At 70.3% G+C, this 56,801-nt stretch carries 48 protein-coding genes and 6 pseudogenes (1 of these 54 only partly in view); 26 read left to right on the top strand and 28 right to left on the bottom strand.

Going from position 1 to position 56,801, the window contains the following annotated elements; genetic code table 11:
* The 4 genes from ACFU97_RS28365 to ACFU97_RS28350 all read right to left on the bottom strand — a co-directional run.
* On the bottom strand, window positions 1-191 hold a 191-nt coding region (locus tag ACFU97_RS28365; RefSeq protein ID WP_384261935.1), incomplete at its 3' end, for a hypothetical protein.
* Window positions 192-224: 33 nt separating this feature from the next.
* Window positions 225-13,937: an SDR family NAD(P)-dependent oxidoreductase gene (locus tag ACFU97_RS28360; protein WP_384261932.1), complete on the bottom strand. Its 13,713-nt coding sequence runs from the start codon at window positions 13,935-13,937 to the stop codon at window positions 225-227.
* A gap of 158 nt (window positions 13,938-14,095) precedes the next feature.
* A complete protein-coding gene (locus ACFU97_RS28355; protein WP_384261929.1) occupies window positions 14,096-15,820 on the bottom strand; it encodes a fatty acyl-AMP ligase in 1,725 nt (574 codons plus the stop codon).
* Window positions 15,821-15,996: 176 nt separating this feature from the next.
* A complete protein-coding gene (locus ACFU97_RS28350) occupies window positions 15,997-16,197 on the bottom strand; it encodes a DUF6233 domain-containing protein (RefSeq protein ID WP_384261926.1) in 201 nt (66 codons plus the stop codon).
* Between ACFU97_RS28350 and ACFU97_RS28345 the strand changes: the two are divergent.
* The 3 genes and pseudogenes from ACFU97_RS28345 to ACFU97_RS28335 all read left to right on the top strand — a co-directional run.
* A pseudogene (locus ACFU97_RS28345) lies at window positions 16,154-16,342 on the top strand (LysR substrate-binding domain-containing protein); the annotation flags it as partial. The gene ACFU97_RS28350 and the pseudogene ACFU97_RS28345 overlap by 44 nt on opposite strands.
* 26 nt (window positions 16,343-16,368) lie before the next feature.
* On the top strand, window positions 16,369-16,533 hold the full coding sequence (locus tag ACFU97_RS28340; RefSeq protein WP_384262044.1) for a hypothetical protein: 165 nt from the start codon (window positions 16,369-16,371) through the stop codon (window positions 16,531-16,533).
* 38 nt (window positions 16,534-16,571) lie between these two features.
* A pseudogene (locus tag ACFU97_RS28335) lies at window positions 16,572-17,205 on the top strand (transposase family protein); the annotation flags it as partial.
* Between the two features lie 66 nt (window positions 17,206-17,271).
* Here the strand turns inward: ACFU97_RS28335 and ACFU97_RS28330 are convergent.
* The gene (locus ACFU97_RS28330; protein ID WP_384262033.1) at window positions 17,272-17,943 is read right to left on the bottom strand and encodes a TetR/AcrR family transcriptional regulator; all 672 of its coding nucleotides are present in this window, start codon (window positions 17,941-17,943) and stop codon (window positions 17,272-17,274) included.
* 156 nt (window positions 17,944-18,099) lie between these two features.
* Here ACFU97_RS28330 and ACFU97_RS28325 point away from each other — a divergent pair, with 156 nt between their 5' ends.
* From ACFU97_RS28325 to ACFU97_RS28295, 7 genes are all read left to right on the top strand, one after another.
* A complete protein-coding gene (locus ACFU97_RS28325) occupies window positions 18,100-19,053 on the top strand; it encodes a fumarylacetoacetate hydrolase family protein (protein WP_384261923.1) in 954 nt (317 codons plus the stop codon).
* Window positions 19,054-19,147: 94 nt separating this feature from the next.
* Window positions 19,148-21,085, top strand: coding sequence for an acyl-CoA synthetase (locus ACFU97_RS28320; RefSeq protein WP_384261919.1), 1,938 nt, complete (start codon window positions 19,148-19,150; stop codon window positions 21,083-21,085).
* Complete coding sequence (locus ACFU97_RS28315) at window positions 21,082-21,432, top strand: DoxX family protein (protein WP_384261916.1); 351 nt, start codon at window positions 21,082-21,084, stop codon at window positions 21,430-21,432. Before ACFU97_RS28320 ends, ACFU97_RS28315 begins: the two co-directional genes overlap by 4 nt.
* A 439-nt stretch (window positions 21,433-21,871) precedes the next feature.
* The gene (locus ACFU97_RS28310; RefSeq protein ID WP_384261913.1) at window positions 21,872-23,638 is read left to right on the top strand and encodes an FAD-dependent monooxygenase; all 1,767 of its coding nucleotides are present in this window, start codon (window positions 21,872-21,874) and stop codon (window positions 23,636-23,638) included.
* A gap of 90 nt (window positions 23,639-23,728) precedes the next feature.
* Entirely contained in the window at window positions 23,729-24,880 is a 1,152-nt protein-coding gene (locus ACFU97_RS28305) for a VOC family protein (RefSeq protein WP_384261910.1), read from the top strand.
* A complete protein-coding gene (locus tag ACFU97_RS28300; protein WP_384261907.1) occupies window positions 24,877-26,547 on the top strand; it encodes a bifunctional 3-(3-hydroxy-phenyl)propionate/3-hydroxycinnamic acid hydroxylase in 1,671 nt (556 codons plus the stop codon). The genes ACFU97_RS28305 and ACFU97_RS28300 overlap by 4 nt, the downstream gene beginning before the upstream one ends.
* Before the next feature lie 285 nt (window positions 26,548-26,832).
* On the top strand, window positions 26,833-27,543 hold the full coding sequence (locus tag ACFU97_RS28295) for an HdeD family acid-resistance protein (RefSeq protein WP_384261904.1): 711 nt from the start codon (window positions 26,833-26,835) through the stop codon (window positions 27,541-27,543).
* Here the strand turns inward: ACFU97_RS28295 and ACFU97_RS28290 are convergent.
* Together ACFU97_RS28290 and ACFU97_RS28285 are read right to left on the bottom strand one after the other, a co-directional pair.
* Entirely contained in the window at window positions 27,537-27,899 is a 363-nt protein-coding gene (locus tag ACFU97_RS28290) for a hypothetical protein (RefSeq protein WP_384261901.1), read from the bottom strand. The two genes, ACFU97_RS28295 and ACFU97_RS28290, sit on opposite strands and share 7 nt — an antisense overlap.
* 3 nt (window positions 27,900-27,902) lie before the next feature.
* Entirely contained in the window at window positions 27,903-28,925 is a 1,023-nt protein-coding gene (locus ACFU97_RS28285; protein ID WP_384261898.1) for a serine hydrolase domain-containing protein, read from the bottom strand.
* A 196-nt stretch (window positions 28,926-29,121) separates the two neighbouring features.
* Between ACFU97_RS28285 and ACFU97_RS28280 the strand changes: the two genes are divergently transcribed.
* Window positions 29,122-29,439 carry a hypothetical protein gene (locus ACFU97_RS28280; protein ID WP_384261896.1) on the top strand — a complete coding sequence of 106 codons (318 nt, stop codon included), beginning with the start codon at window positions 29,122-29,124 and terminating at the stop codon, window positions 29,437-29,439.
* Between the two features lie 169 nt (window positions 29,440-29,608).
* On the opposite strand, the gene ACFU97_RS28275 is transcribed toward ACFU97_RS28280, so the two are convergent.
* Window positions 29,609-30,346: an SDR family oxidoreductase gene (locus ACFU97_RS28275; RefSeq protein ID WP_384261893.1), complete on the bottom strand. Its 738-nt coding sequence runs from the start codon at window positions 30,344-30,346 to the stop codon at window positions 29,609-29,611.
* A 138-nt stretch (window positions 30,347-30,484) separates the two neighbouring features.
* Here ACFU97_RS28275 and ACFU97_RS28270 point away from each other — a divergent pair, with 138 nt between their 5' ends.
* Genes ACFU97_RS28270 through ACFU97_RS28260 form a run of 3 tightly spaced genes read left to right on the top strand, consistent with a single transcriptional unit; the run spans window position 30,485 to window position 32,624 of the window.
* A complete protein-coding gene (locus tag ACFU97_RS28270) occupies window positions 30,485-31,066 on the top strand; it encodes a TetR/AcrR family transcriptional regulator (RefSeq protein ID WP_384261890.1) in 582 nt (193 codons plus the stop codon).
* Between the two features lie 25 nt (window positions 31,067-31,091).
* Window positions 31,092-31,481, top strand: coding sequence for an ester cyclase (locus ACFU97_RS28265; RefSeq protein WP_384261887.1), 390 nt, complete (start codon window positions 31,092-31,094; stop codon window positions 31,479-31,481).
* Between the two features lie 45 nt (window positions 31,482-31,526).
* Window positions 31,527-32,624, top strand: coding sequence for a winged helix DNA-binding domain-containing protein (locus ACFU97_RS28260; RefSeq protein WP_384261884.1), 1,098 nt, complete (start codon window positions 31,527-31,529; stop codon window positions 32,622-32,624).
* Between the two features lie 51 nt (window positions 32,625-32,675).
* Here the strand turns inward: ACFU97_RS28260 and ACFU97_RS28255 are convergent, their stop codons facing one another.
* Complete coding sequence (locus tag ACFU97_RS28255; protein WP_384261880.1) at window positions 32,676-33,632, bottom strand: LysR family transcriptional regulator; 957 nt, start codon at window positions 33,630-33,632, stop codon at window positions 32,676-32,678.
* A 156-nt stretch (window positions 33,633-33,788) separates the two neighbouring features.
* Between ACFU97_RS28255 and ACFU97_RS28250 the strand changes: the two genes are divergently transcribed.
* Window positions 33,789-34,451, top strand: a complete 663-nt coding sequence (locus ACFU97_RS28250; protein ID WP_384261877.1) for an MSMEG_1061 family FMN-dependent PPOX-type flavoprotein — start codon at window positions 33,789-33,791, stop codon at window positions 34,449-34,451.
* A gap of 12 nt (window positions 34,452-34,463) precedes the next feature.
* Window positions 34,464-35,372, top strand: coding sequence for a PDR/VanB family oxidoreductase (locus tag ACFU97_RS28245; RefSeq protein ID WP_384261875.1), 909 nt, complete (start codon window positions 34,464-34,466; stop codon window positions 35,370-35,372).
* 33 nt (window positions 35,373-35,405) lie between these two features.
* Here the strand turns inward: ACFU97_RS28245 and ACFU97_RS28240 are convergent, their stop codons facing one another.
* A complete protein-coding gene (locus tag ACFU97_RS28240) occupies window positions 35,406-35,906 on the bottom strand; it encodes an Lrp/AsnC family transcriptional regulator (RefSeq protein ID WP_384261872.1) in 501 nt (166 codons plus the stop codon).
* 72 nt (window positions 35,907-35,978) lie between these two features.
* Between ACFU97_RS28240 and ACFU97_RS28235 the strand changes: the two genes are divergently transcribed.
* Window positions 35,979-36,944: a DMT family transporter gene (locus ACFU97_RS28235; RefSeq protein WP_384261870.1), complete on the top strand. Its 966-nt coding sequence runs from the start codon at window positions 35,979-35,981 to the stop codon at window positions 36,942-36,944.
* A 51-nt stretch (window positions 36,945-36,995) separates the two neighbouring features.
* Here ACFU97_RS28235 and ACFU97_RS28230 read toward each other — a convergent pair whose 3' ends face one another.
* Both ACFU97_RS28230 and ACFU97_RS28225 read right to left on the bottom strand, forming a co-directional pair.
* The gene (locus ACFU97_RS28230; RefSeq protein ID WP_384261868.1) at window positions 36,996-37,223 is read right to left on the bottom strand and encodes a hypothetical protein; all 228 of its coding nucleotides are present in this window, start codon (window positions 37,221-37,223) and stop codon (window positions 36,996-36,998) included.
* A 446-nt stretch (window positions 37,224-37,669) separates the two neighbouring features.
* The gene (locus tag ACFU97_RS28225) at window positions 37,670-38,134 is read right to left on the bottom strand and encodes a MarR family winged helix-turn-helix transcriptional regulator (protein ID WP_384261866.1); all 465 of its coding nucleotides are present in this window, start codon (window positions 38,132-38,134) and stop codon (window positions 37,670-37,672) included.
* Window positions 38,135-38,216: 82 nt separating this feature from the next.
* Here ACFU97_RS28225 and ACFU97_RS28220 point away from each other — a divergent pair, with 82 nt between their 5' ends.
* From ACFU97_RS28220 to ACFU97_RS28210, 3 genes and pseudogenes are all read left to right on the top strand, one after another.
* Entirely contained in the window at window positions 38,217-39,089 is an 873-nt protein-coding gene (locus ACFU97_RS28220; protein ID WP_384261864.1) for a pirin family protein, read from the top strand.
* Between the two features lie 16 nt (window positions 39,090-39,105).
* Window positions 39,106-39,597 (top strand): annotated as a pseudogene (locus ACFU97_RS28215) (fumarylacetoacetate hydrolase family protein); the annotation flags it as partial.
* Window positions 39,598-39,829: 232 nt separating this feature from the next.
* Window positions 39,830-40,790, top strand: a pseudogene (locus ACFU97_RS28210) (VOC family protein).
* A gap of 114 nt (window positions 40,791-40,904) precedes the next feature.
* Here ACFU97_RS28210 and ACFU97_RS28205 read toward each other — a convergent pair.
* A complete protein-coding gene (locus ACFU97_RS28205) occupies window positions 40,905-41,261 on the bottom strand; it encodes a MerR family transcriptional regulator (RefSeq protein WP_384261861.1) in 357 nt (118 codons plus the stop codon).
* Window positions 41,262-41,331: 70 nt separating this feature from the next.
* Between ACFU97_RS28205 and ACFU97_RS28200 the strand changes: the two genes are divergently transcribed.
* Window positions 41,332-42,483 carry a serine hydrolase domain-containing protein gene (locus tag ACFU97_RS28200; protein WP_384261859.1) on the top strand — a complete coding sequence of 384 codons (1,152 nt, stop codon included), beginning with the start codon at window positions 41,332-41,334 and terminating at the stop codon, window positions 42,481-42,483.
* A gap of 117 nt (window positions 42,484-42,600) precedes the next feature.
* Here the strand turns inward: ACFU97_RS28200 and ACFU97_RS28195 are convergent, their stop codons facing one another.
* Window positions 42,601-43,215, bottom strand: a complete 615-nt coding sequence (locus tag ACFU97_RS28195) for a TetR/AcrR family transcriptional regulator (protein WP_384261856.1) — start codon at window positions 43,213-43,215, stop codon at window positions 42,601-42,603.
* 62 nt (window positions 43,216-43,277) lie between these two features.
* Between ACFU97_RS28195 and ACFU97_RS28190 the strand changes: the two genes are divergently transcribed.
* Complete coding sequence (locus ACFU97_RS28190) at window positions 43,278-44,234, top strand: NADP-dependent oxidoreductase (RefSeq protein WP_384261851.1); 957 nt, start codon at window positions 43,278-43,280, stop codon at window positions 44,232-44,234.
* A gap of 365 nt (window positions 44,235-44,599) precedes the next feature.
* On the opposite strand, the gene ACFU97_RS28185 is transcribed toward ACFU97_RS28190, so the two are convergent.
* Entirely contained in the window at window positions 44,600-44,698 is a 99-nt protein-coding gene (locus ACFU97_RS28185; RefSeq protein ID WP_384261849.1) for a hypothetical protein, read from the bottom strand.
* A gap of 38 nt (window positions 44,699-44,736) precedes the next feature.
* Window positions 44,737-44,961 carry a hypothetical protein gene (locus tag ACFU97_RS28180; RefSeq protein ID WP_384261846.1) on the bottom strand — a complete coding sequence of 75 codons (225 nt, stop codon included), beginning with the start codon at window positions 44,959-44,961 and terminating at the stop codon, window positions 44,737-44,739.
* A gap of 80 nt (window positions 44,962-45,041) precedes the next feature.
* Between ACFU97_RS28180 and ACFU97_RS28175 the strand changes: the two genes are divergently transcribed.
* Both ACFU97_RS28175 and ACFU97_RS28170 read left to right on the top strand, forming a co-directional pair.
* Window positions 45,042-45,581 carry a TetR/AcrR family transcriptional regulator gene (locus tag ACFU97_RS28175; protein WP_384261844.1) on the top strand — a complete coding sequence of 180 codons (540 nt, stop codon included), beginning with the start codon at window positions 45,042-45,044 and terminating at the stop codon, window positions 45,579-45,581.
* A complete protein-coding gene (locus tag ACFU97_RS28170) occupies window positions 45,581-46,054 on the top strand; it encodes a DUF1772 domain-containing protein (RefSeq protein ID WP_384261842.1) in 474 nt (157 codons plus the stop codon). Before ACFU97_RS28175 ends, ACFU97_RS28170 begins: the two co-directional genes overlap by 1 nt.
* Window positions 46,055-46,120: 66 nt before the next feature.
* On the opposite strand, the gene ACFU97_RS28165 is transcribed toward ACFU97_RS28170, so the two are convergent.
* From ACFU97_RS28165 to ACFU97_RS28145, 5 genes and pseudogenes are all read right to left on the bottom strand, one after another.
* Window positions 46,121-47,053 carry a CU044_5270 family protein gene (locus tag ACFU97_RS28165; RefSeq protein ID WP_384261839.1) on the bottom strand — a complete coding sequence of 311 codons (933 nt, stop codon included), beginning with the start codon at window positions 47,051-47,053 and terminating at the stop codon, window positions 46,121-46,123.
* Window positions 47,050-47,543, bottom strand: a pseudogene (locus ACFU97_RS28160) (RNA polymerase sigma factor). Before ACFU97_RS28160 ends, ACFU97_RS28165 begins: the two are co-directional and overlap by 4 nt.
* A gap of 94 nt (window positions 47,544-47,637) precedes the next feature.
* Window positions 47,638-47,991: a zinc ribbon domain-containing protein gene (locus ACFU97_RS28155; RefSeq protein WP_384261837.1), complete on the bottom strand. Its 354-nt coding sequence runs from the start codon at window positions 47,989-47,991 to the stop codon at window positions 47,638-47,640.
* A gap of 289 nt (window positions 47,992-48,280) precedes the next feature.
* Window positions 48,281-49,198 (bottom strand): DMT family transporter, encoded by a 918-nt coding sequence (locus tag ACFU97_RS28150; protein ID WP_384261835.1) that lies wholly within the window; start codon window positions 49,196-49,198, stop codon window positions 48,281-48,283.
* The gene (locus tag ACFU97_RS28145; protein WP_384261832.1) at window positions 49,191-50,189 is read right to left on the bottom strand and encodes an N-acetylglucosamine kinase; all 999 of its coding nucleotides are present in this window, start codon (window positions 50,187-50,189) and stop codon (window positions 49,191-49,193) included. The genes ACFU97_RS28150 and ACFU97_RS28145 overlap by 8 nt, the downstream gene beginning before the upstream one ends.
* A gap of 473 nt (window positions 50,190-50,662) precedes the next feature.
* Between ACFU97_RS28145 and ACFU97_RS28140 the strand changes: the two genes are divergently transcribed.
* Window positions 50,663-51,478, top strand: coding sequence for an endo alpha-1,4 polygalactosaminidase (locus ACFU97_RS28140; RefSeq protein WP_384261829.1), 816 nt, complete (start codon window positions 50,663-50,665; stop codon window positions 51,476-51,478).
* 83 nt (window positions 51,479-51,561) lie between these two features.
* Complete coding sequence (locus ACFU97_RS28135; protein WP_384261825.1) at window positions 51,562-52,056, top strand: GNAT family N-acetyltransferase; 495 nt, start codon at window positions 51,562-51,564, stop codon at window positions 52,054-52,056.
* A gap of 33 nt (window positions 52,057-52,089) precedes the next feature.
* Here the strand turns inward: ACFU97_RS28135 and ACFU97_RS28130 are convergent, their stop codons facing one another.
* From ACFU97_RS28130 to fxsT, 7 genes and pseudogenes are all read right to left on the bottom strand, one after another.
* Window positions 52,090-53,223, bottom strand: a complete 1,134-nt coding sequence (locus ACFU97_RS28130; protein ID WP_384261823.1) for an IS630 family transposase — start codon at window positions 53,221-53,223, stop codon at window positions 52,090-52,092.
* 260 nt (window positions 53,224-53,483) lie between these two features.
* The gene (locus ACFU97_RS28125) at window positions 53,484-54,215 is read right to left on the bottom strand and encodes a hypothetical protein (RefSeq protein WP_384262042.1); all 732 of its coding nucleotides are present in this window, start codon (window positions 54,213-54,215) and stop codon (window positions 53,484-53,486) included.
* A gap of 23 nt (window positions 54,216-54,238) precedes the next feature.
* On the bottom strand, window positions 54,239-54,466 hold the full coding sequence (locus ACFU97_RS28120) for a glycosyl hydrolase family 65 protein (RefSeq protein WP_384262030.1): 228 nt from the start codon (window positions 54,464-54,466) through the stop codon (window positions 54,239-54,241).
* Window positions 54,439-54,681, bottom strand: a pseudogene (locus ACFU97_RS28115) (hypothetical protein); the annotation flags it as partial. The gene ACFU97_RS28120 and the pseudogene ACFU97_RS28115, both read right to left, overlap by 28 nt.
* Window positions 54,682-54,767: 86 nt before the next feature.
* On the bottom strand, window positions 54,768-55,397 hold the full coding sequence (locus ACFU97_RS28110; protein WP_384261821.1) for a hypothetical protein: 630 nt from the start codon (window positions 55,395-55,397) through the stop codon (window positions 54,768-54,770).
* A gap of 130 nt (window positions 55,398-55,527) precedes the next feature.
* Window positions 55,528-55,668 (bottom strand): hypothetical protein, encoded by a 141-nt coding sequence (locus tag ACFU97_RS28105; protein ID WP_384261818.1) that lies wholly within the window; start codon window positions 55,666-55,668, stop codon window positions 55,528-55,530.
* Between the two features lie 572 nt (window positions 55,669-56,240).
* Window positions 56,241-56,801 carry the 3' portion of an FxSxx-COOH system tetratricopeptide repeat protein gene (fxsT, locus tag ACFU97_RS28100; RefSeq protein WP_384261816.1) on the bottom strand. 1,713 nt of this gene lie beyond the right edge of the window, so 561 of the gene's 2,274 nt are visible here — the last part of the coding sequence; the start codon falls outside the window, past its right edge — the gene reads right to left on this strand; the stop codon is at window positions 56,241-56,243.

Raw genomic sequence — 56,801 nt, 5'->3', positions numbered from 1 at the left:
GCGATGGTCTCCGCCACGCTGTTCACGTCCCGGGTGGGGGTGGCCGCGGCACCGTTCCCGGCTGCGGTGGCCGCCGCCGTCACCCTGGCCAGCAGGTCGCTCACGCCGAGCCCACCGCCGCCCCGCTCGATCGACTCGGCGGCCGTCCGCTGTCCGGTGTACGCCGCCGCGTCCTCGTTCAACTCACGCATGAGAGCCCTTCATGATGTGCACGGTCGTTTCCCTCACTGCTGCTGCCAGGAGCGGAATGCCCGCAGCTGGTCCGGCGTGGTCACGGCCTCCAGGCGCTCGTCCTCCTGGTCACCGCCGCCGAGCGCGGCAAGCAGCCGCCGGGCGGGTGCGTTGCGCGGGGTGCGCTCCGCCGTCAGGCGGACCTTTGCGCAGCCCAGTTCCTCGGCGCGGTCGGCCAGCCACTGCAACAGGCGCTCCTCGACGCCCCGGCCGAGCGCCCGGCAGCTCATCAGCCAGGCGAGTACGTCGAGTTGATCGCCCTCGGCGCGCAGCGCGAGCAGGCCGATCTGGCCGTAGTCACCGAAGCGGTCGCGCGCCGCGGCCGTCCACACCTCGCCCCGCTCCCGCCACCGGGCGACATCGCCGCCGTCGGCCGACCGGGCGCGCAGGGTGAACTGGTTGGTGCGGCGCACAAGTTGCTCGGCCCGCTGGACGTCGGCGTCGGACAGGGACCGGATGCCGACCTCGAGCTCAAGCCGGGCGAGGAACTCCTCGAAACCGGCCTGTTCGCGGACGGCCTCCCGCTCCTGTTCCTGCTCGTAGAAACGGGCGCGCAGTGCGTCCTCGGCGGTCGCCGGGGCCGGGACGAGCGGCCACAACCGGCCCAGGAACTCGTCCAGTTCGGTCGACTGCGGGCAGGTCACCGACAGCACCTGCGGCAGCATCGACCGCATCTTGGCGATCTCGGCCGGGTTGTCGTCCAGGAACAGGAAGCTGTTCAGGCCGAGGTTGAGCGTGCGCGCCGCCTCGGCCAGGCGGCCCGGCTTCGGGCCCCAGCCGGCGGAGAGCACGGTGAAGTGCTCCGGCTTCAACAGGCTGCCGGGGCGGTCCAGGACGGCGCGGACCGTGGCCTCGTCGTTGTTGCTGACCAGCGCCAGCAGAGCGCCCGCCTCCCGCCACTGCAGCAGCCTGCGCGCGAGCCGGGCACGAGGACCGGTCAGGTCGACCGACTCGGGGCCCGTCTCGCCGGCCACCCCGCCCCACAGGGTCTCGTCGCCGTCCACCGCGATCACCTTCGGCACGGGGCGCAGCACCGCCCGTACGACCTCCGCCAGGCGAAGGGCCACGGCCGCCTGGAAGGGCGGGGTGAAGGGCAGATGGGCCAGCCGCTCGGTCCGCTCGTCGAAGTGTTCCTCGACGGCGTGGTGCCGGGTCCAGTCGTCGGCGCCGACAACCGCGATGCCCGGCAGCTCGGCCAGGTCGGCGGCGATCCCGCACTCCCACTGCGTCAGGCGGTCCTCGCTCCGTGCGGAGGGGAGGAAGCCGGCGACGAGTGGCGTACGGGTGCGTTGGGACAGCGCCTTCAGTGCGGCCGGGTAGGCGGTGCGCAGCTCGGTGAGCACGGCGTCGTCGACGGGCCCGAAGCGTTCGAGGTCCGCTGCCCGCAGCAGCACGACGCCCACGGCGGTCGAGGGGTCGGCGAAGACGCCGGAAGGGTCCTGGAGGCTCGCGAGCACGTGATGGTACGGCGCTTCGGCGATCGTCAGGCCGCCGTCCGCGGCCCCGTCGTTGACCGCCGTCTCACACATCAGCGGCAGATTGCCGAGGGCGAAGGTCGCGGCGAGGGCCAGGGACCGGCGCGGCGCGGGCCTGGCAGCTACCTCGGCAGCAGGGGCCTTGGCCGCAGGAGCCTGCGCGGCCCGTACCAGTGCCGTCGGGTCCTCGGCCGTGTCACCGAGCAGCCGCAGGAACTCCCTCCCCAGTTCGGCCGTGACCGCCGCATCCAGGATGTCCAGGTTGTGGTCGAGCCGGATGCGCGCCGCGTCCGGGGTCATGGTGATCATCAGGTCGAGATCGGAATAGCCGGTGCCGGCGGGCAGCACCTCCATGCGGGTGAGGCGGCGCGAGGAGCGCACATAGTTGAAGTAGACCTCGACCAGCGGCGCGTTCTGCCGGTGCAGCCCCTGCCTGGCCAGCGTGGCCAGGACGTCCGAGAACATGGCGCCCTTGGCCAGTACCTGCTGCAGGCGGCCGTCCGTGCGGCGCAGCACCTCGCCGACCGCCTCGTCCGCCCGGGCCTCGGCCGGGAATGGCACCGGTACGCCGAAGAAGCCCACCGCGTCGAAGGCGTCGGCGTGGACGCGGGTGTCAACGGGCACGGCGAGCACGAACCGCTCCCGCTCCCGCTTCCTGGCAAGCAGCACCGTCAGCGTGCCGAGGCAGAAGGCGGCGGGAGTGATCGCCAGGCTGCTCGCGGCTGCCGACACCCGCTCCATCAGGCCGTCGGGAATGGTCACCGTCACGCTTCCGGCCCGGTACGACCGTGTCGCGGGGCGCGGCCGGGCGAGTGTCAGGTCGAGCCGCTCGCTGCCGTTGAAGGCCTCGCGCCACTCGGCACCCGCCCCCGGACCGCTCTGCTGGGCTTCGACGAGCAGGGCGATGTCGCGGTTGGTGACGGCATCCCCGAGCGGGGTGCCGGACAGTTCCTCATCGATCTCCCCGGCCACGAGCAGCAGCGACTGCAGGTCGCTCACGGCGTGGTGGGCGCCGAAGACGAGGATCTGTCCCCGCGCACCGCCGTCCACGAGCTCGAACCGCCACAATGGCGCGCCGCCCAGATCGAAGGCAGGCTCCAGCAGTCGGCGCAGCCGGTCGGCGGCGTCGACTTCGCCCTCGGCGGTCGTCCAGCGCAGGAGCGGCTCGGCCGCCTCGCGGTCCACGAGCAGTTGCCACCCGCCTTCGCTGCCGGTGACGATCGCGGTGCGCAGGGCAGCGTGCCGGGCGACGAGCCGGTCGAGGATGGCGGTGAGCGTCTCGCGGGTCGTCGGCGCGGTGAGCCGTACGGCCAGGCCGATGCCGTGCGCCGCGTCCGGCATGCCCGGCCGGGCGCTGCGCAGCAGGCGTACGACATCGCGGGTCGCGGGCCGCAGTTCGGTCTCCGGCACGTCCTGGCCGAGGTGGTCGGGCTGCTCCTGCGCCATGGTCTCCCGCTCCGGCAGGGCCTCGCCCAGGGTCCGGGCGAGGCCGCGGATGTCGGACGCCGCGAACACGGCGGCGGCCGGGAGTTCGACGCCCAGTTCGCGGGCGAAGGCGTTGCGCAGCCGCACCAGCATCAGGGAGTCCAGACCGAGTTCCTTCAGGGCGGTGGTCGCGGACACGTCCGCCGTTCCCCCGGAGACCTCGCCGGCCCTGGCCCGTACGTACGCCTCCAGCAGGGTGGCGCGGTCCTGGTCGTTGGTGGCCGCGAACACTTTCTTGACGAGGTCGTCCGGGGCGGCCGTGCCTGTCGGGGTGGTCACCAGGTCGCCCAGGACCGGGCGGGTGCGTGCCACGTCGGGAACGAGCGTCAGCATCTCCCAGTCCAGGGCCAGGGGCGCGAGCTGGCGGCGGGAGGTGGCCAGCACGCGCTCGAACAGCTCGCCGCCCTCCTGCGGTGAGAAGGCGATCAGGCCGGAGCGGCTGGTCTCGGCGGCTCGGGTGCCCGACTCGGACACCATGCCGACGCCGGCCCAGGCACCCCAGTCCAGGCTCAGCGCTCGGCGGTCGCTGTGGGAGAGGTGGTGCGCCCAGGCGTCGAGGAAGGCGTTCGCCGCCGAGTACGGGCTCTGACCGGCCGAGCCGAGGAGTCCGGCCGCCGAGGCGAACAACACCAATGTTCCCGCTTCCGGGGCCAGTTCGGTGAGCAGGGCGGTGCCCAGGACCTTGGGGGCGAGCACGCGCAGGACGCGTTCGTCGGTCAGGTTCGCCACGGTGGCGTCGTCGAGTACACCGGCCGCGTGCACAACCGTCGCGATGGGGCCCGCCGTCCGTCGTACGGCGTCCAGAGCCGCTGCCAGGCCGTCCCGGTCGGCGACGTCGGCGCGCGCCACGTGCACGGTGACGCCTCGCTCTTCAAGGCCCTTGATCCAGGTCGCGGTCTCCGCGTCGGGTGTGCCCCGGCTCATCAGCGCCAGACGGCGGGCCCCGCGGCGGACCAGTCGCTCGGCGACGACCCGGCCGAGGCCGCCGAGACCGCCGGTGATCAGGTGCACGCCGTCCGCGCCGGTATCGCCGTGGCCGCCGTCGTCCGGGTGGGTGCGCGCCAGGCGCGGCACCAGTCGGCCCGCCCCGCGCAGGGCGACGAGCCGTTCGCCGTCCGCGTGCCTCAGCTGTGTCCAAAGGTCGCCGACACCGCCGGTGGGCGGCAGGTCGATCAGCGTGGTCGACAGCTCCGGGTGCTCCTGCGCCACCGCGAGCCCGAAGCCCCAGGCGAGTGCCTGCTGCGGGTTGGTCACCTGGGTGCTGTCACCGGCAGCCTGGCTGCCCCGCACGACCACGAACAGGCGCGGTGGCCGGCCGTGCGGACGGTCGGCGAGGGTGCGCACCAGGTGCAGAGTGCTCAGGCAGCACAGCCGTGCCGCCTCCTTGGCCGTACCGACGTCGCCGACGGGTGGAGCATCCAGCGCGGACAGCTGAATCACCCGCTCGGGCGCTCCGCCCGGGAACGCCTCGTCCAGGAGCCGGGCCAGGTGCTGCGGATCGGCCGGGTCGAGCAGGTACCGGCCGGGCCCCTCGGCGCCGAACACGGTCCCCCTGCGGGCGATGACATGCGGCACGGAGGAACCGAGCCGCTTGCCGAGTTCCGCGGCGGCCCCGCTCTCGTCGGCCAGGATCAGCCACCTGCCCTCGGTGGGCGGCTCCTGCGCCACCGGCCGCGGTTGCCAGCGGGTCTCGAAGAGCGCCCCGTTCAGCGGCGAGAGCGCCGCCAGCTCGAACTCCTCCGCCTCAAGGACGAGTTGCTCGTCCTCGTCCCAGAGCCTGAGGTCCAGGACGGCGGTGTCCTGGGCCGTGGAGCGCAGCCGGCAGGTCACCCACGTGGGCGTGCCGCGCAGCCCGGTGAACCGCAGGCGTCCAACCCCCGCAGGCACGAACGCGCGGTCCCCGGGTGCGTCGCCGGGCAGGGCGGCCGTGTGGAAAGCGGCGTCGAGAACCGCTGGGTGCAGGAGGTGACCCGCTGCGGGCCGGGCGGCCAGTCGGCCGAGGCACTGGTCGTGCGTGCGGTGGCCCTCCTCGAGCCCTCGGAAGGCGGGGCCGTAGTCGATGCCGAGGGCGGTCAACCCGGCGTAGACGGACGGCAGGTCGACTGCTTCGAGGCACTGCTCGCGCACGCCGGAAAGCGCGACGTCGGCGGTCGGCTCGTCGCAGACCGGCGCGACGCGTCCGATGACGTGCTGCTCCCACCGCGTGCCGCGCTCACCCGCAGCCGCCGATGCGATGGTGAAGTCCCGGGAGCCGCCTTCGGCGGGCCGCAGGACGAGTTGCAGCCGTACGGGCCGGTCTTCGCCCAGGCGCAGCGGCTGGAGGAACTTGACGTCGGCCAGGCGTACTTCGCGGCCGTCCGCCACCGCGGACGCGGCCTCCAGTGCCATGTCCAGGAAGGCGGCGCCGGGCAGCCAGACCTCGCCGCCGACCTGGTGGTCGGTCAGATAGGCGAAGCGACTGTCCCCCAGGTCGATCTCACTCTGGAAGGTGTGCCGGTCGGGCTCGTCACTGGACTCGATGTGCGTACCGAGGATCGGCGAGGAGCCCGCCGCGGTGGCCGGGGCGGGCGCGAGCCAGTGCCGCTCGCGGGCGAAGGCGTACGTGGGCAGGTCGACGCGGCGGCCGTGCGGGAACAGTACCGGCCAGTCGGGCGTGTGCCCGGCTGCGTACAACTCGCCCACCCTGCGCAGCAGCACGTCGTGTCCGCCCTGCTCCCGACGCAGCGAGCCGACGCCGACCGCGTCGATCCCGGCCTCCGCGGCCACCGCCTCGATGGAGGAGAGCAGCGAGGGGTGCGGGCTGAGCTCGACGAAGTAGCGGTAGCCGTCGTCCAGCATCCGTCGGACCGTGTCCGCGAAACGGACGGGCTGCCTGAGGTTGGCGTACCAGTAGCCGGCGTCCAGCCGGTCACCGGGCACGGGTTCGCCCAGCACCGTCGAGTACAGGGGGGTCGACGCCTGCCCGGCCCGGATGCCGGAGAACCGGTCGAGGATTTCCGCGCGCACGGGTTCCATCAGCGGAGTGTGCGAGGCGAACGGCGTCGACAGCCGTCTTACGGGGATCTGCTGCTCGCCGAGGGTCCGGCACAGCTCGGCCAGCGCATCGGCGTCGCCTGCGACCGCCGTGGAGGTCCCGCTGTTGACGGCGGCGACGAAGAGCCGGTCCGCGTACGGCGCGAGCAGCTCCTCGACTTCCGTGCGGGTCAGCTCCACGGACACCATGCCGCCCCGTCCGACCAGCGGTGCGACGGCGTGGGCGCGCCCGGTCACCACGGTCACCGCGTCGTCGAGGGTGAGGGCGCCCGCGCTGTAGGCGGCGGCGATCTCACCCAGGCTGTGCCCGATCACGGCGTCCGGGGCGACCCCGAGCCGCCGCCAGGCGGCCGCCAGCGCCGCGTTGACCGCAAAGAGCACCGGCTGCAGGTACTCGGTCCGCTCGAGCGGGGAGAATTCCTCGGGGGCCCGCAGGACATTGAGCACCGACCAACCCACATGCCGCTGCACCGTCTCGTCGATCCGGGTCAGTTCCTTGCGGAACGCCTCCGACCCAGCCATCAACTCCACGCCCATGCCCGGCCATTGGCCACCGTGTCCGGCGAAGACGAAGGCCACCTTGCCCGACTGCTCCTCGCGGGGCGGTGCGAGCGGCGTACGTCCGGCTCCCAACGCGTCCAGACGCGCCCTCAGTTCGTCCCGGTCGTCCGCCGCGATCGCCGCCCGCCACTCCAAGTGGCTGCGGTGCAGCGCCAGGGTGTGGGCGACATCCGGCAGCGCGATGTCCTCGGCCAGGTGCCTGGCCAGCCGCGCGGCCTGGCCTCGCAGTGCTGCCTCGCTCCGCCCGGACAGCACGAACAACCGTTTCCCGGGCGGGACTTCGCTCGCCTGCTCGGCCTCGACCGGCGGAGCCTCTTCGAGGATCACATGCGCGTTGGTTCCGCTGATCCCGAAGGCGCTGACCCCGGCACGCCGGGACCGCTCCCCCGCCGGCGGCCAGGCCGCCGCCTGTTGCAGCAGCTGCAACCCGCTGCCGTCCCAGTCGACGTGCCGGCTGGGCGTGCCCGCGTGCAGGGTGGCGGGAAGGGTCTGGTGGCGCAGCGACTGGACCACCTTGATCAGCCCGGCCACGCCCGAAGCGGCCTGCGTATGCCCGAGGTTGGACTTGAGCGAGCCGAGGTACAGCGGGCGGTCGTGGGGGCGCGAGTCGCCGAAGACCTGCGACAGGGCGTTCGCCTCGATCGGGTCTCCCAGCGTCGTGCCCGTCCCGTGCGCTTCGACGTAGTCGATGTCGGCGGGCTCCAGCCGGGACAGCTCCAGGGCTCGGCGGATCACCTGCTCCTGAGCCGGACCGTTGGGCGCGGACAACCCCTGACTGCGGCCGTCCTGGTTGACGGCCGTGCCGCGCACCACGGCCAGCACCTGGTCACCGTCGCGCTGGGCGTCACTCAGCCGCTTCAGTACGATCATGCCGACGCCCTCGGACCATATGGCGCCGTCGGCGTCGTCGGAGAAGGAACGGCAGCGTCCGGTCGCGGACAGGCCCCGCAGTCGGCTGAATTCCACGAAGGTGCCCGGCGTCACCATGAGCGTCACACCTCCGGCGAGTGCCAGGTCGCACTCGCCCGACCGGAGCGCCTGCGTCGCCAGGTGCACCGCCACCAGCGACGACGAGCACGCCGTGTCCACCGTCAACGCCGGACCGTGCAGCCCGAGCGCATAGCTGAGCCGGCCGGAGGCCACGCTGAGCGCCGAGCCCGTGCCGACGTAGCCGTCGAGCTGGTCGAGCCGGGAGCCCGACAGGTAGTCGCTGCCGAACATGCCGACGTACACGCCGGTGGTGCTGCCCGCAAGTCGGGCGGGCACGATCCCGGCGCGCTCGAGTGCCTCCCACGCCGTCTCCAGGAGCAGCCGCTGCTGCGGGTCCATGGCCGCCGCCTCCTTCGGGGTGATGCCGAAGAAGCCCGCGTCGAAGGACTCGATGTCGTCCAGGAAGCCGCCTTCCCGGGCGTACGACTTGCCCGGGGCGTCCGGGTCGGGGTCGTACAGCGACTCCACGTCCCAGCGTCCGGACGGGAACGGGCCGACCGCGTCGCGGCCCTCCGCGACCAGCCGCCACAGTTCCTCCGGATCGCTCACTCCGCCCGGCAGTCGGCAGGCCATGGCGACGACGGCCACCGGCTCGTCGGTGGGCGCGGTCGCGCTGCGGGTGGGGCGCGGATCGCTGCGGCGGGCCGTACGTCCACTCGCCGCAAGGGTGTTGGTCAGCAAGTACTCGGCGAGACGGGCCGGGGTGGGGTGGTCGAACAGCAGGGTCGCGGGGAGCCGGGCGCCGAGGCCGGCGGCGAGGCGGTTGCGGAGTTCGACCGCGGTCACGGAGTCCATGCCGAGCTCGCGCAGTGGCTGGTCGGGGCGGACGGACTCCGCCGAGCGCAGACCGAGGGTGCGGGACGCCTCTTCGCGAACCAGGGCCAGGACACGTTCGGCGCGTTCGGCTTCCGGCAGCCGGGCCAGGCGGTCCGCCAGGGCGTCGCCGCCGTCCCGGCCGGTGCGCGGCGCGGGCAGCAGCGAGCGCCACAACGCGGCCGCGGGGTCACCCGCGGCGGCCATGGTCTCGCGCAGGCGCGTGAGGTCCAGGGCCCAGGCGACCAGGTGCGGGGTGCTCCGGCGCAGGGCGAGTTCCACCAGGTCGCGGCCCTGGTCGGGAGTGAGGGCACGGTGGCCGAGACGGGCCATCCCCGCGAGGTCGGCGTGTTCGGCGGCAAGGCCCTCGCCCGCCCACGCGCCGAACGAGACCGCCACGGCAGGCAGGCCCAAGGCCCGGCGGTGGTGGGCCAGTTGGTCGAGAAAGACGTTGGCGGCCGCGTAGTTGGCCTGGCCCGCGTTGCCTGCGACACCGGCAGCCGAGGAGACCAGCACGAACATCTCGAGCGGCATGTCGGCGGTGACCCGGTGCAGATGGGCGGCGCCGTCGACCTTGGGGCGCAGCACCCGAGCGAGGCGTTCGTGCGTCAGCTCGGCGACCACCCCGTCGTCCAGGACGCCGGCGCAGTGCACGATGCCCCTCAGCGGCAGCTCGTCACCGACACTGCCGAGCACGTCGGCCACGGCCGTCGCGTCCGCGACGTCGCACGCCGCCACCTCGACCTCGGCTCCGAGCGCGGCGAGTTCCTCGGTGACCTCGGCGGTGCGCGGATCGGCGGTGCCCCGGCGGGACGTCAGCAGCAGGCGGGGGACGCCGCGTTCGGCCACGAGGCGGGCGATGTGGCGACCGACGGCACCCAGGCCCCCAGTGATCAACACCGTGCCGTCCGTGGGCACCGAGCCGGGTACGGCCGGGCCGGCGGCGCGGGCGCGAACCAGCCGAGGGGCGAGCAGCGTGCCCGAACGCAGAGCGAGTTCGGGCTCACCGCGGTGCGCCACTGCGGCCCGCAGGGCGTCCGCGGGATCGTCGGAGCCGTCGAGGTCGAGCAGGGTCAGTCCGAGGTCCGGGTGCTCGATGCGGGCGCTGCGGGCCAGGCCCCACAGGACCGACTGTGCCAGGCCGGACACCGTGTCCGCCTCACCGGCGGCGACCGCACCGCGGGTCACCCATACGGTCCGCGTGGGCGCTACCTCGTGCGTGATGAGGCTTTGCAGTTCGGCCAGGGCGGTTGCCGCCAACTCGTGTGCTGCAAGGGCGATTTCGTCGTCTTCGGCCGGGAGAGGCCAGAACCGCACCAGGACGTCAGCGCCGGTCTCGCGGAGCCGGATCCCGGCCGCCTCGAGTCCGCTGAGCGCCGCTGCGGCCTGCGGGTCGGACGGGTCGCCGACGACGGCCCACTCGCTGTCCGGTCCTTCAGAGGGCTCTTCGGTCACCGCCGTCCACGTCGGCTCGTACAGGTGCCGGCCGTTCTCCGAGCCGCTGATGAGGTCCGCCGCATTCGCGGCCCGCAGCCGCACGCCCTCCAGCCTGCCGGCAGGGATACCGTCGGTGTCCCACAGCGTCACGTCCAGCGTGAGGTCCGTGCCGGAGCCGCCGGTTTGCCGTACGGACGCGATGAGCTCGTTCGCGCCACCGTGATGCAGGGCGCAGCGGCCCACCGCGACCGGCAGCAGCACCCGGCCGTCGGAGGCGTCGAACGCGGCGGCCACGTGGAGCGCGGAGTCCAGCAGCGCCGGGTGGACCGGGTAGGGGTCACTCAGGTCACGGGCAGCGTCCGGGAGTGACAGCCGGGCCAGCAGCTCGCCGCCGCCGGTCACCACCGCCTCGCGTACGCCCTGGAAAGCGGGTCCGTAGCCGAGGCCGAGCCCGGTCAGCCGCTCGTACGTCTCCGGGCTCCACCCGGGTTCGGCCGTCTCCGGCCGGACCGGAGGCTGCCCGGCCGTCACCGGCGCCGCCTCGTCAGCGCAGGCGGTTGCGTGCAGGGTCCAGCCCGTGGCCTCCTGGCCCCGCGGGCGGCTGTGCACAGTGATCTCCGGAACGGGGCCGGCCGTGACGACCTCGACGGACACTTCGACCGTGCCGGAGACGGAGAGCACGAGGGGCGTGAGCAGGAGCAGGTCTGTGACGTCGGCCGGTTCGTCCGGGCGGGCCACGGCGAGGGCGGCGCGACACAGCTCCATCAGGGTCGTACCCGACACCACGGTCCTGCCGAAGACGGTGTGATCGGGCAGCCAGTCGGTGGTCGACGGGGACCACTCGTTGCGGAAGGTCCAGCGGGTTTCGTCCGCCGACTGCAGCTGAATCCCGAGCAACGGGTGCGCGGAGCGGTCGAACAGGCCGGGGGCGCCGGCGGCGGACTCGGACTCGATCCAGTGGCGCTGCGCGTCCCAGGCGTAGGTCGGCAGGTCCGCGGGCACGGTGTCCGCAACCAGACGACGCCAGTCGATCTTCCGTCCGTGGACGTGGAGTTCGGCGGCGGCGCGGTCCAGACACGCGGCCCCGTCCTCGTCTCGGCGGAGCGAGCCCACGGCGACCAGTTCGCGGCCGCAGTCCTCGCCGATCGTGTGCAGCGCGGTGAGCAGGGACGGGTGGGGGCTGAGTTCGACGAAGTAGCGGTAGCCGTCGGCCGCCATGCGCTCGACGGTGGGCGCGAAGCGGACGGGTTCGCGAAGGTTGGTGTACCAGTAGTCGGCCTCCAGTTCCTCGGTGACCGGCTCACCGGTAACCGTCGAATACCAGGCGACCGACGTCGGACAGGTGGTGACGCCGTCGAGTTCGTCCACGATCAGTCCGTGGACCTGCTCGACCTGAGTGCTGTGGGAGGCGTAGTCGACGTCGAGGCGACGGACGAACACCTGCTCCCGGTCGAGGTCGGCAAGGAACGCCGCCAGCGGCTCCACGGCACCGGCGATCACCGTCGAACGGCCGCTGTTCACGGCGGCGACCGAAACCCGTCCGCCCAGACCTTCGAGGCGGGCCTCGACGTCGGTGTGCGGAAGGGCGACGACGGCCATGGCGCCGGTGCCGGACAGCCCGGTCAGAGCCTGGCTGCGCAGGGCGACGACCGCCGCCGCGTCATTGAGACTCAGAGTTCCGGCGACGCAGGCCGCGGCGACCTCGCCCTGGCTGTGCCCGATCACGCCGTCGGGCCGTACGCCACGGGCCCGCCATACTGCGGCCAGGGACACCATCACGGCGAAGAGCACCGGCTGGACGACATCCACGCGGTCCAGGGACGGCGCGCCCGCGTCGCCGCGCAGAACGGCCGCCACCGACCACTCGGTGAACGGGCGCAGGGCACCGTCGCAGCGGTCGAGTTCGTCGGCGAACACCGGGTCGTGCGCAAGCAGGTCGCGGGCCATGCCGGCCCACTGGGCGCCCTGGCCCGGAAAGACGAACGCCAACTTGCCTGCCGGGGCCGTCTGCTGGGGACCGACGGTAAGGTCCGTCTCCGGCCGTCCCCCGGCCAATCCGTGCAGGGCCGTCAGCAGATCGTCGCGGTTGCTTGCCCGGACGACGGCCCGGTGCTCGAAGTGGGTACGGTGGTGGGCCAGCGTCGCGGCCACCGCCCCCACCGGCAACTGCGGCTGTCCGGCCAGGAATTCATGCAGGCGCCGGGCCTGCCTCTCGAGGGCGGGAAGAGTACCGGCTGAGAGCGGGAAGAGAGTCGCGGTACCCGACGGCTCCCCTTCCGCTCCTGGCCGTACGACATCCAGTGGTGCCTCCTCCAGCACCACGTGCGCATTGGTGCCGCTGATCCCGAACGCGCTCACTCCCGCTCGGCGCAGCCGATCGCCACTGCGCGGCCACGCCTGGGCGCCGCCCGGCACGCGCAGGCCGCCGCCCGCCCAGTCGATGTGCTCGGTGAGCGCCTCGGCGTGCAGCGACGCCGGTATCTGCTCGTGCCCGAGGGCCAGCACCGTCTTGATGACGCCGCCGATGCCCGCCGCGGCCTGCGTGTGACCGATGTTGGACTTCAGGGAGCCGACGCCCAGCGGCCGGGCGGCCGGGCGGCCCGGTCCGAACACGGCGGCCAGTGCCCGGCCCTCGATGGGATCGCCGAGCGGGGTACCCGTGCCGTGTGCCTCCACATAGTCCAGGTCGTCCGGCTCGATACCGGCGGCGTCCAGGGCCGCGCGCACCACCCGTTCCTGGGCAGGTCCGTTCGGGGCGCTCAGTCCCTGGCTGCGTCCGTCCTGGTTGATTGCCGAGCCCTTGATGACGGCGAGGACCCGGTCGCCGTCCTGGCGGGCGTCCGCGAGCCGCTTCAGCAGGACCACACCGCAGCCTTCGGCCCACACCACGCCGTCCGCGCCGGCCGAGAAGGGGCTGCACCGTCCGGACGGCGACAGCCCGCGCAGCCTGCTGAACTCGACGTGCCCGCGCGGGGTCACCAGCAGCGTCGCGCCGCCCGCCAGCGCGAGGTCGCACTCGCCGCCCGCCAGCGCCCGGGCCGCGAGGTGCAGGGCGACGAGGGACGACGAGCAGGCTGTGTCGACGGTGACCGCCGGGCCCTGCAGACCGAGGGTGTAGGCGATGCGCCCGGAGGCCACGCTGGGCGCCGAGCCCGTGCCGATGTGCCCGTCGAGCTGGGCAAGCGAGGCCGAAGCGAGGTATCCGCTGTCGTACAGGCCGATGTAGACGCCCGTGGAGCTGCCGTGGAGCGCCTTGGGGACGATCCCGGCCCGCTCGATCGCCTCCCAGCTCGTCTGCAGCAGCAGCCGCTGCTGCGGGTCCATGGCCGCGGCCTCTCGCGACGAGATGCCGAAGAAGGGGGCGTCGAAGTGGTCGATGCCGTCGAGGAAGCCGCCCCGCAGGCTGTACGCCTTGCCCACAGCCTCCGGGTCGGGGTCGAAAAGCCCCTGGGATCGCCAACGGCCCTTCGGTACCTCGGAGATGACGTCCTCGCCCGCGGCCAGCAGCCGCCACAGCGCCTCGGGATCGTCGGCGCCACCGGGGAAGCGGCAGGCCATCGAGACGATCGCGATGTCACCGCCCGTCGCCCGCACGGGGGCGTCGCCCGGCGCCAAGTCGTCGTCCGCCTTGGGCCGTTCGCCGAGGATCGCGTCGGCGAGCTCGGTGATCGTGGGGTGGTTGAAGACAAGGGACGGCTCCACCGGCCGGCCGGTCCGCGCGGCAAGCTCCGCGGCCATGGTCACCAATTGGCGTGACCCCAGGCCGAGTTCGGCGATCGGCCGGTCGGGGTCGACGGCCAGCGGGTCGAGCCCGGCGGCCTCGGCGACGGCCGACACCAGCCAGGCGCGCAGTTCCTCGGATGTGTTGACACACGTCTCGGCGGACTGCTTCGAGAACTCGTTCGCAGGCATTGGTCAGGTGTCCTCAGGAACGGTGGTTCAGGCGGTTTCCGTACGCACGGAACGGGACCGGTAGGGCCGCCGCGTCGGACGGTTGCGGGTCCCGTACGGCGGCGGGTACCTCGGGCGGGCCGTCACCGGTGCGGGCGCCCCACCGGTGACGGGTGACGTCACCTCTGTACGGGCACGCCGAGCACGGACAAGGTGCCGTCGAGGTATGCGGCCCGGGTGGCCCGGCGCTGGATCTTTCCGCTGGACGTCTTCGGAATGGTGCCGGGGTGGACCAGCACGACGTCGCGCGCCGACAGGCCGTGGGCCTCGGCGATCGCGCTGCGGACCTGGTCGGCGATCTTCTCCGCCTCGCCCGCCGTTTCCGGGGCCACCTCTGCGACGACGACGGGCTGCTCGCCCTCCGCGGCGCCGTCCACGGAGAACGCGGCCGTGCAGCCTGGCCGCAGCGCCGGATGCGACAGCTCCGCCGACAACTCCAGGTCCTGCGGGTAGTGGTTGCGGCCGTCGATGACGATCAGGTCCTTGAGACGGCCGGTGACGAACAGTTCGCCGTTCCGCAGGAACCCGAGGTCGCCGGTGCGCAGAAAGCGGCCCTCACGGCCGGTCAGCGTGGCCCGGAAGGTCTCGCGGGTGGCGAGGGCGTTGCGCCAGTACCCCTTGGCGACGCTCGCGCCGCCGACCCAGATCTCGCCGACCTCGCCCTCGGGCAACTCCTCCTGCCCTTCGGGGTCGGCGATCACCACGGTCAGGCCGGGGCCGGGACGACCGCAGCCGACCGCCGCCGCGTCCGCAGCGCCCGCGTGCGGGCCACTCCCCCCGGCGTCGAGCAGCGTCGGCTCGGCGTCCACCGAGCCGCCGGTGACCATCAGGGTGGCCTCGGCGAGGCCGTAGCACGGGTAGAGGGCCTCGCGGCGGAAGCCGGCCGCGCCGAAGGTCTCGCTGAACCGTCGCAGGGTGGCGGCCCGAACCGGTTCGGCGCCGTTGAAGGCGACCCTCCAGCTGCTCAGGTCGAGCTCCCCGAGGAGCCCGGGAGTGGCGTGCTTCAGACACAGCTCGTACGCGAAGTTGGGGCCGCCACTGGTGTGCGGGCGGTAGCGGGTGACCGCGCTGAGCCAGCGCTGGGGCTGCTGCAGGAAGTGCAGCGGCGAGAAGAGGGTGGCGGTCACACCGAGGTGGACCGTGTTGAGGACCGGGCCGATGAGGCCCATGTCGTGGTACACGGGCAGCCAGCTGACGTACATCTCGTGGCCGTACTCCGCGATCGTGTCCGGGGTGTGCCCCATCTGCTCCGTGACGACCCGTTCGTTGTCCACCACATTGCCGTGCGTCACCATCACCCCGCGCGGTGCGGAGGTGGAGCCGGAGGTGTACTGCAGGAAGGCGACCGAGTCGGCGGTGAGACCGGGTTCTCGCCAGGAGCCGGCCGCATCGTCGGGGATGTCCTCGGTGGTGACGCAGGTGATCCCCTCCGTCTCGGGCAGGTGCTGCGCCAACTCGCCCAGGGCGCCGATGACTTCACGTCCGCCGAGGATCACCTTGGCGTCCGCGTCGGCGATCAGCCGCTTCATCCGGATCAGGGCCCGGTGGTTCTGCGACCGCCCCCGCGGGGGCACCCCCGGCACGGCGATGACACCGGCGGCGAGGCAGCCCAGGAACGCAGGGATGAATTCGAGGCCGGGCGGATACAACAGCATGGCTCGGGAGCCGGCCAGACCGCGCTCCTGGAGCCAGGCGGCGATGGCCTGGGAGCGGCGGGCCAGTTGCCCGTAGGAGATCTCCCGGACCTCACCGTCACAGTCACCCGTGACCAGGTACCGGTACGCGGTGCGGTCAGGCTGTTGCGAAGCGTGCGCGGTCAATAAATCGACCAGAGTACGAACCATGTGACAGTCTCACCCGTTCGGATCAGCGGGCGAGGGAACTGGAGTTCGATGTCCGCGTGATATGTACACGCGAAAGCCCTGGGGCGACCCGGCCCCCTTGCCAGGTCACCCTTCTCGGCCCCCCGCCGGAAAGCTGTGGCGATGCCGCCACAGAATCCCCGCCCCCCGCTTGATTACTACCGACGAGTAGCACGATAACAAGTCCCATGGGTCAACGGGCTGGAGGCATGTAAACGCTGGGTGTCCAAACGGGATGTCCAGCCGCGTCTCGGGCGGCAGTGGGTACAGGCGCGCAGTCCGTCGGCGAGCAGTCGGCGGGCCTCGTCACGGCCGATGGTGCGGCGCCGGCGACGACCGGATCGGTGGGACTGGCGCACGCGCTGCTCCGCAGACCTGGACGTGGCCTTCCTGTCGCTGCCCGAGCACAATCACGCCGGGATCGACGCACGGGAGCTGGCCACCGCGCCACTCGTCCTGGTGGTGAGCGCCGCCCATCCGCTTGCAAAACGAGGGAGGTGGCACTGGCGGACCTCGCGGAAGAGCCCTTCGTGGACTTTCCGCCGGGCTACGGCAACCGCGAGGTGGTCGACCGGGCGTTCGCGGTGGCGGGCGTCGCCGACTGGTCCAGGCAGTATGCCAAGGCCACGGGCATCGATCTCAGTGACCTGGCCAAGCTCAAGCGGAAGCGCCCTCAGTACCCCGAGATCCCGTAGCTCAGCACGGCTCCTCGGGGCCGGAAGATGATCTCGCCGTGATCACGGCATCGGAACCCCGTTGGAAGAGCCCGTTCACAGGACAGAGCCCGCAGCAGTTCGGCACGCTCATCACCGCTCCGCGCAAGGAGGGCGCGGTCGCAGGACGCAGGGGACGGCCGTGGGGTCTGCCGCTGGAGGACCGCGTGCTGCTGATCATCGCCTACTGGCGGACCAATATGACACTGCGACAGCTCGCGCTGCCGTTCGGGATCTCGAAGTCGGCCGCCGACCGCATCATCGACCACCTCGGGCCCACCCTCGCTCTGCGCCAGCGCCGGCGGTTCCGCAAGGATGCCGTGCTGATCGTGGACGGCACCTCGGTTCCCACCCGCGATCACAGCATCGCCGAGCGTTCGAAGAACTACCGGTACTCCACCAACCATCAGGTCGTCATCGACGCCGACACCCGGTGCGTCGTCGCCGTCGGCCGGCCCCTGCCGGGTAACCACAACGACTGCAAGGCATGGGAACTGTCCAGCGCGAAGGCCGCCGTCGACAGGACAACCGTGATCGCTCACGGTGGCCACCCGCGGCACCGGCCTGGTCATCCCTCACCGCCGGGAACGCGACCAGGCCGAACTACCGAACTGGAAAGAGGAGCACAACGCCGCCCACCGCAAGGGCCGCAGTGACCTGCTCATTCGGTCACTTGATCGGCTCCACCACTTGGGGGACGCCATCCGGCAATCGCCTGGGTCAGGCCGCGGGCAGCGCTGGCAGGGGCCGACTGGCGATCTCCTGTGCTTCGGCGCGTGTCATGCCGAACATGCGCAGCAGGCGAGCGGCCAGTTGATCGGAAACATGCTCGGCATCGAGGTCTGGGCGGGTCTCCAGCAGGTGGAGCACCCCGAGCAGGGCGCCGCCGACCATCGCCACGGCGGTCTGCGGGTCGTCGATGTCCAGCCGTCCGTCGTCGGCGGCGGCCTGCAGGTCCCGCATCGCCCGCGGGGCCAGGCCGCTGTCGGAGGTCAGGTAGGGCATGCCGGTGCGGACGAGGATCCTGGCGATCTGTGTGTGGGTGCGCTGCAGCCGGCCGGTCAGGCGGACACTGGCGGCGAAGATCTCCGCGGGGTCCTTCAGCTTTCCCACGACGGATTCCAGGAGGACGCCGTGTTCCTCCAGGGTGAGGGCGACGGCGGCGTCAAACAGCTCGTCTTTGCTGGTGAAGTGATTGTAGAAGGAGCCGAAGCCGACGTCCGCCGCCTCGGTGATTTCCTGGATGCTCACGTCGGTCCGCCCCTGCGCGGCGAGAAACCCCTGCGCGGCGGCGATCAGCGCGGCTCGGGTACGCGCCTTGCGCCGGTCCAGGCGGTTGGGCGGCGAGCTGGGCATCCGGCTGGTGGCCTTGCCCTGTCGGTCGACGTTCATCCTTTTACCTTAACCCATTGAATCAGTTCTGATAGTTTCATCGCTACTGACGGCCATTGACGATGCTGTCATCTGGACTGATTCTCACATCACTACTGACTGGCGTTGCTCGCGGGAGCGGCCTGGTCGACGTCTGTCCAGGACTCAGGAGAGCCGATGAGTATCCAGGTCGTCCGCACCTCAGACGGCTGGTGGGTGGAGAGCAGCACAGGACTGCTACACCGCGTCGACACGCACGCGGACACCACCGCCGGCCTGCTCGCCGACCGTTCCGCCGTGCGGCAGGCGGCTGCCCGCGCCACTGCTGACCGCGACGCCGGGCTTTCCGCTGGAGAGGCCGAGCTGCTGTCGCCCGTCACCACCCCCTGCCGGGTGGTGGCACAGATGGTCAACTACCGTTCCCACGCGCTGGACTCCGGATTCGACCCTGACACCGTCCCGCCCGCGTTCTTCCGCAAGGCGTCGGGGTCCGTCAACGGCCCGTACCAGGACATTGTCCGTCCCCACCACGTGCGCTTCCTGGACTACGAGGTGGAGCTCGGGCTGGTGATGGGTGCGGACCTGCCGGTCGGCACCGAGATCACCAACTCCACGCTGTCCCAGTACGTCGCCGCGCTGGTCGTCGCCAACGACGTCAGCGCCCGCGACCTGCAGCTGCCCAAGACGCAGTTCTACGAGTCCAAGTCGTACCCGACCTTCACTCCGCTCGGGCCCCGGCTGCTACTGGTCGATGCCGACGATCTGGCCCGCCTGCCGGACCTGCGGCTCACGCTGAAGGTCAACGGGACCACGCGGCAGGACCGCACCACCACGGACATGATCGTCCGACCCGCCCGTGCACTCAGCCTGCTGGCCCGCTTTCAGACGCTGCAACCCGGTGACGTCCTGCTCACCGGAACGCCCGGCGGCACCGCCCTGAAATCCCCCGGCAGGCTCCTGACCACGCTCGCCGCCCTGCTGCCGCCACACAAGCGCTGGCAGAAGTTCTTCGCCCGCCAGCAGGCGAACCCCGACTACCTCAAGGACGGCGACGCGGTCACGGCTCGCATCGCGACCGATGACGGCGTACTCGATCTCGGCCAACAGCGCACGGTGGTGCGCACCCGCTGACGACTCCCGGGACCCCGCCCGGGACCGGCCGGATCGGCATCCCCGTACCGGGCCGACCACTTGACCCCATCCCTCACCTTGCAAAGGCGCACCGGTGACACTTACACCCACCGACCTGCTGTGGCCCGCCCCCGACAGCATCACGGACCTGTCCGCCATCGAGGCTGTTCCGCTGCATGAGCGCGGCCTGCCCGCCACCACCTACGACACCGTACTGCGCGCCGCCCGCCTGTGGCCCGACCGCCCGGCCCTGACGGTGCTGCCCGACGCCGCGCGTTTCCTGCGTCCCGCCACTGCCACCTTCGCGCAGCTACGCGACCAGGTGCACCGCACGGCCAACCTGCTGCGCTCACTCGGCGTCACCCGCCGGGCCGCCGTGGGCCTGCTCGCGCCGAACACCGCGGAGCTGCCCGCCGCCCTGCTGGCAGCACAGGCCGCGGGGATCGCCGCCCCGGTGAATCCGGGCCTGGCGTCCGAGCACGTCGAACAACTGCTGCGGCGCGGCGGCGCGCGGGTGCTCATCGCCGCCGGTCCGCAGCTGGATGCGCAGGTGTGGGCCACGGCCCGGCAGGTCGCCGCGGCCTTGCGGCTGGACGCACTGCTGGCCCTGGCCCCCACCTCGGCCGACGGGCCCACCCCCGCTCTGGACCCCATCGAGGGCGTACGCGTCGGCTACCTCACGGAGCTGGCCGCGTCCCATCCCGCCGACCGGCTGGTGGACATCGAACCCCCGGCTGCCGACGACCTGGCTGCCTACTTCCACACCGGCGGCACCACCGGCACTCCCAAGCTTGCCGCGCACACGCACACCAACGAGGTCGTCGACGCCTGGATGGTGGCGGCGAGCATTCCTCTCGACGAGGACTCGGTGATGTTCGCGGCGCTGCCGCTGTTCCATGTCAACGCCCTGATCGTCACCCTGCTCAGCCCGCTGCTGCGCGGCCGGGGAGTGGTGTGGGCCGGGCCGCTGGGCTACCGGGATCCCGAGCTGTATTCGGTGTTCTGGAAGCTGGTGGAGCACTACCGCATCGCCACCATGTCCGGCGTGCCCACCGTCTACTCCGTCCTCGCTCATGTCCCCGTGGACGCGGACATCTCCAGCCTGCGGTTCGCCGCCGTCGGCGCCTCGCCGCTGCCGCCCGCCGTACGGGAGTCCTTCGAGGAGCACACCGGCATTCCGCTGTGCGAGGGTTACGGGCTGACCGAGGCGACCTGCGCCTCCGCCCTCGGCGTGCCCGGTCACACCCGTCCCGGCAGTGTCGGGCGGCGCCTGCCCTACCAGCGGGTCAAGACGGTGCGGATCGACCCGGACACCGGCGAGTGGCACGACCTGGCGCCGGGTGCCACCGGGGTGCTCGCCGTCAGCGGCCCGGTCCTCTTCGCCGGGTACGTCGCCGAGCACACCGCCCAGGGGCCGCGCCTGGAGAGCGCCGGGAAGATCCGCGACGGCTGGCTGGACACGGGCGACCTGGCCCGCATCGACGCCGACGGCTTCATCCATCTCGCCGGCCGCGCCAAGGACCTGATCATCCGGGGCGGTCACAACATCGACCCGGCCGCGATCGAGGACGCCCTCCTCACCCACCCCGAGGTCACCGCCGCCGCGGCGGTCGGCCGTCCCGACCCGCATGCCGGCGAGGTGCCCGTCGCCTACGTCACCCTGGCCGTCCACGCCCAGACCGGCCCCGCCGAACTGCTCGCCTGGGCCACCGAGCGGGTCCCCGAGCGCGCCGCCGTCCCGCGCGAGGTGTGCGTGGTCGACGCCATCCCACTGACCGCCGTCGGCAAGCCCTACAAGCTCGGCCTGCGCCTGGACGCCACCCGCCGCGCGGTCTACGCCGAACTGGTCGCCCAGGGCGCCGACTGCGAGCCCGAGCGCATCCTGTGCCGGCCGCACGACGGCGGTGTCCGCGTCACGGTGCCCGCCCTTGCCGACGAGGCGGTACGACGCAGGGTCACCGCAGCTCTCGACCGGTACGTCCTGCACTGGCAGTACGCCCCGAGCAAGCCACCTGAGGGAGTAACCCCATGAGCGCCCCCGCCATCGTCCTCGCCGTTCTTCTCGCCGGGGTCTTCCTCGTGCTCGGGTCGGCCAAGCTCGCGCCAGTCCCCGCGATGCGCGAGGCCGCAGCCCACGTCGGCATGACCACCGCCCACTACCGCCTGCTGGGGGCTCTGGAGGTGGGGGCAGCTGCCGGTCTGTTGCTTGGCCTGCGGATCACCGCGCTCGGGGCCGCCGCATCGACGGGCCTGGTCCTGCTCATGGCCGGAGCCGTCGTCGTCCACCTGCGCAGCGGCGATCCGGCGCCCCGCTGCCTGCAGGCCGTCATCGTGGGTGCCCTGGCCGGCGCCCATCTCGTGCTGCTGGTCGGCGGCTAGCCGATCACACGCCTTGATGGCCGGCTGGCATGTCGTCGTGACCGCCCAGCCGCCGCCCGGGACCCGAGGAGCATCACGATGAGCCGTATCGACATACGCCAGCATCTGCCGTCCCGCACCTCCATGTGTGGCCGAGGTAGCACGGCTTCCACGCTCAGCGCCGCCGCAGGCCGCCTTCCTTTCGTACGGCGCCCACTGCGTTTCCACCGCCTTGGCCGCCCAGGCCCGGAGCGCCCTCTCATTCGGCACTGCCGGTCTCCATCAGCTCTCCGTGCTGTCCGGACCGTACGCGCCGCCGCTCGCTCAACCCGCGAACGGGACCGGCACGCACCCCGCCTCGATCAATCGACCGGCCAGCGCTCTTGGCGCTGTTCCCCCGCCGCTCCCTGAGCCGTCCCCACCCCATGGCCCCGAGCCGTGACACCCCATGGAGTACCCAATGAACGACATCGACGTCCCCGTCCTCATCGTCGGCGGAGGCGGTGCGGGACTCACCGCCTCCATGCTGCTCAGCCGCATGGGCATAGATTCCCTGCTGGTCACTGCCTGGCCCAGCACCTCCGCCCTTCCCAAGGCCCACGTAATCAACCAGCGCGCCATGGAGGTCATGCGCGACACCGGCGTGGCCGACACCATCTACGCCGCCTCCACTCCGGCCGAGCAGATGTCCCACACCGCCTGGTACGTCGGCCTGGCCGGCGACCACGAGGACTACGGCCGCCGGGTCGCCAGGATGGAGGCATGGGGAGCCGGCGGCCGCTCACCCGAGTGGCTCGCGGCCAGCCCCGAGCGACAGGCCAACCTGCCCCAGATCCGCCTCGAGCCAGTCCTGCGCGCCCGCGCCGAGGAACTCGCGCCCGGCCGGGTCCGCTTCCACCACGAGCTGACCGGACTCGCCCAGGACGACGAGGGCGTCACCGCCACCGTCGCCGACCGCGACACAGGTGAGACCTACCGGGTGCGGGCCCGATACCTGCTGGGCTGCGACGGCGGCCGCACCGTCGGACCCGCACTGGGCATCGTCCAGGAGGGCGTGCGCGACCTCGCCCGCGTGGTCTCCTTCCACATCTCCGCCGACCTGTCCCGCTGGGCGCACGACCCGGAGGTGCTGATCCGCTGGCTGTGGCTCCCCGACCTCGGAATCCCCGGCGTTCTCGTGCCCATGGGCCCCGAGAACTGGGGGCCCGAATCCGAGGAATGGGTCTTCCACCTCAACTACGGGCCCGATGACGGCCGCGCGCTGGACGACAAGTCCGTCCTGGCCGACCTGCGCACGGGACTGGGCCTGAGCGAGGAGGACCTGACGGTCCACATGATCTCCCGCTGGACACTGGAAGGCGTGGTCGCCGACCGCTACCGCGTCGGCCGCGTCCTGATCGCCGGCGACGCCGCCCACCGCCACCCGCCCACCGGCGGCCTCGGCCTGACCTCCGCCATGCACGACGTGCAGAACCTCACCTGGAAGCTCGCCGTCGTCCTGAACGGCCATGCAGGCGACGCCCTGCTCGACACCTACGAGACCGAACGGCGCCCGGCGGACGCCACCAACGTCCAGCGCTCGCTGGAGAACGCCATGAACCACATCGCCATCAACGCCCTCTTCGGAGGCGGGCCTCAGGCAGGCCAAGAGGAGAACTGGCGCCAGGCCCGCCGCCTGTGGAGCGAGGATCCCGCCGACGCCGACTTCCGCCGCACCTTCCTCGCTGCCGTGGCCGCCCAGTCCATGGAGTTCAACGAACTGGGCGTCGAGTTCGGCTACACGTATGACTCCGCGGCCGTCGTCCCCGACGGCACTCCCGCACCCGAGAACCCCGACCCGGTCCGCGTCTACCAGCCCGCCGCCCGCCCCGGACACCCGCTGCCTCACGCCTGGCTGGAGGACCTCGACGGCCGTCGCGTGGCCCTGGCCCGCCTTGTGCGCCCCGGCCGCCTGATGCTGATCGCGGGAGAGGACGGTCAGGCCTGGTGCGAAGCCGCCGAGAAGATCGCCGCCGGGTGCGGGCTACCGGTGGACGCGGTCCGGGTCGGACATGTCGACGGCGACTACCGCGACCTGCGCTCCACCTGGACCGCCGCCCGAGGTCACACACCGCAAGGCGCCGTCCTGGTGCGCCCGGACCGCTTCGTCGGCTGGCGCGCCAACGGCCCGGCCACCGACCCGGTCGCCGAACTCACCACCGCACTGGACACCCTGCTCGCACGGTAGGAACCGCTCACCCGCGCCTCGCCTCCGGCACTCCGCGGCACCCGCCGCGCCATCGCGACAGGTCGTGGAGGCCACAGGAAGGAATCCCCCGTGAACGACTCGACATCCATCCCCGTCCCTACTGCCGACGCCCATCAGGGTCTGCACAGCCCGCAGGGCGCCCTGCGCGGAGAGCACCCCGGCCGAGCCGCTCAGCCCGTCATCAAGGTGGTCGACCTGGCCTGGCTGGAGTTCACCAAGCCTGACCTGGACCGGGCCGAGACCTTCGCCCACGACTTCGGCTTCACCACCGCTGCGCGTACCGATGACACCCTCTGTCTAGGGGGTGCCATGGCAGGACCGCACTGCTTGGTGATCCGCCGCGGCCCCGCTTCCCGGTTCATCGGCCCCGCCTTCCAGGCCGCCGACGCCGCCGACCTCGACCGGCTGGCACGCGCCACCGGCCACAAGGTCCGCGCCCTCACCGAGTACGGCGGGGGCCGCGCCGTGGACCTGCTCGACCCTTCCGGCATCCCGGTCCGTGTCGTGCACGGCGTCACCGAGCAGCCCGCGCGACCGCTGCGACAGCCCCTGATCCTCAACACGGGCACCACCACCGCGGCCGTCCGCATCAACGCCACCCAGCGCCCGCCCCGCAAACCCTCCCAGGTACAGCGCTTGGGCCACGTCGTGCTCTCCACCCGGGTCTTCCGGCGGGCCCTGGACTGGTACCTGCAGCACCTCGGCCTGATCGTCAGCGACTTCCTCTATCTGGACGGGCAGCGCGACCGCGGCCCCACCATGGCCTTCATCCGCTGCGACCGCGGCGACGAACCCGCCGACCACCACACCCTGGCCATGCATCTCGGCCCCGACACGGGGTATGTCCACTCCGCCTATCAGGTCGCCGACCTCGACACGCTCGCCGCCGGCGGCGAGTACCTGCGAGAGCGCGGCTACCACCACTCCTGGGGCATCGGCCGGCACATCCAGGGCAGCCAGATCTTCGACTACTGGCGTGACCCCGACCGCTTCATGCTGGAGCACTACGCCGACGGCGACGTCTTCGACAGCACGCTGGAACCCGGCTGGGCCGCGATGTCCGCCTCCGGCCTGGCCCAGTGGGGCCCGCCCGCCACCCGCGACTTCCTCGGCACCACCCCCTCTCCGGGCGCGCTCCTCCAGGCGTTTTCCGCACTGCGCGAGGACAACGAAGTCGACCGAGCCCGGCTGGTGGGCCTGATGAAAGCCCTGAGCAAGTGACCGCCACCGGCCCCGAGCATGTACCCGTTGTGGTGATCGGTGCCGGACCCACCGGGCTGACCGCCGCGACCCTTCTCGCCCTCCACGGCGTGCCCGCCCTGGTTCTGGAACGTCACCGCGCGCCGTATCCGCTGCCGCGCGCGGTCCACCTTGACGACGAGGTCCACCGCATCCTCCAGGCCGTGGGCATCGATGAGGCGTTCAGCGCGATCTCCCGTCCGGCCCGCGGCATGCGGCTGCTGGACGGCGCCCACCGGGTGCTCGCCGAGTTCCAGCGTGACAACCCGCGCGGGCATCATGGCTTCCCCCAGGCCAACATGTTTGACCAGCCTGAACTGGAACAGCTGCTTCGGGACAACCTAAGAGGGCATCCGGCAGTCACGCTGCGCGGAGGCGTCGAGGTCACCGACGTGACGCTACCCCCGCACGGCGGGGCACCGGTGGAGGTCACCTTCCACGACGAGGACAGCGGCGTCTCACGCACGCTCCTGGCCGATGCCGTCCTGGGATGCGACGGCGCCGGCAGCCTGGTCCGCGCCTGCATCGGCGCCCGGATGCAGGACCTGGCCACCGCCCAGCAGTGGCTGGTCGTCGACATCCGCTGCCGCCTTGAGCTGCCCGCCTGGAACGGCGTTCACCAGATCTGCGATCCCCAACGGGCGGCCACCTTCATGCGCGTGGGCGAGGACCGCTACCGCTGGGAGTTCCGCCTGCGCACCGGTGAGCAGCCGCAGCCGGTCACCGACCGAAGGCGTCTGCTCGCGTTGATCGCGCCCTGGACGCCGGGCATCCCCGAGGACGACCTGCACGTCCTGCGTACCGCCTGCTACACCTTCCGCGCCCAGGTCGCCGACCGCTGGCGCACCGGCCGCGTGTTCCTGCTCGGTGACGCCGCCCACCTCACCCCGCCCTTCATAGGTCAAGGAATGGGCGCGGGCATCCGCGACGCCCACAATCTCGCCTGGAAGCTCGCCCACGTCCTCACCGGCCGCGCGAGCGAGAACCTGCTCGACAGCTACCAGGTCGAACGCCGCCGCCACGCACAGCAGTTGATCCGCACCGCCGCGGCCGTCGGGGCTGTCATGACCGGTGGCGGAACGGGCACCGCAGTGGCCCGCAAGACTGTCCTGCCCGGCCTCTCCCGGCTGCCCGGCGCCTCCCGTCTCGTCCTGTCCGCCGTCAGCCCACCGCTGAGACCGGGCCCCCTCGTTGGTTTCCGCCGCCTTGGCCACCCGCGCCCCGGGACGCTGTGCCCCCAGCCCCTGGTCCCCGACTCTGACGGCGTGCCCCACCCGCTGGACGACCTGCTGGGCACGGATTTTGCGCTCCTGACCACCGCACCGCTGAGCCCGGCCCTGCACGCGCTGGTGCGAGCGCTGGACGCCCGCGTCATCCGCCTGCACGACCCCCAGCGACCACAGCCCGGCACGGGGGGCGCCGCGCACCGCGGCGATCCGGGCACCGGCGCCCTGGTGCGGTGGATGGGCAGTGCGGCTGCCGTCCTGCTCCGCCCCGACCGTGTCGTCCTCGCCACCGCAGCCCGGCCACGCCCCGGCAACACGTGCGGCGACGATCTGGCGGCCGCCGCGGCGGCCTGGGCGCCCATGCTGTGCAGCGGCGACCGTGCGGCACAGGACGCCGCAACCGTGGCCACGGAAATGGCATGACGGCGGCTGGATCCGCACGGCGAAGGAACCCGCGATCCCCTCAGATACGGGGTCGTGTACACCGGTGGTCCAGATCGGCAACGACCAGAAAGGCATTCACCTGCCGGTGATGACTGTTCCCGGGCGGGCGCCGGAAACCGGCGTCCGCGCCGAAGGCCACCCTCTCCGCCGTCTCCACTCCCCAGGTGGAACTGGGTCAGATGGCCCTGGGCGAAACCGCCCAGGCGGCGTGACGACGACTGTGTGCTGCCCCGACCATGCGGTTTCCTAGGAGGAGGAAACGCCATGACGTCTCACTCTGATCCCTCAGGCACCGGCTCTCCGCCCCGAACCGAGCCGTCGGACACCACCGCCGAACGCCTGGGTGCCTTCGCGAATCTGGGCTGGCAGATCCTGCTCACCACAGGCCTGGCGGCCATCGCCCTGGGCTTCGTGATCCTTGCCTGGCCGGAAGAGACGCTGCGGGTCGTCGGCGTCTTCGAGCTGGCCGCCGCCTTCGGCTCGCACATCCCCGGCCATCTTCGGGCCCTGCACTTCCTCACGGGCGCACTCTCCCTCCTGCTCGGACTGATCTGCTTCCGGCGCACCCTGGAGTCGATTCTGCTGCTCGCATTGTGGATCGGCTTCGGCTGGCTGCTGCGGGGCACCATGGTGACGGCGACGGCGGCCTCCGCCGACGCCATGCCGGCCCGAGGATGGATGCTGTTTTCCGGAATCATCGGCATGCTGGCGGGCATCGTGCTGATCGTCTCGCCGTTCACCTCGATCGCCGCGCTCACCCTTGTCACGGCGATCGTGGCCATCGTCCTCGGCGTAGGTGAACGTCCCGCCGTCGACGGGCCGGCCGGACGTGCTGGTGCCGCCACCGCTGCACGCGGTCAGTGCGAGCGTCAGCGCCCCGGCCATCGCGATCGTCGTCGTCCCTGCGCACTTCATGGTGTCTCCAGCGGAAGGTCGAGCGGGCCGAGGCAGACCGCCGGCCCGGGGCGTCACTGAGCGGAACGGCGGTCCGCCCCGCCGGTGTGCAGGAACTGCGCGGGACCGTCGGGCGCGCCACCCACGAAGGCGTACGGCTGGTGGAAGCCGTGCTCCTCCTCCTTGGCGATCAGCGTGTCGCCGTCGAAGGCGACCAGCTCGACCGTCGTGGTCTCCATGCCCATGTCGGCGGCGAGCCCCTTGGGGACGCAGGTGACCCGGACTCGGCCCTCGTCGTCCTGGGTGACGGTGTTGTCGAACATCCGGGAGCTGTACGTGCCCAGGAAGCGGCCGACGTCGACGGGCTGCGGGTCGGCGGGCGGCACCGGCATCGCCGGAAGGTCTACGTCCGCCAGTTCCCGCAGCATGTGGCCCACGACCTAGCGGTAGAGGCCGAGGGTGTTGCCGCCGTTGGTCAACAGGACGACGACCAGGTCGTGTTCGGGCACCAGCCTGAGGAAGGCGGACTGGCCGATGGTGGTCCCGTCCTGCCCGATCAACCCGGTGCTTCCACCGTCGAAGATCTCCCAGCCCAGACCCCAGGCGTCACCCATCACGCCCAGGCGGGGCAGCTCCGCCTCCCGCTCGCGCATGGCCTTGGCCGTGGCCTCGCTCAGTACCACCGTGCCGTTGCCGGCCGTGCCGTCGTTGAGGTGCATCCGGGCGAAGGCCAGCAGGTCGCGCGGGCGCATCGCGAGCAGCGAGCCCGCGGGCGAGTTCGAGGGGGCGATGGACCATACGGGCGCGGGCTGCAGGGGCTCACCGGGAGACGGCGGCAGATGTCCGACCGCGGCCCGGTGGAGGATCGCCTCGTCCGCTCCGTGTGCCGCATGGGTGAGACCGAGCGGGGTGAACAGGTGGTCGCGCAGCCAGGCACCGAAGGGCTTGCCGCGCACCACCTCGACCAGCCGGCCGAGCACGCAGTAGCCCGCGTTGTTGTAGGAGAACAGGTGCCCCGGTGGGAAGAGTTGAGGGACGTCGTTCAGGGTGGCGACGTACTTCTCCACGCAGTCGTCGTCCTTGCCCGTGTCCGTGAAGATGTCGCCCTCGAACCCGGCGGTGTGGCTGAGCGGTTGCCGGACGGTGATGACCGACGCCGCGGACTCGTCGGCGATGCGGAACTCCGGCAGACGGCTGCGTACCGGCGCGTCGAGCTCGACCAGGCCTTCGTCGACGAGCTGCATCACCAGCGTCGCGGTCCACACCTTGGTGACGGAACCGATCTGGAACAGTGTGTCGGCGTCCACCTCCACCCCGGTCGACAGGTTCAGCACCCCCGCGCCGTGGTCGGCGACCTCCCCGCCCAGGTCCATGGCGACCGCCGCACCCGGAACGTCGTACTCGGCGAGCAGTGCGGGCAGTCGCTCTTCCCACCAGGTTCGTATCCGGTCGAGTTTCGTCATGCCGTGAACGTAGGGGCGCACGCGCCGCACCGATTCGTGACAGCGAACAAAGCCTGGTCCGTGACTCCGTACGTCCGCACGAAGTCAGTAGCTGGGGCCTGTGCCGATGCGAGCGCGCCGACGCGGTGCGCAACCGCGAGCACCTGCTGAGAACCGCCCGCGAGATGCTCGCGGAGCAAGGCGTGGAAAAGTCACCATGGACGGGCTCGCCGAGCGCGCCTGCCTCGGCAAGGACACGGTCTTCCGTCACTTCGGCACCCGGGCCGGCATCTTCCGGGCGCTGCTCGACGCGGACGAGCGGCGGTTCCAGGAACAGGTGATGGCCGGGCCACTGCCTCTTGGCCCCGGCGCCGAGCCCGTCGAACGCCTCATCGCGATCCAGCTCACCGCCGCCCTTGAGGGCCCGCTCCTGCTCTACCTGTCGCGCCCCGAGACCGACGCGAACGAAGCGGCGGAGGCCTACGACTTCCTCGGCGACGCCTGGCAAACCCTGATGGAACGCCTGACGCGTTGACCTCCTCACGGCAGCCAGGCCGGGCAGACCCGCAACGGCCGCGCATACCCCAACACGGCGGCGCACCCCGCGACTTCCGCCCGCGATAGGGCTCCGCTGGCAGAGGCGCATCGCGAGTTCAGGTCTTTCAACCCGTCGGCAGGACCCCGAGCGTCCTGGCTCACTGCGGTCAGGCTTGGGCGGTGGGGCGGACGACGATCTCGCTGACGTCGATGCCGTCGGGCTGTGCGATGGCGTAGCCGATCGCGGAGGCGATGGCGGAGGGCGGCATGGCGATCTCGTCGCGCTGCCGGGCCATCGCCGCCGCGACCTCGGGGCTCGCCCCCTTGCCCACGCCTTCGGTGTGGGTGAAGCCCGGGGAGATGAGCGAGACACGCAGGTCGGGGCCGGCTTCCTGCCGCAACCCTTCGGTCAGCACCTTCACCGCCGTCTTGGTGGCCGCATAGACGGCCTGCGGGGACTTCACGATGTAGGCCGCGGTGGAGGCGACGTTGACGAACTGCCCGGAGCGCTGCCGCCGGAAAACGGGCAGTGCCGCTCCGATGCCGTTCAGCAGGCCGGTGACATGAGTGGCGACCATGGCGTCCCAGTCGTCCTGGCGCAGCTCGTCGAACGGCGAGACCGCCATCGTGCCGGCGTTGGATACCAGCACATCGAGCCGGCCGAAACGGTCGACGGCCGCATCTGTCAGCCGTTTGAGGTCTTCGCGGCGCGTCACATCGACGACGACGCCGACCGCCGAGCCGCCCTGGGCCGTGATGCGGTCCACCACCGCGGTCAACCGGTCCTGCCGTCTGGCCCCGAGGACCATTCGCGCCCCTTGGGAGGCGAGGTGGGACGCCGTCGCCTCCCCGATGCCGCTGCTGGCGCCGGTGAGTGCGATGACCTTGCCCTCGATGCCTGACATGACGGGACCTTCCGTAAGAGGTGTGCAGGTCGGCGGGCGGCCCCGTACAGTAAGTGGGGGCGGCTCCGTTTACCGAGGCTAAGTGGGGACGCCTCCACTTGCAAGCTCGAGAGTCTGGGAAGGAACGGCAGGCCACTGATGACGGAGGGAGCGGAACGGCCGTTGCGGGCGGACGCACGACGTAACCGGGAGAAGATCCTCAAGGCCGCGGTGCAGATATTCGCAGTCGAGGGGCTCGACGCCCACTTGGAACGCATCGCCAAGGAGGCAGGGGTGGGCAGCGCCACGCTGTACCGCAACTTCCCCACCCGCGAAGCACTCGTCGAGGCCGTGTACCGCAACGAGGTGGCCCAACTGTGCGACGCCGCACCGGCGTTGCTGACCACGAAGCCACCCTTTGAGGCCCTGCGCGCATGGACGCGTCTTTTCATGGATTACGTGACGACCAAGTACGGCATGATCGACGCCCTGCGCGCGATCGCCGCGACAGGCAGCAACCCGTACGGCAACAGCCGGGAGATGATCCGGTCCGCCCTGGGCGTTCTCATGGACGCGTGCGTGGCCGCCGGGACGATCCGCACCGATATCACTCCTGCCGACATCGGCGCGGCTCTCGAAGGCATCGCCCTCACATCGGCGAGCCCCGAGCAACGGCAGCAGGCGGAACGGCTGCTCGACCTCACCCTCGACGGCCTGAAGGTATGCCGAACCGTCGAATAGCACGTACCCGAACGGAGGTTGAGGGATGACAGACCTGGAGTCCCGCTACAGGGCATACCTCGACGCCCTGAACGAACGACGGCTCGACGACATGGTGCACTACGTGCAGGACGATCTGAAGTACAACGGGCAAGCCATGACCCGCCTCGAGTATCAGGAAATGATCGCCGCGGACATCGCCGCCACCCCCGACCTCTTCTTCGATGCACGAAACATCGTCACCAACCAGAACTGGGTGGCAAGCCGCATCGTTTTCGACTGCACGCCGATCAAGGAATTCCTGGGCTTCCAGCCGAACGGACGGCAGATCTCCTTCGCTGAACACGTCTTCTACCGATTCAGCGAGGGGCGCATCGCGGAGGTCCTGTCCGTCATCGATCGCGCCGCCGTCTCCCAACAGCTGAGCCAGGGTTGATCGGCCATGTCCTGACCAGACCCGATCACAAGGTGCAGGAGTTCGATGTCCGACCACGAAAGCGTCCGCAGGCTGCGGGCCCGCGCACAGGCCCTGGCCGACGGGGTGCGGGAGACGTCCGCCGAAGCGGTCGTCCGGCGGGTCTTTGCCGTGCAGGCCCAGGACGTCACTGCCGCCGATCTGGGTATCCGGGCACGTGGGCGCGACATCACCGCCCGTGCTGTCCGCACGGCGTACGAGCGGGACCGCACCATCGTCCGCGGCTGGTACATGCGCGGCACCCTGCACACCATCCCCTGCGACGACGCCCGATGGGTTCTGCGCCTGCTCGCCCCCCGGATCCTCACCGCCACCGGCCGCCGCTACCAGCAGCTCGGCCTGGACGAAGACCTGCGCCGGCGCGCCGACCGTCTCATCCGCCGCGCGCTGAGCACGCACGGCCCGCTCAGCCGGGCCGAGTTGACCGAGCACCTCACCACCCTCGGGGTCCAGCCGGACGGGCAGGCGCCCTTCCACCTGATCCGCCACGCCGCACTCACCGGCGTCCTCTGCCACGGCGCGCTACGGGCCGGCGAAGCCACGTATGTACTGGTCGAGGACTGGCTGCCCCCGACCGATGACGTCGCGCTGGAGGAAGAGGCCGCCCTCGCGGAGCTGGCGCGCCGCTACTTGGCGGCGCACGCCCCGGCCGACCTGGAGGATTTCGCCGCCTGGTCCGGGCTGCCGGTCTCCTGGGGTCGCAGGGCGTGGAGGACGCTGGCGCAATCCGGCGTGATCACCGAGTACGGATCGTCGACCGTGCTCAGCGGGTGGACGGAGGAGCCGGCCGATGCGTCGCACACCCCGGACGTCCGCATGCTGCCCGCCTACGACAACTACCTGCTCGGCCACCGTACCCGCCAAGTCTCCGTTCCCGCGGCACACCAGGCCCGTGTCTGGCCGGGAGGCGGCATCATCCGGCCCACGGTCGTCGCCGACGGCCTGGCCATCGCCACGTGGACCCGTGGCTCCGGCGCCAGCTCCGTCCAGGTGGAGCCGTTCGAGCCCGTACCTCCTCGGATCCAGTCGGGACTGGATCTCGAAAAGGAAGCCGTCGCCCGCTTCCTGCAACTCGCCGCGCATCGGGCGGCAACGGATCGATAGGTGACCGCAGTTCATGGAGCCCGGCCCACGGTCGGCTCCGACTACATCCGATCACCTCTGCCCGGCGCTATCGACGCCGCTGGTCATGATGTGGCGGGTGCGCTCGCGCAGCAACTGGTGCGTGCGGTCATGGTGGTTGCGGGGGTGCCATGCCATGCCGATCGTCAGGTGCGGCAGTTCCAGAGGGATCGTGAAGGTGCGCAGGCCGAGTGTCTCCAGCATCGGCCGTCCCAGTCCTGCCGGAGCCACGCTGACGACGTCGGTCTGGCGGGCCAGGAACAGCGCCGTCGCGACACTGGGGACCACGGCGACCACACGGCGGCTCAGGCCCAGTTCGGCGAGCCGTTCGTCGATCGGTCCATGAGCCCGGCCCCGCCGTGACACGACGATGTGATCGGTCCCGGCGAACCGCCGCGGCGTGACGGTCTTCGCCCTCGCCAGTGGATGGTCGGGCCGTACGACGCCGATCAGCGTCTCCGTGAGGAGCGTTTCCGAGTGGATCTCCGGGTCTCGCGGGTGCACGAGCCCGATCTCGAGATCGACCAGCCCTTCACGCAGGGCAGGAGTGTCCTCGATCGTCTCCGGCCGCAGGCGCAGCGAGATGCCGGGCGCCTGGGCCCGTAGGTCATCGAGGAGAGGCGGGATGAAGGTGGTGGACAGCATGTCGTTCACCTGCAGGTCGAAGGTGCGCACGGCGGTGCTGGGATCGGCGGTGCCGGACGGTGCGAACAGTGCTCGCGCCCTCGCGGCCACGGCGTGCACCTCCCCGCGCAGTTCCAGAGCGCGGGGTGTGGGCACGAGGTCGCGCCCGGCGCGCACGAGGAGCGGGTCGTCGAAGGCGCGGCGCAGCCGAGCCAGGGCGCGACTCATCGCAGGGGGTGAGGTGTGCAGGCGTTCCGCCGCCTTCGTCACGCTGTTTTCGGCGAGGAGCGCGTCCAGCGCCTCGATCAGGCTGAGGTCGGCATGGTCCATCTCCGGATTATCAGTGGTGAAAAGACTCCCTATCAAGATTGCACTGGTGTTAATCGGCCCTGGTTCGTAGCGTCGAAGGCACTCTTCAGCCCGGGGCCGCCGGCGTCATGGTGCCAGCCGCCGTCCGAAGACTGACCGGACGGCGCGGCGGCGTATCCCGGGCAACGAGAAAGCGAGTAGGAAGCAACCCGCATGTTCACTCATGACCGTCAGGCAACCCGCGATGACGCGGCCCCCGGGGCCCGTCCGCGCCGGATCTCCTACGCGGAGGTACGCGCCCGCATCGGTGAGCCCGAAGACCTGATCAAGCGTAAGATCCACGACCGTCTCGACCGGCACTGCCGCCGTTTCATCGCCCACTCCCCTTTCCTGTCGATGGCGACGTCGGACGCGACAGGGCTCCCCGACAGCTCACCGCGCGGCGACTATCCGGGATTCGTGAAGGTGCTAGACGAGCGGACGCTCGCCATCCCGGACCGGCCGGGCAACAACCTCGCCGACTCGTTCCGCAATCTCGCCGAGAACGACGGGATCGGGCTGATGTTCGTCGTCCCGGGAATGCGGGAGGTGCTGCGCGTCAACGGTCGCGCCTACCCCACCGACGAACCCGACGTGCTCGCCCGTATGCGGACCGAGGGAAAGAACGCCGCTCTGGCGATCGTCGTGGACGTGACAGAGGTCTTCTTCCACTGCGGCCGCGCACTGCTCCGATCCCGGCTGTGGGACCCCACCGTCCAGGCCCTTGCCGACGAACTGCCGTCGATCGGTGAGATCGCCGTCGACCAGATGGGCGTCGACGCCGATCCGAGCGTGCTGGACGAGATGCTCCAAGACGAATACCGGCACCTGTACTGAGGGCGGCACACCATGCAACGAACCATTGTCGAGAAGGTGGAGCCGGTCGCCGAAGGTGTGGTCTCACTCCTGCTGCGCGGCGCCGACGGCCCGCTGTCCTCGTGGGAACCGGGCGCCCACATCGACCTGACCCTGCCCAACTGGCTGACCCGGCAGTACTCGTTGTGCGGGGACCCGGCCGATCGCGACGCCTACCGTGTCGCGGTCCGTCACGACCGGCTGAGCCGGGGCGGCTCCGAATACATCCACCTGTTCCTCAACACGGGCCGGCCCCTCGACGTCTCACTGCCGCGCAACAACTTTCCCCTGCGGCCCGCACCGGAATATCTGTTCGTGGCCGGCGGGATCGGCATCACGCCGCTCCTGCCCATGCTGACGGCAGCTGTCGAAGCGGGGGCCTCGGCCAGGTTGCTGTACGTGGGCAGGTCCCTGGCCACCATGCCGTTCGCCGGCGACCTGCGAGCGGTGCACGGAAGCCGGGTGCGCATGCACGTCACCGAGACGCACGGCCGGCCCGACTTCGCCGCCGCGGCGGCAGCCCTGGGCCCTGAAGCGCTCGTGTACTGCTGCGGCCCCACGACCATGCTCGACGCCGCCGAAGCGGTGTTCTGCGCACAGCGGTTGTACCTCGAACGTTTCCGCCCGGTGGACAAGGAGTTCGCACCCGGCGAGGCCTTCGACGTGCACTGCGCCCGGTCGGGGCGCACCGTTCGGGTCGGCGCGGAGGAGTCCTTGCTGGACGCCTTGAACCACGCGGGACTGCGCATACCGTCCGGTTGCCGTGAAGGGGTCTGCGGCAGTTGCGAGATCCCCGTCATCGGCGGCGAGCCGGAGCACCGCGACGACATCGGCGCCCCGCCCGGCCTCATGTACTCCTGCGTCTCCCGGGCGCGATCGTCCGACCTCACGGTCGATCTCTGACCGGGCATCGCGCATACGCGGGTGCCGTGGCGTTCACCGGCGGCGTCGCACAGGTCGTGCCTCACCCGGGTCCGTGCCCGTCGGTTCGACGACGCGTGACTGGACGTGCTCGTACGCCATGATCGTCTGAACGTCGGCGACTTCACGCCGCTCGGTGAGCCGGTCGATGACGAACCCGTACACGCCGTTCACATCCACCACCGCGATGTGCAGCAGGAAATCGTAGGTGCCGGAGGTGACGAACATGCCGATCACTTCCGGGAGTTGGTGCGCCCACTCCCGGAAGCCCTCGATCACGGGGCGGGCCGGCGGGCGGATGCGTACCGAGATCAGGGCCTGGACCGGCCGGCCGACGGCCTCCAGGCTCACTGCCGCGTGATAGCCGGTGACCAGGCCTCGTTCGCGCAGGAGCCGCACCCGCTCCAGGGACGTCGACGGAGAGATGCCCGTCTTCGCGGCCAGATCCCGGTTCGTCTGCCGTGCATCATTCTGCAGCTCCCGCAAAAGCGCCACGTCGACCGCATCAAGTTCCATGTTTTCGACGTCCTCCCTCAGAAAGTTCGCTGAGATCTCTGGAATGGCGAACCAACTCCTAGCATACGAGCCATGAGGGAACGAAAGTACGGTTCGTATCGTGGCGCTGGGCTGATCCTGGGGGCCGCAGTGCTGTGGGGCACCGTGGGACCCGCGCAGGCCTTCACCGGTACGGCCATGAACCCCGCGGCGCTCGGCGGCTGGCGGCTGCTCGTCGGTGGGGTGGTGCTGGCCGTTTTCGCCCGCCGTCACCTGCGAAGCATGCTTCCCGCCCTGCGCCACGGGCTGGCTCGCCCCCTGCTGATCTGCGCCGCGGCCACCGGCATCTTCCAGGCAGCCTTCCTGTACTCCGCCGCACGCACCGGCGCCGCACTCGCCACCGTCGTAGCCCTGGGAGTCGCTCCCGTCGCGACGGGCCTGATCGCCAGGGCCGCCGCCGGTGAACACCTCACCCGGACATGGCTGATCTCGACGGCCGCCGCCGTGACCGGTTGCAGCCTGCTCCTCTCCCCCACCGGAGGAGGCGCCGACCCCCTCGGCCTGCTGGCAGCCGCCGTCTCAGGCGTCTGTTACGGCCTGTACACCGTGTACGCCAAGCAGCTCGCCACCCAACACCCTGCTGTGCACCTGCCGGCCGTGTCCGCTCTATCACTGCTCCTGGGCGCACTTCCGCTGATGCCATGGATGGGTGCCGACCTCATCGCACTTGAGCAACCGTCCACGCTGGGCCTGATCGCGTGGTTGGGCCTGGCCACCACCGCCCTGGCCTACTGGCTGTTCTCCACCGGCATCCCTCACACCAACGCCGCCGCGGTGGGCACCCTCAGCCTCGCCGAGCCGCTCGCGGCGTCGGTCCTCGGCGTCGTGGTGCTGCACGAGCACCTCACCCCGACCGGTGCCGTCGGAAGTCTGCTGATCTTCGGCGGCCTGGCAGCGGCCTGCCTCCCCGCACCCCGCGCCCGGACTGCCGCCGCTGCAGCACCAGCAGCAGCGAACGAGACCGGTACGCGAGTGCAGGCAAGCTTCGACCTGACCTGACCTGACCTGACCCGCTCCGGTCCGGTCCGGTCCGGTCCGGTCCGAGATTTGTCACTCTCGCCCGGTGGGGCGCCGATCAGGCTTGGCGGACTGCTCGCGCACGGCGCGGACGAGGTTGTCCGCCACGGTCGTGCAGGCGAGCCGCACCACGGTGCGCAACTCGGCCTCAGAGGCTCGGGCCCGGCTGAGTACGGCCAGTGACTGGTTGACGGCGACGACGTACGTGGCCAGTTCGTAGGGCGGCCCTCCAGGCTCGCGCTCAGGGACCCCCTCGCCCACGCCGCGTCCACACCGGCCGGCGGATGAGCGCTGCGGTAGTCGGAGGCATTCGCCGTCCGGCGAGATTCACGCTGACGCCGCCACATGGACAAGGACACTCCTCAGTGAAGGCTGTTCGACGGTTGGCCGCCCGAGGACGTCCCTCACACCGTCGCGTTGATCGACCTCGACGAGGGTGTGCGGCTGCAGAGAAGGCCGAGGCAGACAGATTCGGCCATGCCCATCGGCCCCGGGGCGCCCTCGAATGCGCGAAGGACCCCGCGGGAACCTGGCCCGTATGGCGCCGGGCGCAGGAGTAGACGGACGGCGGCCCGCCCAGGGCACAGCACGTTGTCGGTAGGGGCCGTTCACGTCCCGTTCGGCCGGGCGCAGCAGCGGGACCGGGCAGGTTGGGCCGATCCGGGGCAGGCAGGTGCCGGGAGCGTTGGTCGCCGGCCGCGCCCGCTTCAGTCGGCCGCCTTGTCCGCCTGGCGGAGGCCGTCGAGGATCGTGCCGGAAATGGCGGCGAACCGGTCCAGTTCCTCGGGTGTCAGGCGGTCGATGAACAGACGCCGGACCTCCTGGGCGTGGCTCGGCGCCGCGGCCTTGATGGCGGCGAGCCCCTCCGGCGTGATCACCGCGTCCATGCCGCGCGAGCCGCACCGTTCACGGGCGATCAGGCCTCGCTTGGTCATACGGGTGAGCTGGTGGTGCAGCCGGCTCTTCTCCCAACCGGCCGTCCGGCCGAGCTCGTAGATCCGCATCCTTCCCTCGGGCGCTTCGGACAGGACCGCGAGGACTGTGTAGTCCGCGTTGGACAGGCCGGCACTGGCCTGGAGGTGCTGCTCGATGCGCGTCCGCAGGAGCTCGAGCATCTCGAACGACACCCGCCACGCGCGGAGTTCATGTTCGGACAGTCCCTGCTGTGCCATGCCCACATCGTAACAGGGGGTTGACGTGTCACCTCAACGGCGTAACTTTGGGGTGACACATCAACTCGATGAGGTGGTTGCCGTGGAGATTCCACAGCGCATCGTCGACCGGGTCACGACGAAGATGCGGCTCGGCCCCGACACACAAGTCGACGACAAGGCCGTGATCCTCGGTCCGACCCAGCCGGAGCTGACCGACCCGTTCCTCGTCCTCAGCGAGGACTGGATCTCCTCGCCCGGATTCACCTGGCATCCGCACCGTGGCGTGGAGACCGTCACCATGGTGGTCGACGGCGTCCTCGAACACGGTGACAACGCCGGCAACGCCGGCGTGCTGACCACCGGAGACGTGCAGTGGATGACCGCGGGACGCGGCATCATCCACCGCGAGCACGCCTTCCGTGACGAACGCGCCCACACCCTTCAGCTCTGGGTCAACCTCCCCGGAGAGCGCAAGTTGACCGGAGCGCGCTACCAGGATCTGCACGTCACCCGGCGGCCTGTCGTCGACCGGGAGGGCGTCAGCATCGACGTGATCTCGGGGCGGGCCGGCGACGTGGTCGGCCCGGCGGTCAACGAATGGCCCATCTCCGGCGCCGTCATCACGCTGGAACCCAACCAGCGCCTCGACCATGTCCTTCCGGGCCGGGACCGGGCGTTCCTCCACGTCCTCGAGGGCCGTACGACGATCGCCCGACGCTCCCTGGAGGCGGGGCAAACCGCTTGGTCCGACCCACTCCCCTACGCCCTCGTGTCATCGATCGCCCTCGAAACAGGTGACCAGGACACGAAGACCACCGTCATGGTCTTCAGCGGTGAGCCGATCAGGGAACCCGTCGCCATGGGGGGACCGTTCGTGATGAACACCCAGGAGGAGATCACCCAGGCCTTCCGCGACTTCCACGGCGGCTTGTTCGGCGACGTCCCCCGTCAGGCCCGCCTGAAGTACCGCTGACCGAAAGGGAAAAGAGATGCGCCTCGTCACGTACTCCGACGGGAGCGGGAAGCCGAGGGTGGGTATCGCCGATGGGGCGTTCGTCGTCGACCCTGATCTGGCCCTGCGCGCCGCAGCGGCCATGCACCGCCGCGGCGCGGGCGCCACGTCCCAACTGCCCACCGAAATGGTCGAGTTCCTCGCAACCGGCCGGCACGGCCGCAAACTGGGCCGCCGGGCACTGGACCTGGCCGACCGCCACGGTCCGGACCTGGTGACACCGGAAGGCACCGCGGCGGTCCCGCCCGCGGACGGCGTACGACTGCTCGCGCCGGTCCCGCGACCACGCCGGATCCGCGGCTATCTCACCTACACCGATCACGCCAGGCTATCCGGCCTCGCAGTCCCACCCGCGTTCAGCGCCATGCCGATCTGCTACCAGGCCAACACCGAGACGGTCGTCGGGCCTGACGAACCGCTGCTGTGGCCCTCATACACCGACCAGCTCGACTTCGAACTCGAGCTCGGGTTCTTCACCTCGGGGGGCGGTGTGCATAGGCGAACTCCGCCAGCGCTTCCTGCCGGGCCCCACCGGTTGAGATTCGGGTCGGTCGGACGACGGCACGCATGGCACTGCCGGATCGGACAAGGTCTCGTACGGCCGTCGGGCTCACCCACGCCCTCGAACCGGCCGTGCCTGCAGGCGCGTTGGCTGCTCCCCCCTTGTCGTCGCGCACACCTCACCCTGAGAGGACAACGACATGCCCCTCCATCGCCTCACCCAGATCGTGATCGGTGTTCCCAACCTCGAGGACACCGCGTCCTACCACGGGGACTTCGGCCTGGACGCCGTACACCGCGAGGCCACGTCCGCCGGCTCACCGAGCACACCGGCCGGACACCGCTTCACCTCCGTGGACGGCGGAGAACAGCTGCAACTCGTGCCGACCGCCCGAAGACGCCTCGTGCAGCTCGGTGTCGGCGTCGACGACCCCGACGATCTCGACCGGGTCGCGGCCTCCCTGGCCGCCCTGGGGGTGGCCGGCGAGCGAGACGCTGCCGGCGTCCGCGCGACCGACGCCGGCACCGGTGTCACCGTGCGGGTGGAGATCGCCCTCCGGCTCGACCAGGATCCGACGCCGACCCCGCCGTACAACGCGCCGTGCCTCGCTCCCCGCCGGGATCAGCGCGCACGGGCCATCCAGCGCGAGCAACTCGTACGACCGCGCAAACTCGGTCACGTCGCTCTCGGCTCCACGGACGAGGAAGCCTCGCGCGTCTTCTTCGAGCAAGGTATCGGCTTCAAGGTCAGCGACACGGTCCGGGGGCAGGCGGCCTTCATGCGGTGTTTTCAGCGACCACCACAACGTCGTCGTCCAGCAGGCACCGGTCGGCTTCCTCCACCACACTGCCTGGCTGGTCGACGATGTCGACGAGGTCGGCCGCGGCGCCACCGCAATGCTGGAGAAGGATCCGGACCGGCACGTCTGGGGTCTCGGACGTCACCACGTCGGTTCCAACTTCTTCTGGTATCTCGAAGACCCCGCCGGGAACTTCTCCGAGTACTACTCCGATCTGGACTGCATCGTCGACGATGCGCTGTGGACTCCTCAGACGTTTGAAGGCGCGCGCAGCATGTTCAACTGGGGCCCGCCTCCGCCGCCGTCCATGCTCGCGCCTGAGGACCTTGCGGCGCTGATGACGGGTGTTCATCACGCTTAGAGAGCAAATGATCTGGATGGTTGACACCCAGGGATGGCCGGTTTCGCCATGGCCGGCCACGACGTCGGCATGTGGACCGCCTACGCCATCGCCGCCGACGCCCCGGCGCTCCGTTCACCGGTGCGCCCGCTCCCGGAGCAGGGTGAGGTAGTCGGCGATCGCGTCACGGTTGCGGGTCAGGACGTCGATGCGCTGGGTGAGCCTGTCGCGCTCGCTCTCGAGGGCCTGGACCGTCTCGGAGGTGACGCCTTCGAAGACGATCGGATCGCGCGGTGATTCCAGGCACGGGAGAATTGCGCGGATCGTCTGCGTCGACAGGCCGGCGTTCAGCAGCTCGCGGATCTGCCGGACGCGCCCGAGGGTCGCCTCGCTGTAGTCGCGGTAGTTGTTGGATTCACGGGTCGAGGTGATGAGGCCCTTCGCCTCGTAGAACCGCACCTGCCGCGGAGAAGCACCTGCTCGAGCGGCCACCTCGCCAATACGCACACCCGCACACTACCGCTTGACCTTGACATCAGCGTCAAGGTTTGACGATGCCCGCATGACCGAACTGAACGGAACCGTCAGCCCCGCCTTCGAACCCGTCCGCGACGTCGTGGAGGAACAGCTTCGCAGCGGCGCCGAGGCGGGCTTCTCCCTGGTCGTCGACGTGGACGGCGACAAGGTGGTGGACCTGTGGGGCGGCCACCGCGACACAGCACGTACGCAGCCCTGGCAGCGCGACACGATCACCAACGTCTGGTCGATCACGAAGACCGTGACCAGCCTGGCCGCCCTGCTGCTCGTCGACGCCGGCGAACTGGACGTGTACGCACCGGTCTCCCGCTACTGGCCGGAGTTCGCCGCCAACGGCAAGCAGCACGTCGAGGTACGTCATCTGCTGTCACACACCTCGGGTGTGTCCGGCCTGGAGCACCCCGCCCGGCTGGAGGACCTGTACGACGTCCGCGCGGCAGCCGCCCGGATGGCCGCTCAGCGCCCCTGGTGGGAGCCGGGCACGGCTTCCGGCTACCACGTCCTCAACTACGGCCATCTGGTGGGCGAGTTGGTCCATCGCCTGACCGGGCTGCCGTTGCGCGACTTCGTACACGAACACATCGCCCGGCCCGTCCGCGCCGACTTCCGGATCGGACTGCCCGACGCCGACACCGTACGCGTCGCCGATGTCATCACACCGGCAGCCGACTTCGACCCCTCGGCACTCGACCACGACACAACCGCCTTCAAGACCTTCATCGGACCCTCGTTCGACGCCGCCGCGGCCAACACCCGGGCCTGGCGCGCAGCCGACCTCGGCGCGGCCAACGGCCATGGGAACGCGCGGGCGGTCGCCGAGATCCTCTCCCCCATCGCCCGTGCGGGAACCGGGGCCCATGGTCAGCTCCTCAAGCCGAAGACCATCGGACTCGTCTTCGACGAGCAGGCGCACGGCGCGGATCTCGTCAACGGACTGCACCTGCGATGGGGAATCGGCTACGCCCTGTCCGACCGGCGCACCCTGCCCTGGATCCCCGAAGGCCGCATCGCGTTCTGGGGCGGTTGGGGCGGCTCGATGGCGATCATGGATCTCGACCGCCGGATGACGATCAGCTACGTCATGAACCGCATGGGAGCCGACATCCTCGGCTCGCAACGGGCTGCCGCCTACACCACCGCCGTCTACCGGGCCCTCGGTGGCGGCCAGTTGTCCTGACGCCGATGGTTCGTGTCTGCCCGGCTCCCCGCGGCGGACGGCGACGGCGGCACCGGACACGACGACGGCCCGGACTGCCGCGCAGTCCACGGGCCGGCCGACGAGAAGGGCGGAGACTCATCCGAGGGCCGGGAACGCGAGCCGCGGCGTCGGCGGAAGGGGCGCATTGTCCGGGCCCGCACGGAAGGACTGCGTAATGAGCGCGGCGAACCGCCGGGCGGCCGCGACTTTGGCGGCCGTGGAAGGAGAGGTGATCCCTTCGTTGGCCATCAGGACCATGTTGACGTCGGCCAGCGTGACGTCGCGTCGCAGCGATCCCGCCTCCTTAGCGTTCCGCATGAGCGCGGCGAGGTCGTGCAGCGTCCGGTCGCGCTCCTCGGCGAGTTCGGACGGCCGGAAGACCTGCAAGGCGAAGGCCCGGGCGAAGCCCTGGTCGCGAGCGTGCAGGACCATGAGCTTCTCGACGACCAGACAGAAACCGTCCCAGGGATCCGGTTGCGCCATCCCTTCCGCCACGATCTCGCGGCACGTCGTCAACTGCTCGGCGAAAGCCTCGGCGACCAGGCTCTCCTTGGACGGGAAGTGGCGGTACACGGTGGCGACGCTCACGGCGGCGCGCCGTGCGATCTCCCGTACGGACACCTGAGGTCCCGCGGACGCGAAGGCGTGCCGGGCGGCAGCCAGTATGCGCCTGCGGTTGTCACGGGCGTCCGAGCGCTCCCCGGTTCTCATTTTCCCAGCCACCGTTCTCACTTTAGCCAGGTGAACGGGTACGGCTGCCTACGGTCGCCGGCATGAGAATCGTCCAGTTTTCGCAGTACGGCCCGCCCGGCGTCATGGAAGTGGCCGAGGTGCCCGAGCCTCAGGCCGAGCCGGGAAAGGTGCGCATCGCCGTGCGCGCTTCCGGCCTCACCCCCGCGGACACCTATGTCCGTTCAGGCAGGCTGGCGGACATCATGGCCATCGCCCTCCCCTATCGCCCCGGGTTCGACGCGGCCGGCGTCGTGGACCAGGTCGGGGAAGGGGTGACGGACACCGCCGTCGGTGACGAGGTGTTCGGCGTGACCAGCACGGGTACCCGCGCGGCGAACGCGGACTACGCGGTGCTCTCCGCCTGGGCGCCGAAGCCGACCGTGTGGTCATGGGCCGAGGCGGGCGGCGCCGGGGGCAGCGTGGAAACCTCCACCCGGGTCATGGACCGGCTGCAGGTCGGGGAAGGCGACACCCTGCTCGTGCAGGGCGCGGCCGGCGCCGTGGGCACGGTCGCCGTCCAACTCGCCAACGCCCGCGGGACGCGGGTCATCGGGACCGCCAGTGAACGCAACCACGAGTTCCTGCGTTCGCTGGGTGCGACCCCGACCACGTACGGGGAAGGACTCGTCGAGCGCGTGCGCGCCCTGGCCCCGGACGGTGTGGACGCGGTCTTCGACTGTGCGGGCGGGGCCCTGGCGGACCTCGTCTCTCTCGCCGGAGACGCCTCACGCGTGGTCACGATCGCCGACTTCATGAACGCGGCCGCACACGGCGTCCACCTCTCGCACGGCGCACCGGCCGACGAGAAGGGCAGGACGATCGGGCCGGGCGCCGATCCACTGGCGCTGCACGGACTGGCGATCGCCGCCGACCTGGCGAACAAGGGGAAGCTGCGTATCCCGATCGCCGGGACCTTCGCGCTGGCCGACGCCGCGTCAGCACACGAGCTGAGCGAGACCCGGCACGCGCGCGGAAAGATCGTGCTGGTGAACGACTGACCGGCCCACCGGCGCCGTTGGGTCCACGGACGACGTCAGCGAGGGCGACGTGCGCGGCACTGGTGGTGGAGGCGGCCCATGTCGTCGCGCTGGTGGGGTTCTTCACGGCGAACCGGTGGACGAAGCCGGTGTGAGGACTCACACACACCGCAGTCGCCGGGGCCGCGCTCCATCTGCCCGAGGCGGCAGTAAGCGCGCCCCGTTCTGCGGCCCGTGGCGACACCCTTGGTGCGGGCTAGGGGCTTCGGCATAGCGCTGGTCCTGGCCGTCCGCCTCAACAGGACCGTGGGCCCGGTCCGTTCCGGGCTCGCCCTCACCGGCGCCCGGAATGTCGACCGGTCCCGGCCTTGACCGCCCGCCGTCACTCATCCGAGCACCAACACGAGTCCCAGCGCGGCCATCACCGCAGCCGTGCCCCCGTGGACGCCCAGCGCGACGGAGCGCTTGCCGCCGTTGGTGAGCACGACCACGGCGTCCGCGACGGGCGTGAAGGTCGTGGCGATCAGTGCCCAGCCGACGCCGTACGGCCGTCGGCGATCCAGACCACGAGCAGCACCACCCCGGAGGTGATGTCGCGAACAGCCTTGATCGCGGTCGGGGCGCGGAGATTGTCGGCGGCGACACCGTAGTCGAGCGTCGCCTGCCGGGGCGCCAGAAGAGAGCGAGCGCCCAGGGTAAGGCCGACGGCGCACATGAGGAGCGCGACCAGGAGTCCGGTGACATGCATGGCGGAGATTCCTCTCAGCTTGACGAGCTGCGCCCGATGTTAGTCTAGCAGCGTTATATAACCATGTTAGACTAACCCGCATGTCACCCAGACCCGCTCCCGACCTCGCCCAAAGGCGCGATCAGGTCGTCCGCGCCGCCCGAGACCTCGCCGAGTCCGACGGCTGGCCCGCCGTCACGATGCGCCGCCTCGCCGGGGAACTCGGCGTCACGCAGCCGGTGATCTACTCGGCCTACGCCAGCCGCCAAGACGTCATCAACGCGGTGGCGCTCAGCGGCTTCGCCGACGTCGCCGAAGCACTCGAAGCAGTGGAGGCCACCCCCATGGCACGGATGCGCGCCTACCTCGACTTCACCGTCGCACACCCGCGGGTCTACGAGGCGATGTCTTCCATGCCCTCGGGGTTGCGCTTCGCCTCCGACGACACACCGGAGCCGCTGAAGCGCGCGTTCTCGGCCCTCGGTGAGGTGTTCCCGGACGCGGACGGCACCCGGGCGGAAATCGCCTGGTCGACCCTGCACGGTCTGGCCACCCTGCAGGCCGGCGGCCGCCTGCGCACCAGCCACGCCCAGGCCCGCCTCGATCTCGCCCACCGCATGCTCACCCAGGAGAACAGCTGATGCACACCTTCATCGAGATACTCGCCGTCCTCGCGATCCTCGCCAACGGCGTCGTCTACGGCACCGACGTCTTCGGCGCGATCGTCCTGCGCCCCGCCATCGCGGCGGTCGACGACCGCACCCTCACCCAGCTGGTCGGCCACATCCACCGCATCGCCGACCGCCGCTTCGCGGCGATCGGGGCCGCCGGCCTGATCGCCGCCGTGGCGATGACAGCGTCCGCCGCGGCGGCCGGACAAGGGGTGAGCACCACGGCCGGGGCGATCGCCACCCTCGCCCTGATCATCTTCCTCGTGATTTACAGCCGGGTCAGCAAGCCCGTGAACACGGCGCTGATCGCGGCGGCCATCGCCGACGAGGTGCCGCCCAACGCACGGCAACTACAGGCGCGTTGGGACTCCGTCATCAACGGGCGCGTCGTAATCCAGACTGTCGCACTCGCCGCGCTCTGCGTCGGACTCGCCGCAGCCTGACCGTGCGCAGGCACGGCTGGCCCCTCGCACGGTGACAGCACCGACCGAGGGGCCGGCCGCGTCGAGTCAGCCGTCGGTCTTCGCCGGTGCCTCGCCGTGCTGGTCGACGACCGTGCGCCTCATGATGGCGCTGGTCCCGAACAGCGTGACGGAACCGGCCTCCTTGCCCGCGCCGTTCGTCATGTACGAGCGCGAGCCGAGGAAGGCGAGGGAATCCTTGTCGAAGATCCATTCGTCACGGGTGGCAGAGGAGGCGTCCTCCCGGGTGCCGGCGATGCCGTGCCGGCCGGCGGCGTCGACGGCGTCAGGAATCTCCCGCACGCCGGGGATCTTCGCGGCCGCCCGGTAGAAGGCGGCGGTGTTCGCAGGCGGCATGATCGTCTCGCCCACCAACTCGCCGATCTTCGAGAAGACGGCCTGCTCCTCCGACTCGCCCTCGAAGACCCTGGTCCGGGAGTACAGCAACGTGAGCAGCTTGTCCGGGTCGGTGGGCAGCGACGCGAGCCACCTGTACGTGGGGCGGTCGATGCCCGCCGGGACCGGCGAGGAGGACGCGACGGGAATCAGCTCCCTGGGCATCGGCGTTCCCTTGCCCGTCTCACGGATCCACCCGGTCCAGGTGACGGCGGCGGGGTCCTGCGCCATCCAGACCTGGCGTCTGTGCAGTGCTCCCAGGTACACGGGACCGTTGAAGGTGCCCTCGTCCGAGCGGGTCAGGCTCTCGACGTAGACGTACTGCCCGTGCTTGACAGGTGTTTCGTCAATTGCCTTGGCCGCGACGGCGATACGGTTGAGCGTGGCGGACGCGCTGTTGGGCTGGTGGGCCCCGGTCGCCGGTGTCGAGGTGCCGTCGCCGCCGGAAAGTGTGAAGACGAGCGCACCGGCGAGTGCCGTCGCCGGGAGGGACAACAGCGCGACTCCACGGGCTGGCCCCGACGTGATGTCGGGCGAGCCTGGGTAGAGGAGGTGCGGTCGTCGTCGATGTGCACTGTTGTTCATCCGGTTTCCTCCTGCAGAAACACGGCCGCGCGCGCGGCCTCACTCTCCTTCTCTCCGCGCGGACCTCGCGGTTCCGTCGTGGCGCGGTCGAGTTCACCGGCGCTGATCCGGGCGAGCCGCGCACGGGCGCGACAGCCGCGACCGCACGGTGCCGTCCGGGATGCCGAGCGCATCGGCGGCCTGCTGGTAGTCCAGCCCCGCTGACACGCGCAGGGCGATCACCTCCCGGTCCTGGCGCGGCAGTCGGCTCAGCGCCTCGTGCACCACCGCGAGACGGCGGGCGTCGTCGATCCGGGCCACCGTCTCGTCCGCGAAGTCCTCGACGGGGCGCGGTGCCGGGCTGCGCGCCAGGAAGGCGAGCCGACGGCGCAGACCGCGGTTGGCACTGTGCGCCTTGTGCGTGGCGATCCTGAGCAGCCACGGCTTGAGCGAACCACCCTCCGCCCACGGCCTCCCGGGTACGCCAGGCCGCGAGGAAGGTCTCGGACATGGCTTCCTCGGCCTCCGCCCAGTTGCCGGTCGGGCGCAGTGCGTGGTTTTGAACTTCTCCCCTCCCTTCGCAAGCTCGGGAGGGGGATTTCTGTCTACCTTGCGGCGGCAGGTTTGACGGTTTTACCCGCCCTGCGACCGCGCCTTCCGGCGGCCGGGACCTCCACGATGACGTGGCCGATCCGGTACAGGTGCAAGATGTTCCTCGCTGCGTTGAAGTCGGCGTTCGCCGTCCAGCCGCAGTCGGGTTTCTTGCATACGAACAGTTCCTGGCTCTCTCGGTTGCCGGGGCTGGTGAAGCCGCAGGCTGAGCATCGCTGGGAGGTGTGTGGGGAGGGGACCTTGACGAGCCGGCCGCCGTATCGGGCGGTCTTGTACGTCAGCATCGTCAGGGTCCGCCCCCATACCTCCTGGGCGATGGAGCGGTTCAGTGCGGCCTTCGGCTCCACTCGACGGTACGCGACTCGAATGTATCCGGCCCTGCCTCAGGACATCGACGGCCGGGCGTAGAGAGCTGGTGGTCGTTCGTCCTCGCCATACCCGGTCTCGCGCAGGACGCCTTGCGCCGTCTCGACCTGAACGCTCTCGGCCAAGTCCGGTACACGATAGGCGAGTTGGCCGAACCGTACCGCCGCCCGGACGGCTCGTACGACTTTCCAGTGGGATGCCAACTCCTGACCGGGCAACGCTGAGCCAGTTCCCAGACCACACCGCTCTACCGCGCCGCCGAATCGGAGGCTACGACTCGACGGTCGACGCCTCCAGACGTTCGGGGAGCTCCTCGCGCTTCTCGTCCTCGTAGACCAGCAATGTCGAACCTCCGATAGCGAGGACGATGCCGGTGGTCGCCCATATGGTCGGCAGGGTTTGATAGACCGCCAGGGACAACGCGATGGTGAGGACGGGTGCCAGGGCGTTGGTGACCGGTGCGACGACACTGGCGCTGCCCCGGCTGAGGGCCATGACGAGGAACAGTGCGCCTGTGGAGTTCAGGATCTGCGTGCCGGCGGTGAGTGCAGGTGCCTGCCAGACAGCGTCGGGCAGTCCGCCCATCATGAGGACGGCGACGGGTACGAGGAGCAGGCCGCTGACGGTCATCCAGCCGAAGGTCGTCGCGTCATTGACCCCGGCGAGCGCCGCCTTGCGCATGAAGAACGCCTGCGCTCCCCAGGCCACACAGATGAGAATGGCCAGCACCAGCCAGGCACCGGTACTGACCGAGCCGCCGGCGCCCGCGGGGATGCTGATCAGCACGATGGCGATCAGCGCGGCGACCACACCGATGGCCGCGAGCTTCCCGATGCGCTCCCGAAGCAGAGCCACGGCCATCAGGACGGTGACCACCGGGGAGAGCGAGACCACCGGGAAGATCAGGTAGGCGGGACCGTCGGACAGCGCCTGGAACAGCAGGAGTTGACCGCCCGCGCCGGTGAGTCCGGCCACAAGTCCGTACACCGCGGCGATGGGTCGGCGGTCGAATCGCTCTCGGCGCAGCGCGACCGCAGCCGGGACGAGCATGGTGAAGGCCCAGATGACGTAGATCATCTCGTCCGGATAGCCGTACCGCTCGGTCGGCTGACTGGAGAACGCTCCCCAGACTCCCCAGAACAGCACCAGCAGGCCCGCGTAGAGGATCCAGGTTCGCTTTTCACGCATCGCCGTCGCTGCTCTCCGTCGTGGTGATGTCCGAGCCTGCGCGCAGGGCTGCCACGGCCTCGGTGCTGAGAGGGGTGCCGGCGAGCTTGGCCGCGTAGAGCGCGGCACCCATCACCGGTTCGAACAAGGGTTGCCGCAGCTCGTAGGTGGCCTCGCCGCCGTTGAGCGCTGCGGTGAAACCGTCGAGCACGCGGGATGAGCGGAAGACCCCGCCGGAGTAGGAGACGAGGACCATGTCATCGATGGAGAAGCCCAGTTGGCGTCGGACGCTGTCCACGAGCAGGGCCAGTTCGCTGCCGGCCTCGGCGAGGAGCGCGTCGGCCGCCGTGTCGCCCGCACGAGCCGCCTCGACCACCAGGGGGGTCAGTGACGCGATCTCACTGCGGTGCCCCTGCCAGCGATTGAGTACGACATCGATCACCTCGAGGTCCGAGGTCAACTGCAAGTGCTCACGCACCAGTTGCGCAAGAGGGCCTTCGGGCAGGCGGCCGTCGCTCATCCGGGAGAAGACGTTGAGCGCCCGTGCGGCGATCCAGTACGCGGAGCCCTCGTCGCTGAAGAGTTCGCTCCAGCCGCCGGTGCGTACACCGCGGCCCTGGTGTTCGCCGTAGGCCATGGAGCCGGTGCCACTGATGACGTTGATGCCATCCACCGCACCGAGCGAGCCCGCCCAGCCGCAGATCATGTCGTTGTCGCAGGCGTAGCGCCGGTGCCCCAGTACGCGATAGGGGGCGGCGTCCAGCGCGGCGACGTCACCGGGGACCTCTCCGTAGCCGGGCAGGCCCAGAAAGGCGTGATCGATCTCCGCGGGTTTGATGCCCGCGGCCTCGGTCACGACCGCGATTCCCTGTTCAAGGACCCGTACTACGTGGTCGACGCCACCGGTGGCGTTGTCCCCGAAGTAGTAGGCACCTTCCCCAAGCGTCCGGGCCCGGACGGTGCCCGCACTGTCGATCAGGCAGAAGGCTGTCTTCGTGCCGCCGCCGTCCACACCCAGAAACATCGTTGCTCCTCAACTCACCTTGCTCCGGGTGCTGTTGTGAACGCCGGGACTTCTGCGCCGACACAGGGCGATCCTCGGCGCGATATGAGGCACCCCCTCATCACGGGCAGGCCCGAACGTGACCCCAAATGCTCGAAACAGCTCTAACAGCGCTCGATTAAAGCAGCTTCGAGCATTTCTCACTACAGTCCCGCGCCACTTCGTGGTCTGTGAACGCATGACAGCTCGCGACGCGACACACCGCTCACAGACGCCGACGCCCACACCCACGGGTCTTCGGCACCGCGTTGACATTCACACGGGCGGTCGCTTTACTCCCGGACAACGCAGGAGCCGGGCTCCGCGTTCAGAGGTGCGCCCAGCCGGTAAGCGGCCCTGTGCCGCGAAGTCCGGACCGAGTCGCCAGGACGGCACCACACGTCCGAGGCGGGGAAGTACCCCCTCCCTCTGGAGTTCACTCCATGAGCCATCTCAACCCCGCAACCCGCGCGTTCACGGGCCTGGCCGTCGGCATGGCGGCCCTGACCGGCACCCTGCTCACCCAGGCGACCTCGGCCCAGGCCGTAGCCGTAGCCCTGCCGCCCACGCACGCGAGCTTCGACTACCAGATCGGCGGCGCCTACACCCCGCCGGCCGGCGTCAAGGTCGTCACCCGCGACCACACCGCCTCACCGGCGGCGGGCCTGTACAACATCTGCTACATCAACGCCTTCCAGGCCCAGCCCGGCGCCGAGGGCGAGTGGGCCTCGGACCTGCTGCTGCGCGACTCCAACGGCAACGTCGTCTACGACGAGGACTGGGGCGAGGCCCTCCTCGACACCGGCACCGCCGCCAAGCGTCAACGCATCGCCGACCAGATCGGAACGCAGATCGACGGCTGCCGGGACAAGGGCTTCCAGGCCATCGAGCCCGACAACTACGACAGTTACACCCGTTCAGGAAATCGCCTGACGGCGAACAACGCGCAGGCGTTCATCAAACTGCTCTCCACCCGAGCCCACGCGGACGGTCTGGCCATCGCGCAGAAGAACACCCCCGAGCTGGCCGGCAACCGCACCGCCAACGGCTTCGACTTCGCCGTCGCCGAAGAGTGCGGCCAGTACGACGAGTGCGGCGACTACACCAGCGCCTTCGGCAACAACGTCATCGTGGTCGAGTACACCGACACCGGCAGGACGAAGGCCTGCCGCGGATGGTCCAGCACGCTGAGCATCGTCCAGCGCGACCTGGACGTCTCGCCGGCAGGAAGCAGCGGCTACGTACGCAAGACCTGCTAGTGCCGTATCAGGCAACGTTCGCCCCGTCTTGAGTTGCCCCGTGCGCCTTGCGGTGGGGTGGGCGAGCTGGAAGGCTCCCACTCATGCCGATCTTGGTCAGGGCTGCAGAGCGGGAGGACGTGCCCGCGCTTGTTCGCCTGCGTCTCGCGAATGCTGAAAGGCATGTCCAACTCGATCCGGCCATCTACCGCGTGCCCGATGTCGAGGCCGTACGCAGGCATTTCGAGGAGGTGCTTGCGGCCGAGCCCAAAGTGCTGATCTTGGTCGCCGAGGCGGTGGGCGAGGTGGTGGGCATGGTGGAGGTAGTCCTGCTGGCGGACCCTCCGGACCATCAGATCCTGGTTCCCCGCCGCGCGGCCGAGATCCACACCGTCGTCCTGGACGGACATCGCGGCGAGGGCGTCGGGGCGGCCTTGCTGATGGCGGCGGAGAAAGCCGCCGCGGAGCGCGGTGTCTTGATCATCTATGCCGGCATCTTCGCGCCGAACAAGGGAGCCGTTCGCTTCTACTCTTCGGCTGGCTTCGGGCCGCGCGGAACCTTGCTGAGCAAGGAGCAAGGCGCGCCCTCGGCAGGCTGATGCCTGTCCGGCCGGAGAGCGGGTGGCCTGCTGCTATGCGATGTTCGCCCGAGCCACGACCTTGCGGAGTCGTTCGTCAGCGGCGTGCTTGTTCCGCCAGATGATGTAGCGGCGGATCATGCTGCCCTGTTCCTTGTGGGTGGCGTGGTCGGTGCCGTCGAGGGTGAAGTAGCGCAGGGCGGTGAACTGGGCCTCGATGCGGTTGAGCCAGGAGCTGTTGGTCGGGGTGTAGGCGATCTCGACGTTGTTCGCGGCTGCCCAGGTGCCGACCCGCTGGCATTTCTTCGTAGTCAGGTGCGGGGAGAAGTTGTCGCAGACGATCGCGATGCGGGTCTCGGGCGGGTAGAGGCTGCGCAGGTAGCGGCAGAACTCCAGGAACTGTGTCCGCCTCTTTACCGGCTTGATGTGGCCGTAGAGCTTGTCTTTGGTCAGGTCCAGGGCTGCGAACAGGTGCCGTACTCCGCCGTAGCGGTTGTAGGTGGCCCGGCGCCTGCGGCGGGGTTCGCGGTCGGGGTCCTTGTGCTTGCCGCCGCGCTCGGCCCACTGCCGACCGGGGTGGGGCATCAGGTTGAGCGGGCCGAACTGGTCCACACAGAAGACCACTTCAGGCTCGTCGTCCTCGGGTATCACCTCGCCGTCGGCGATCGCATAGAGGTGCTCGACCCGGGCCTTCTTGGCCGCGTAGTCGGGGTCGCGGGAGGTTTTCCAGGTCTTTATGCGTTGAAATGAGACGCCTTCCTCGCGGAGCAGGATGCGCAGGCCCTCGTGGCTGATGTCGTCGACCACCCCCTCGGCGACCACGAAGTCCGCCAGCTTGGTCAGGCTCCAGGTGGAAAACGGCAGGTCGTGCTCGGTGGGCCTGGACTTGGCGATCTTCTTGATCTCGCGCCGCTCGGGCAGCGTGAAGGGCTTCGGCCGGCCGCCCTTGTACTTGGGATAGAGGGAGTCGAAGCCGTCGGTGTTGAAGTTATGAATCACATCGCGAACCCGGTCATCGCTCGTGAACGACACCTCGGCGATCTTCGCCACCGGCATGCCCTGCGCGGACAGCAGGACCATCTGGGCCCGCCGCCAGGTCACCACCGATCCGGTGCCCCTGCGGATGATCCGCAGAAGCCGCCTGCCTTCGTCATCGTCGATCTCACGGACACGTACTCGTTCTGCCACCCGCACAGCCTGACGGCAACACGCCGCACGGAACAGGACCCGAGCGGCGCGTCACATCACGACAGGGCAAACGTTGCCTGATACGGCACTAGCAGCACGCCAAACACGGATGCGGTCGGCCCGCAGCGGGCAGAGTCGTCCGCCGTAGGGCGGCCGCGTTCGCGAGTGATGGCGCAGGAGAACGGACGTGGAATCCAGCGAAACCACCACGCACGCCCGGCCCCAAGCACGGCCATACGACCGCCTCAGCCCGCTTCAGTTCACCTCAGCTCACCTGCGTCAAGGCAACCGCACTGGTGACGAACCGCTCCGCCCTCATTGCCCCGTGACCGGACCACCAGTCGTAGAGGCTGCGGCAGGCCGTCGGGAAGTTCGGCGGGAGCTGTCACCAGCCAGCGTATGCGTAGCGTCTTTCCCGTTTCGACCCTCGTGGGACGGATCGCGCGCCGGGGGACGGCCTTCCACGCATCCGGCACGAGCAGCTCCGGACTCACGACGGTCGTGGTCGACGCCTTGATGGTGGTCGTGACCTGCACGGCTGCGTTCGGCCTGACGGGGATCAGTCCGCTCTGCGGTGTCTCGACGGCGACCGCGAGCCGGATGCGCTGCTGACCGGGCAGCGGTTGCCATCTCCCGCCAACCCCCAGGTATTCAAGGTCGTAGGAGTCGGGTGTACGGACTCCGCCGCCGTCGTCGTAGAACGAGATGCGCAGGTCCGAGACGGGTGTGGGGACTCCGTAACCCACAACGAGCCCATCGACGGCGTTGGGGCTGCCATAGTTGGTCCACCTCGATGACGGGGTGTCAATGTGCAGGTCCTGCCCGTCGATCGCCTTGGCCGGGCTGTCCAGGAGAAACGTGTATGAGGCACGCGCCTGTGGATAGCCCTGTTGCTCGACGTTCGCCAGGTCGCCGACCTCGTCCGCCAGGGCATGTTCCACGGCTGTGCCGACGTCGAGCGTCACCGGCTGCAGGTCCGCCTGCCGGTGCATCTGCCGGCCGTCCAACCACACCGTCAGGCCGGATCCGTGTCCGTAGTGCCCGCCGCTGCGGTCCCAAGCACGCTGAGGTTGTGGCCGTGGTAGGCGAGGTTCTCGACGGCGAAATAGTCCCATTCGGGCGGCACGAGGGGCGCGATGGCGACCGTGTCGTCGGGCTGGGACGGATGCCGAGCAGCCCGGAGAGGGCCAGGTCGTTGAAGGTGGAGTGGTTGTAGTCCTCGCTGTGACCACGGCTGTCGTATATCCAGTGGTCCTCATCGGGGTGGTGCGCCTCGGCAACGTACGGCTCGCCGTTCTTCCGATGCGTCAGGGCGCAGGAGCGCAGTGTGGTGTAGTAGTCGGCGCGGCTGACGTGGGACTGTGCGGGGTAGTCGATGAGAAGGTTGGCCAAGGCGGTGAGAGCCTGGCTCGTGGCGTACGGCCAGCTCGGACCGTCCCACCGGCAACAGCCCTCCAACGCCTGTACATGAACCGCGGGCTGCGACGCTCCACCGTCGTTGGTCCGAACGGCGCCAAAAACCCTTGCGGATCGCGCGGTTGCGCCTATGCCGCCGCGTTCTTCGCCGGCGCCATGTCGAAGTACCAGGGAAGGAACCCGATTTGCTCCCGGTCGGCGATCCTGCGCCGATCGGGATTCTTGTCACGCATGACGTGCTTGCAGAACTGATCCTCCTCGTCCCACAGCCACCGCTCCTGGCCGGCCTGCAGAGCAGCGGCCAAGCCGGCATAGCCGTCGGCCTTCGCACTGTCGCCGCTCTGTCCGCGCCGCCGCAAGAGCGCGGCGATCGCCTTGGCATCGCCGTACTGATAGGCGTTGATAGTCGGGCGGAAGCCGTCACTGCCGTGGTACGGGTCATCGCTCTCGTACGAGCTCGCCGTGTACTCCATCGCATCCCATACCGGCGTCTGCCAATAGAGACCCACTCCGTCGTCGAACTGTGGGGCCCATCTGTTCCACTGACGTTCCAACTCCGGGAGCAGACTCCAGGCATGCTGCCACCTGCCGTCGGTCGAGGCGCGAGCCACCGCAGCACTCGCGAGCCAGGAAGAGTACTGGTGCGCCCAGTCGGTGGCGTTCTTGTTGAGCTCGCCGGTGGCGGTTTCGGCCCCGAACCGCCGCCGCGCAGCCAGTAGCCGATGCAGTCGTCGAGATAGCGGTAGTCGCGGAGCCATCGCGCCTCGTGAATGTGGTGCGCGGCCGCGGCGACGATCCCGCCGTGCGGCGCCGGGTAGCCGACCGGCCCCAGGAACTCGGAAAGGATCCAACCCTCCTCGGTCCCCGTGTACTTGAGGGCGTGCTTGATCACGCGCCACCGGTAGTAGTAGGTGTCCCGGATGGCGGTGCGGGCAGGTCGACGAACGGGATGTTCGCCGCGTACCACTCGGCCTCCGGCAGGTCTTCGAGCAGAGCCGGATGGTCGAGGAAGGCTGTTCCGGGTCCCACCGGGGGTAGACCGGAGACGTGTTCGATCCCCGGCCCACTGTGGGCGTCCGAGCCGGAGAGCTGCCCGGTTCCATCCGTCGCGCTGCCGCAGGGGGCGCCAGCGAGCCGCTCAGAACCATCGAACCCAGAACCGCAGTGCCGTTGTGAAGAAGCCGCCGACGATCGAGGGCCATGCGAGCACTCCTTCTGCGCGAGCGAGATGACATCTGACAACGTTGTCTGCCGGAGGTTTCGACTCAGAATGCCATGCGCGGACCCGCAGTCGAAGAGCCTGTGCAACGTTGGAAAGCGGGTCCGGGACGGCGGGACACGGCACGGGGCGGCGGGCGCGGTCGCCGTCGCCTTCACCGTGTTGCACTGGCGCGGGACGTACGTGGCGCACTGGGCGGGGCTGCGCATGCCGGCCACCACCGATGGCAACGTGTGGGTCACCGGCGTCCTCGTCATCATCACCCCCGATCGCGGTCGCACTCGTACTGCTGCCCTTTGCACTCGCCTCGATGGGCGTTCTGCTCGCGTGCCTGCACGAGCGCCTTGACGGCGACTTGGGAAGGGTCAGGCTCTGTGACGGCTCAGATCACGGCTCTCGGCATCCGTGGCTGACGCGTGCCCAAGGCAGTTGCGCTCGTCGTGTCGTAAGCCTCGCCCCCCGCAAGGACTTCGCCAGGTGCTTCGCCACTGCCGGGCTGCACCAGACAACTGGCAAGAGCGAAAGCGTCCTCTGTCTTGGGGTGGGCCCTGCCCAGCCGGGCGCTCAGGATCAGCGCGCCTCTGCGCGCGAGCGCCGCAGCGGTCGGGTCGCTCACCGCGTGCACGGCGCGCGCCTTGAGCAGCAGGGCGTACCCGATGTACAGGTGGTCCGGCGCATAACTGGCCTCACGGATCCGTAGTGCCCGGGAGATCAACGGCACGGCCACGGCGTGATCGCCGCGGTCGAGGTGGACACTCGCCAGTGCCACCAGGTCGAAGCTCACATATGGGTCGTCCGGCCCGTACGCCCGCTCGTCGATCCGCAGCGCCCGCTCGGCCAAAGGCACCGCCGCCTCGTAATCACCGAGGATGTGTCGGATGCGCGCCAGCGTGGCCAGGTCCGTAGCGATGGCGGGACTGTCCGCCGGCAGACAGGACTCGTG

The sequence above is a fragment of the Streptomyces sp. NPDC057616 genome, assembly GCF_042800575.1.
In the GTDB taxonomy this organism is placed as follows: Bacteria; Actinomycetota; Actinomycetes; order Streptomycetales; family Streptomycetaceae; genus Streptomyces.
The sequence above is the reverse complement of the archived record's forward strand: the minus strand, read 5'-3'. Positions and strand labels throughout refer to the sequence as shown.

Bases quoted from the DNA above. Each gene is read 5' to 3' on its own strand.
- ACFU97_RS28360 (WP_384261932.1), bottom strand. From the start codon at position 13,937: ATGCCTGCGAACGAGTTCTCGAAGCAGTCCGCCGAGACGTGTGTCAAC.
- ACFU97_RS28355 (WP_384261929.1), bottom strand. From the start codon at position 15,820: ATGGTTCGTACTCTGGTCGATTTATTGACCGCGCACGCTTCGCAACAG.
- ACFU97_RS28330 (WP_384262033.1), bottom strand. From the start codon at position 17,943: ATGAACGTCGACCGACAGGGCAAGGCCACCAGCCGGATGCCCAGCTCG.
- ACFU97_RS28325 (WP_384261923.1), top strand. From the start codon at position 18,100: ATGAGTATCCAGGTCGTCCGCACCTCAGACGGCTGGTGGGTGGAGAGC.
- ACFU97_RS28315 (WP_384261916.1), top strand. From the start codon at position 21,082: ATGAGCGCCCCCGCCATCGTCCTCGCCGTTCTTCTCGCCGGGGTCTTC.
- ACFU97_RS28310 (WP_384261913.1), top strand. From the start codon at position 21,872: ATGAACGACATCGACGTCCCCGTCCTCATCGTCGGCGGAGGCGGTGCG.
- ACFU97_RS28295 (WP_384261904.1), top strand. From the start codon at position 26,833: ATGACGTCTCACTCTGATCCCTCAGGCACCGGCTCTCCGCCCCGAACC.
- ACFU97_RS28285 (WP_384261898.1), bottom strand. From the start codon at position 28,925: ATGACGAAACTCGACCGGATACGAACCTGGTGGGAAGAGCGACTGCCC.
- ACFU97_RS28280 (WP_384261896.1), top strand. From the start codon at position 29,122: ATGGACGGGCTCGCCGAGCGCGCCTGCCTCGGCAAGGACACGGTCTTC.
- ACFU97_RS28275 (WP_384261893.1), bottom strand. From the start codon at position 30,346: ATGTCAGGCATCGAGGGCAAGGTCATCGCACTCACCGGCGCCAGCAGC.
- ACFU97_RS28270 (WP_384261890.1), top strand. From the start codon at position 30,485: ATGACGGAGGGAGCGGAACGGCCGTTGCGGGCGGACGCACGACGTAAC.
- ACFU97_RS28265 (WP_384261887.1), top strand. From the start codon at position 31,092: ATGACAGACCTGGAGTCCCGCTACAGGGCATACCTCGACGCCCTGAAC.
- ACFU97_RS28260 (WP_384261884.1), top strand. From the start codon at position 31,527: ATGTCCGACCACGAAAGCGTCCGCAGGCTGCGGGCCCGCGCACAGGCC.
- ACFU97_RS28250 (WP_384261877.1), top strand. From the start codon at position 33,789: ATGTTCACTCATGACCGTCAGGCAACCCGCGATGACGCGGCCCCCGGG.
- ACFU97_RS28245 (WP_384261875.1), top strand. From the start codon at position 34,464: ATGCAACGAACCATTGTCGAGAAGGTGGAGCCGGTCGCCGAAGGTGTG.
- ACFU97_RS28240 (WP_384261872.1), bottom strand. From the start codon at position 35,906: ATGGAACTTGATGCGGTCGACGTGGCGCTTTTGCGGGAGCTGCAGAAT.
- ACFU97_RS28235 (WP_384261870.1), top strand. From the start codon at position 35,979: ATGAGGGAACGAAAGTACGGTTCGTATCGTGGCGCTGGGCTGATCCTG.
- ACFU97_RS28225 (WP_384261866.1), bottom strand. From the start codon at position 38,134: ATGGCACAGCAGGGACTGTCCGAACATGAACTCCGCGCGTGGCGGGTG.
- ACFU97_RS28200 (WP_384261859.1), top strand. From the start codon at position 41,332: ATGACCGAACTGAACGGAACCGTCAGCCCCGCCTTCGAACCCGTCCGC.
- ACFU97_RS28195 (WP_384261856.1), bottom strand. From the start codon at position 43,215: ATGAGAACCGGGGAGCGCTCGGACGCCCGTGACAACCGCAGGCGCATA.
- ACFU97_RS28190 (WP_384261851.1), top strand. From the start codon at position 43,278: ATGAGAATCGTCCAGTTTTCGCAGTACGGCCCGCCCGGCGTCATGGAA.
- ACFU97_RS28180 (WP_384261846.1), bottom strand. From the start codon at position 44,961: ATGCATGTCACCGGACTCCTGGTCGCGCTCCTCATGTGCGCCGTCGGC.
- ACFU97_RS28175 (WP_384261844.1), top strand. From the start codon at position 45,042: ATGTCACCCAGACCCGCTCCCGACCTCGCCCAAAGGCGCGATCAGGTC.
- ACFU97_RS28170 (WP_384261842.1), top strand. From the start codon at position 45,581: ATGCACACCTTCATCGAGATACTCGCCGTCCTCGCGATCCTCGCCAAC.
- ACFU97_RS28165 (WP_384261839.1), bottom strand. From the start codon at position 47,053: ATGAACAACAGTGCACATCGACGACGACCGCACCTCCTCTACCCAGGC.
- ACFU97_RS28150 (WP_384261835.1), bottom strand. From the start codon at position 49,198: ATGCGTGAAAAGCGAACCTGGATCCTCTACGCGGGCCTGCTGGTGCTG.
- ACFU97_RS28140 (WP_384261829.1), top strand. From the start codon at position 50,663: ATGAGCCATCTCAACCCCGCAACCCGCGCGTTCACGGGCCTGGCCGTC.
- ACFU97_RS28135 (WP_384261825.1), top strand. From the start codon at position 51,562: ATGCCGATCTTGGTCAGGGCTGCAGAGCGGGAGGACGTGCCCGCGCTT.
- ACFU97_RS28125 (WP_384262042.1), bottom strand. From the start codon at position 54,215: ATGCACCGGCAGGCGGACCTGCAGCCGGTGACGCTCGACGTCGGCACA.
- ACFU97_RS28110 (WP_384261821.1), bottom strand. From the start codon at position 55,397: ATGGCTCCGCGACTACCGCTATCTCGACGACTGCATCGGCTACTGGCT.